The sequence below is a fragment of the Flavobacterium sandaracinum genome, from assembly GCF_004349135.1.
Taxonomy (GTDB): Bacteria; Bacteroidota; Bacteroidia; order Flavobacteriales; family Flavobacteriaceae; genus Flavobacterium; species Flavobacterium sandaracinum.
Map to the genome: position 1 here is coordinate 1 of NZ_SMFN01000022.1, position 57,671 is coordinate 57,671.

Annotated in this window: 48 protein-coding genes and 1 tRNA gene (1 of these 49 running past the window's edge); 29 read left to right on the top strand and 20 right to left on the bottom strand. The window is 35.5% G+C overall.

Features of this window, described 5'->3' with window-relative positions; genetic code table 11:
• Together E0F91_RS18250 and trxB are read right to left on the bottom strand one after the other, a co-directional pair.
• A partial coding sequence (locus E0F91_RS18250; protein WP_132065327.1) for a helix-turn-helix domain-containing protein occupies positions 1-253 on the bottom strand: 253 nt, incomplete at its 3' end.
• 91 nt (positions 254-344) lie between these two features.
• Positions 345-1,292 carry a thioredoxin-disulfide reductase gene (gene trxB / locus E0F91_RS14815; protein WP_132067227.1) on the bottom strand — a complete coding sequence of 316 codons (948 nt, stop codon included), beginning with the start codon at positions 1,290-1,292 and terminating at the stop codon, positions 345-347.
• Between the two features lie 158 nt (positions 1,293-1,450).
• Here trxB and E0F91_RS14820 point away from each other — a divergent pair.
• The 8 genes from E0F91_RS14820 (at position 1,451) to E0F91_RS14855 (ending at position 7,479) form a co-directional block, all read left to right on the top strand.
• Positions 1,451-1,525: transfer RNA gene (locus tag E0F91_RS14820), tRNA-Pro, on the top strand.
• A 414-nt stretch (positions 1,526-1,939) separates the two neighbouring features.
• Positions 1,940-2,707 (top strand): ParA family protein, encoded by a 768-nt coding sequence (locus E0F91_RS14825; RefSeq protein ID WP_132067228.1) that lies wholly within the window; start codon positions 1,940-1,942, stop codon positions 2,705-2,707.
• A gap of 4 nt (positions 2,708-2,711) precedes the next feature.
• Positions 2,712-3,611: a ParB/RepB/Spo0J family partition protein gene (locus E0F91_RS14830; RefSeq protein WP_132067229.1), complete on the top strand. Its 900-nt coding sequence runs from the start codon at positions 2,712-2,714 to the stop codon at positions 3,609-3,611.
• Entirely contained in the window at positions 3,611-4,171 is a 561-nt protein-coding gene (locus E0F91_RS14835) for a DUF5683 domain-containing protein (RefSeq protein ID WP_132067230.1), read from the top strand. The genes E0F91_RS14830 and E0F91_RS14835 overlap by 1 nt, the downstream gene beginning before the upstream one ends.
• A gap of 42 nt (positions 4,172-4,213) precedes the next feature.
• A complete protein-coding gene (locus E0F91_RS14840; protein WP_132067231.1) occupies positions 4,214-4,414 on the top strand; it encodes a hypothetical protein in 201 nt (66 codons plus the stop codon).
• 4 nt (positions 4,415-4,418) lie between these two features.
• Positions 4,419-5,147, top strand: a complete 729-nt coding sequence (gene dapB, locus E0F91_RS14845) for a 4-hydroxy-tetrahydrodipicolinate reductase (RefSeq protein WP_132067232.1) — start codon at positions 4,419-4,421, stop codon at positions 5,145-5,147.
• 61 nt (positions 5,148-5,208) lie between these two features.
• Entirely contained in the window at positions 5,209-6,762 is a 1,554-nt protein-coding gene (gene lepB / locus E0F91_RS14850; RefSeq protein WP_132067233.1) for a signal peptidase I, read from the top strand.
• 90 nt (positions 6,763-6,852) lie between these two features.
• A complete protein-coding gene (locus tag E0F91_RS14855) occupies positions 6,853-7,479 on the top strand; it encodes a WbqC family protein (RefSeq protein ID WP_132067234.1) in 627 nt (208 codons plus the stop codon).
• A gap of 15 nt (positions 7,480-7,494) precedes the next feature.
• On the opposite strand, the gene E0F91_RS14860 is transcribed toward E0F91_RS14855, so the two are convergent.
• The 6 genes from E0F91_RS14860 to E0F91_RS14885 form a co-directional block, all read right to left on the bottom strand.
• Complete coding sequence (locus tag E0F91_RS14860) at positions 7,495-8,541, bottom strand: endonuclease/exonuclease/phosphatase family protein (RefSeq protein ID WP_132067235.1); 1,047 nt, start codon at positions 8,539-8,541, stop codon at positions 7,495-7,497.
• Positions 8,542-8,702: 161 nt separating this feature from the next.
• Positions 8,703-9,572 carry a rhomboid family intramembrane serine protease gene (locus tag E0F91_RS14865; RefSeq protein ID WP_132067236.1) on the bottom strand — a complete coding sequence of 290 codons (870 nt, stop codon included), beginning with the start codon at positions 9,570-9,572 and terminating at the stop codon, positions 8,703-8,705.
• Positions 9,573-9,633: 61 nt separating this feature from the next.
• Complete coding sequence (locus E0F91_RS14870; RefSeq protein ID WP_132067237.1) at positions 9,634-10,380, bottom strand: rhomboid family intramembrane serine protease; 747 nt, start codon at positions 10,378-10,380, stop codon at positions 9,634-9,636.
• The gene (gene mutL / locus E0F91_RS14875) at positions 10,377-12,218 is read right to left on the bottom strand and encodes a DNA mismatch repair endonuclease MutL (RefSeq protein WP_132067238.1); all 1,842 of its coding nucleotides are present in this window, start codon (positions 12,216-12,218) and stop codon (positions 10,377-10,379) included. The genes E0F91_RS14870 and mutL overlap by 4 nt, the downstream gene beginning before the upstream one ends.
• A gap of 187 nt (positions 12,219-12,405) precedes the next feature.
• Positions 12,406-12,981 carry a 6,7-dimethyl-8-ribityllumazine synthase gene (gene ribH / locus E0F91_RS14880; protein ID WP_073350694.1) on the bottom strand — a complete coding sequence of 192 codons (576 nt, stop codon included), beginning with the start codon at positions 12,979-12,981 and terminating at the stop codon, positions 12,406-12,408.
• A 105-nt stretch (positions 12,982-13,086) separates the two neighbouring features.
• Positions 13,087-13,863: a tetratricopeptide repeat protein gene (locus tag E0F91_RS14885; protein ID WP_132067239.1), complete on the bottom strand. Its 777-nt coding sequence runs from the start codon at positions 13,861-13,863 to the stop codon at positions 13,087-13,089.
• A gap of 231 nt (positions 13,864-14,094) precedes the next feature.
• Here E0F91_RS14885 and recF point away from each other — a divergent pair, with 231 nt between their 5' ends.
• The 9 genes from recF to E0F91_RS14930 all read left to right on the top strand — a co-directional run bounded on the left by recF (position 14,095) and on the right by E0F91_RS14930 (position 23,050).
• On the top strand, positions 14,095-15,174 hold the full coding sequence (recF, locus tag E0F91_RS14890) for a DNA replication/repair protein RecF (protein ID WP_132067240.1): 1,080 nt from the start codon (positions 14,095-14,097) through the stop codon (positions 15,172-15,174).
• 78 nt (positions 15,175-15,252) lie between these two features.
• Positions 15,253-15,951, top strand: coding sequence for a thioredoxin domain-containing protein (locus E0F91_RS14895; RefSeq protein ID WP_132067241.1), 699 nt, complete (start codon positions 15,253-15,255; stop codon positions 15,949-15,951).
• 6 nt (positions 15,952-15,957) lie between these two features.
• Complete coding sequence (locus E0F91_RS14900) at positions 15,958-16,629, top strand: DUF2461 domain-containing protein (protein ID WP_132067242.1); 672 nt, start codon at positions 15,958-15,960, stop codon at positions 16,627-16,629.
• A gap of 5 nt (positions 16,630-16,634) precedes the next feature.
• A complete protein-coding gene (locus tag E0F91_RS14905) occupies positions 16,635-17,702 on the top strand; it encodes a glycosyltransferase (protein WP_132067243.1) in 1,068 nt (355 codons plus the stop codon).
• 2 nt (positions 17,703-17,704) lie between these two features.
• Positions 17,705-19,552: an asparagine synthase (glutamine-hydrolyzing) gene (gene asnB, locus E0F91_RS14910; RefSeq protein WP_132067244.1), complete on the top strand. Its 1,848-nt coding sequence runs from the start codon at positions 17,705-17,707 to the stop codon at positions 19,550-19,552.
• Positions 19,553-19,600: 48 nt separating this feature from the next.
• The gene (murB, locus tag E0F91_RS14915; protein WP_132067245.1) at positions 19,601-20,614 is read left to right on the top strand and encodes a UDP-N-acetylmuramate dehydrogenase; all 1,014 of its coding nucleotides are present in this window, start codon (positions 19,601-19,603) and stop codon (positions 20,612-20,614) included.
• Between the two features lie 72 nt (positions 20,615-20,686).
• Positions 20,687-21,301 (top strand): FMN-binding negative transcriptional regulator, encoded by a 615-nt coding sequence (locus E0F91_RS14920; protein WP_132067246.1) that lies wholly within the window; start codon positions 20,687-20,689, stop codon positions 21,299-21,301.
• A 100-nt stretch (positions 21,302-21,401) separates the two neighbouring features.
• Positions 21,402-22,508: a glycosyltransferase gene (locus tag E0F91_RS14925; RefSeq protein WP_132067247.1), complete on the top strand. Its 1,107-nt coding sequence runs from the start codon at positions 21,402-21,404 to the stop codon at positions 22,506-22,508.
• Positions 22,499-23,050, top strand: coding sequence for an RNA polymerase sigma factor (locus E0F91_RS14930; RefSeq protein ID WP_132067248.1), 552 nt, complete (start codon positions 22,499-22,501; stop codon positions 23,048-23,050). The genes E0F91_RS14925 and E0F91_RS14930 overlap by 10 nt, the downstream gene beginning before the upstream one ends.
• Positions 23,051-23,155: 105 nt before the next feature.
• Here E0F91_RS14930 and E0F91_RS14935 read toward each other — a convergent pair whose 3' ends face one another.
• Entirely contained in the window at positions 23,156-23,908 is a 753-nt protein-coding gene (locus E0F91_RS14935) for a glycerophosphodiester phosphodiesterase (protein ID WP_073351037.1), read from the bottom strand.
• Positions 23,909-24,173: 265 nt separating this feature from the next.
• On the opposite strand from E0F91_RS14935, the gene E0F91_RS14940 reads away from it, so the two are divergent.
• The 5 genes from E0F91_RS14940 (at position 24,174) to E0F91_RS14960 (ending at position 32,826) form a co-directional block, all read left to right on the top strand.
• Positions 24,174-27,350 carry a TonB-dependent receptor gene (locus E0F91_RS14940; protein ID WP_132067250.1) on the top strand — a complete coding sequence of 1,059 codons (3,177 nt, stop codon included), beginning with the start codon at positions 24,174-24,176 and terminating at the stop codon, positions 27,348-27,350.
• A 253-nt stretch (positions 27,351-27,603) separates the two neighbouring features.
• Positions 27,604-28,419: an energy transducer TonB gene (locus E0F91_RS14945; protein WP_132067251.1), complete on the top strand. Its 816-nt coding sequence runs from the start codon at positions 27,604-27,606 to the stop codon at positions 28,417-28,419.
• Positions 28,420-28,699: 280 nt separating this feature from the next.
• Positions 28,700-29,569, top strand: a complete 870-nt coding sequence (lipA, locus tag E0F91_RS14950) for a lipoyl synthase (RefSeq protein ID WP_091255323.1) — start codon at positions 28,700-28,702, stop codon at positions 29,567-29,569.
• Positions 29,570-29,637: 68 nt separating this feature from the next.
• Positions 29,638-30,645, top strand: coding sequence for a type I glyceraldehyde-3-phosphate dehydrogenase (gene gap / locus E0F91_RS14955; RefSeq protein WP_132067252.1), 1,008 nt, complete (start codon positions 29,638-29,640; stop codon positions 30,643-30,645).
• Positions 30,646-30,660: 15 nt separating this feature from the next.
• Complete coding sequence (locus E0F91_RS14960) at positions 30,661-32,826, top strand: tetratricopeptide repeat-containing hybrid sensor histidine kinase/response regulator (protein WP_132067253.1); 2,166 nt, start codon at positions 30,661-30,663, stop codon at positions 32,824-32,826.
• 3 nt (positions 32,827-32,829) lie between these two features.
• Here E0F91_RS14960 and E0F91_RS14965 read toward each other — a convergent pair whose 3' ends face one another.
• Positions 32,830-33,642, bottom strand: coding sequence for a purine-nucleoside phosphorylase (locus E0F91_RS14965; RefSeq protein ID WP_132067254.1), 813 nt, complete (start codon positions 33,640-33,642; stop codon positions 32,830-32,832).
• Positions 33,614-34,639, bottom strand: a complete 1,026-nt coding sequence (lpxK, locus tag E0F91_RS14970; RefSeq protein ID WP_132067255.1) for a tetraacyldisaccharide 4'-kinase — start codon at positions 34,637-34,639, stop codon at positions 33,614-33,616. Before lpxK ends, E0F91_RS14965 begins: the two co-directional genes overlap by 29 nt.
• Positions 34,640-34,749: 110 nt before the next feature.
• Between lpxK and E0F91_RS14975 the strand changes: the two genes are divergently transcribed.
• The 4 genes from E0F91_RS14975 (at position 34,750) to rluF (ending at position 38,514) form a co-directional block, all read left to right on the top strand.
• A complete protein-coding gene (locus tag E0F91_RS14975; RefSeq protein ID WP_132067256.1) occupies positions 34,750-35,844 on the top strand; it encodes a Nif3-like dinuclear metal center hexameric protein in 1,095 nt (364 codons plus the stop codon).
• Positions 35,845-35,847: 3 nt separating this feature from the next.
• The gene (locus E0F91_RS14980; protein WP_132067257.1) at positions 35,848-36,627 is read left to right on the top strand and encodes a zinc ribbon domain-containing protein; all 780 of its coding nucleotides are present in this window, start codon (positions 35,848-35,850) and stop codon (positions 36,625-36,627) included.
• A gap of 39 nt (positions 36,628-36,666) precedes the next feature.
• Positions 36,667-37,509, top strand: coding sequence for an alpha/beta fold hydrolase (locus tag E0F91_RS14985; RefSeq protein WP_132067258.1), 843 nt, complete (start codon positions 36,667-36,669; stop codon positions 37,507-37,509).
• 183 nt (positions 37,510-37,692) lie between these two features.
• Positions 37,693-38,514 (top strand): 23S rRNA pseudouridine(2604) synthase RluF, encoded by an 822-nt coding sequence (gene rluF / locus E0F91_RS14990; protein ID WP_132067259.1) that lies wholly within the window; start codon positions 37,693-37,695, stop codon positions 38,512-38,514.
• A 142-nt stretch (positions 38,515-38,656) separates the two neighbouring features.
• Here rluF and E0F91_RS14995 read toward each other — a convergent pair whose 3' ends face one another.
• The 3 genes from E0F91_RS14995 to argS form a co-directional block, all read right to left on the bottom strand.
• The gene (locus E0F91_RS14995; RefSeq protein ID WP_132067260.1) at positions 38,657-39,538 is read right to left on the bottom strand and encodes a bifunctional 5,10-methylenetetrahydrofolate dehydrogenase/5,10-methenyltetrahydrofolate cyclohydrolase; all 882 of its coding nucleotides are present in this window, start codon (positions 39,536-39,538) and stop codon (positions 38,657-38,659) included.
• A gap of 77 nt (positions 39,539-39,615) precedes the next feature.
• A complete protein-coding gene (ffh, locus tag E0F91_RS15000) occupies positions 39,616-40,965 on the bottom strand; it encodes a signal recognition particle protein (RefSeq protein WP_132067261.1) in 1,350 nt (449 codons plus the stop codon).
• 138 nt (positions 40,966-41,103) lie between these two features.
• The gene (gene argS, locus E0F91_RS15005; protein ID WP_132067262.1) at positions 41,104-42,882 is read right to left on the bottom strand and encodes an arginine--tRNA ligase; all 1,779 of its coding nucleotides are present in this window, start codon (positions 42,880-42,882) and stop codon (positions 41,104-41,106) included.
• Positions 42,883-43,084: 202 nt separating this feature from the next.
• Here argS and E0F91_RS15010 point away from each other — a divergent pair, with 202 nt between their 5' ends.
• The gene (locus E0F91_RS15010; RefSeq protein WP_132067263.1) at positions 43,085-47,371 is read left to right on the top strand and encodes a T9SS type B sorting domain-containing protein; all 4,287 of its coding nucleotides are present in this window, start codon (positions 43,085-43,087) and stop codon (positions 47,369-47,371) included.
• A 456-nt stretch (positions 47,372-47,827) separates the two neighbouring features.
• Here the strand turns inward: E0F91_RS15010 and E0F91_RS15015 are convergent, their stop codons facing one another.
• The 3 genes from E0F91_RS15015 to E0F91_RS15025 form a co-directional block, all read right to left on the bottom strand.
• Positions 47,828-48,508 carry a copper homeostasis protein CutC gene (locus tag E0F91_RS15015; protein ID WP_132067264.1) on the bottom strand — a complete coding sequence of 227 codons (681 nt, stop codon included), beginning with the start codon at positions 48,506-48,508 and terminating at the stop codon, positions 47,828-47,830.
• Positions 48,509-49,504 (bottom strand): isoaspartyl peptidase/L-asparaginase family protein, encoded by a 996-nt coding sequence (locus tag E0F91_RS15020; protein ID WP_132067265.1) that lies wholly within the window; start codon positions 49,502-49,504, stop codon positions 48,509-48,511.
• Between the two features lie 134 nt (positions 49,505-49,638).
• On the bottom strand, positions 49,639-50,646 hold the full coding sequence (locus E0F91_RS15025) for a 3-oxoacyl-ACP synthase III family protein (protein WP_132067266.1): 1,008 nt from the start codon (positions 50,644-50,646) through the stop codon (positions 49,639-49,641).
• 276 nt (positions 50,647-50,922) lie between these two features.
• Between E0F91_RS15025 and E0F91_RS15030 the strand changes: the two genes are divergently transcribed.
• Positions 50,923-53,334 carry an alpha/beta hydrolase family protein gene (locus tag E0F91_RS15030; protein ID WP_132067267.1) on the top strand — a complete coding sequence of 804 codons (2,412 nt, stop codon included), beginning with the start codon at positions 50,923-50,925 and terminating at the stop codon, positions 53,332-53,334.
• Positions 53,335-53,547: 213 nt separating this feature from the next.
• Here E0F91_RS15030 and E0F91_RS15035 read toward each other — a convergent pair whose 3' ends face one another.
• The 3 genes from E0F91_RS15035 to E0F91_RS15045 form a co-directional block, all read right to left on the bottom strand.
• Positions 53,548-54,495, bottom strand: coding sequence for an ABC transporter ATP-binding protein (locus E0F91_RS15035; protein WP_132067268.1), 948 nt, complete (start codon positions 54,493-54,495; stop codon positions 53,548-53,550).
• A 104-nt stretch (positions 54,496-54,599) separates the two neighbouring features.
• Positions 54,600-55,295 (bottom strand): YiaD family glycine zipper/OmpA-like lipoprotein, encoded by a 696-nt coding sequence (locus E0F91_RS15040; RefSeq protein ID WP_132067269.1) that lies wholly within the window; start codon positions 55,293-55,295, stop codon positions 54,600-54,602.
• 16 nt (positions 55,296-55,311) lie between these two features.
• Entirely contained in the window at positions 55,312-55,788 is a 477-nt protein-coding gene (locus E0F91_RS15045; RefSeq protein WP_073350631.1) for a lipocalin family protein, read from the bottom strand.
• A 179-nt stretch (positions 55,789-55,967) separates the two neighbouring features.
• Between E0F91_RS15045 and htpG the strand changes: the two genes are divergently transcribed.
• On the top strand, positions 55,968-57,671 hold the 5' portion of the coding sequence (htpG, locus tag E0F91_RS15050; protein WP_132067270.1) for a molecular chaperone HtpG. 198 nt of this gene lie beyond the right edge of the window; the window shows 1,704 of its 1,902 coding nt (coding positions 1-1,704); its start codon is at positions 55,968-55,970; the stop codon falls past the right edge of the window.

Genomic DNA, 57,671 nt, shown 5'->3' on the forward strand with positions numbered 1-57,671 from the left:
TATCCAATAATGACAAAGAATCTTTCTGAATTGATTGTAAAACATTGAATTTAAATGCATCACTATAACTACGGTTCTTCCTTGGTATTAATCCATCTTCACCATAATAATTGTATAATCTAACCCATTTCTTAATACTGGATCTATGAACCATCTTTTTATTAGCTACAGATACACAGGAATTGTGCTGTTTGATAACTAATTCTACACATTCAAGCTTAAATGTGTATTCATACTTGACTTTTCTTTCCATAAAAATGCCCCCAAATAGTGTCTAACTTTTTGGGGGCAGTGTACTTGCTGTGGCAAATAGGACTTTTTCAATGTAACTTTTCTAACTATAATTATTCTTTAGCAGCTAAATATCTTTCCGCATCAAGAGCAGCCATACAGCCAGTTCCAGCTGCAGTAATCGCTTGACGATACACATGATCTGCAGCATCACCTGCAACGAAAACGCCTTCTACATTTGTTTTAGAACTTCCTGGAGTATTGACAATATAACCCGTTTCGTCTAGAGAGATGAACTCTTTAAAAATATCTGTATTTGGTTTGTGACCAATCGCTACGAAGAAACCAGTGGCAGGAATATCAAAAACTTCGTTGGTTGTTTTATTTAAAGCCTTAACGCCAGTAACTACTTGTTCATCGCCTAAAACTTCAACAGTATCGTGGTTCATTAATATGGTAATGTTCTCCGTTTTGCGAACGCGTTCTTCCATGATTTTAGAAGCTCTAAATTTTTCACTACGTACTAACATGGTTACTTTTTTACACAATTTAGACAAATAATGTGCTTCTTCACAAGCTGAATCACCAGCTCCAACGATTACCACTTCTTGGTTTCTATAGAAAAAACCGTCGCAAACCGCACATGCAGAAACGCCACCACCCATTTTTAAATAGTGTTGTTCTGATGGCAACCCTAAATATTTAGCCGATGCTCCAGTTGAAATAATTACTGTTTCGCAGTGTAATTCTTTTACATCATTGATCCAAACTTTAAAAACATCACCAGAGAAATCAACTCGTGTAGCCCAACCATCACGCACATCAGTACCAAAACGTTGTGCTTGTGCTTGTAACCCAACCATCATTTCTGGACCCGTAATTCCTTCAGGATTTCCAGGCCAATTTTCTACTTCATTAGTAGTTGTTAGCTGTCCACCAGGCTGCATTCCTTGATATAAAACAGGAAACATATTTGCTCTAGCGGCATAAATTGCAGCAGTATACCCTGCAGGACCAGAACCTATTATAAGACATTTAATTTTTTCGATTGTATCTGACATATTGAAATTGTATTATTTTTTGATAGTACAAATGTAGTTTTTAAATAAAAAATTTGGACTAAAAAAACATCATTTTTACCTATTCCGAAATAATATTCTCCTATTTGATTATATCACTTGTTAGTTTCAAAATTAGTTCTATATTTGCACCCTCGTTACGGGGTGTAGCGTAGCTCGGTTATCGCGCCTGCTTTGGGAGCAGGAGGCCGCAGGTTCGAATCCTGCCACCCCGACAAAAAGCCGAATAGCAATATTCGGCTTTTTTTATGTTTAAAAATGACACATTAAATAAACTTTCTGTAGAAAATTGGTTTAGGAGTATTACAATTTAGACCGTACTTCATCCTCTTTCTCTAACTCCCTCTGCTTAACAGAAAAGTTTTACCATTTTTAAAGCTGCTATTTTTGTTGCGATTAAAGACCAACAAGAGAACCCTCAACCCACTTCTAAAAAATTAAGTACCTCTTAAAGTGACAAATCATTAAAATTGTAGCGCACAGCTGGAATAGCACCATAAAATCTAATCCCTTCGAAAAATAGTAATCTGTCAAAAGACAAGGAATCAAGCTTTAACAAATGTTAACAAAATAGATTTTTAGAAACCATAAATAATTGTATTTTTACGGTTCAAAATTTAGAAAAATAAATGGGCAAAATCATCGCGATTGCTAATCAAAAAGGAGGCGTTGGAAAGACAACAACATCAGTTAATCTTGCGGCTTCATTGGGTGTTTTAGAAAAAAAAGTATTACTTATTGATGCTGATCCACAGGCGAATGCGTCATCAGGATTAGGAATTGATGTCGAATCTGTTGAAATAGGAACGTATCAAATTCTAGAACACAGTCATACGCCAAAAGAGGCCATCATAAAATGTTCTGCTATAAATGTGGACGTGATTCCATCCCATATAGATCTTGTTGCTATAGAAATCGAATTAGTCGATAAAGAAAATAGGGAATATATGCTCAAAAAGGCACTAGAAAGTGTCAAGGATGACTATGATTTTATCATCATAGATTGCGCGCCATCGTTAGGATTACTTACATTAAATGCATTAACAGCGGCAGATTCTGTGATTATTCCTATTCAGTGCGAATATTTTGCATTAGAAGGTTTAGGCAAATTGCTGAACACCATTAAAAGTATCCAAAAAATTCACAATCCGGATTTAGACATTGAAGGTTTGTTATTGACCATGTTTGACTCTAGATTGCGTTTGTCCAATCAGGTGGTTGAAGAAGTACAAAAACATTTCAATGATATGGTTTTTCAGACTATTATTCAGAGAAATGTGAAACTGAGTGAAGCACCAAGTTTTGGAGAAAGTATAATAAACTACGATGCAACAAGCAAAGGAGCTACTAATTATTTGCATCTAGCTCAAGAAGTTATAAAGAAAAACAGTAAATAGTTTTATGGCAAAAGCAATAAAAAAACAAGCCCTAGGAAGAGGACTATCTGCATTATTGAAAGATCCTGAAAACGATATAAAATCCGTTGACGATAAAAATGCGGATAAAGTTGTAGGAAATATAATTGAGCTTGAAATTGAAGCGATTGAAATAAATCCTTTTCAGCCTCGAAGCAATTTCAATGAGGAATCCCTTAGAGAATTAGCCACTTCTATTAAAGAATTGGGCGTTATTCAGCCGATAACAGTACGGAAACTAGACTTCAATAAATACCAATTAATATCTGGGGAGCGTCGTCTTCGTGCTTCCACTTTAGTTGGATTAAAGACCGTACCTGCTTATATCCGAATTGCAAATGACAATGAATCATTGGTTATGGCCTTGGTGGAAAACATCCAGCGCCATGATTTAGATCCAATTGAAATTGCCCTTTCGTACCAACGTTTGATTGATGAAATCCAATTGACGCAGGAACAAATGAGTGAACGTGTGGGGAAAAAACGATCTACGATTGCAAATTATTTGAGACTTTTGAAACTGGATCCAATCATCCAAACGGGAATTCGTGATGGTTTCATCAGCATGGGCCATGGTCGTGCCATCATCAATATCGAAGATCAAGACATTCAAACGGATATTTACCAAAAAATTGTCAGCCAAAATCTTTCGGTACGTGATACGGAAGCTCTAGTGAAGAACTATCAGGAAAGTTTAAAACCCAAACCTGCAGGAAAACCAAAAGCAGCGTCATTTGAAATTGCAGATGCTCAAAAAAGTACTTTTACGAATTATTTTGGCACCAAAGTAGATGTAAAAGTAGCTGGTAATGGTAAAGGAAAAATAACCATTCCTTTTCATTCGGAGGAAGATTTCAACAGAATTATCAAATTAATCAACGAGTAGTGCATAAAATTATTTTCATAGGGCTGTTCCTTTTTATTGCAGGAAATTCTACTGCTGTTGCCCAAACGGAAACAGAAGCACTGTTGGTCGCTACCGATACGTTGAAATCAAATGATATCGACCCGTTGACTCCGGCAAAAGCAGCTTTCTACTCGGCTGTTTTACCCGGTTTGGGACAGGCCTACAATAAAAAATATTGGAAAATACCACTTGTATATGGAGCTTTGGGAACTAGCATCTATTTTTATATTGACAACAACAGGAAGTACCAACAATACCGGGATGCTTACAAAAGCAGACTAGAGGGATATATTACCGATGATTTGGCTTTCTTAGACAACAATCGATTGATTGCCGGACAAAAATTCTACCAACGCAACCGCGATTTATCAGCTTTGGTTACTTTGGCATTTTATGCCTTAAATATTCTTGATGCCAATGTAGATGCCGCTTTAATACAATTTAATGTCGATGAAAACTTATCGGTAAGACCCGTTCTTTACCCAAATGATGTAACATTAAAGACGAATGTAGGACTAACATTTAATTATACTTTCTAGTCCAAATTCAAAGAGAAGGAAGCTATCAAATAAACGATCACTATGTCATTAATCACTAAAATAGGTAAGAAATATTTTTTTATCATCACCTCCGTTTTATTGTTGATTACTTTAATAAATTATTCAGAAATTAAAGCCGTAGAGAGCATTCGAATGAACCATTTCTTTTCTGGATTCATTGCTGGAATTCTACTAGGACTCTTGTTTGCTGGACTGCTACACTATTCAAAATTTAAAAAATAAACAAATGAAAATTGCGCTTTTAGGATATGGGAAAATGGGTCAGGTAATTGAGCGAATTGCCCTTGAAAGAGGCCATGAAATCGTTTTGAAAAAAGAGGAGCACAACACTTTTGAAGGACTTTCTAGTGCAGATGTAGCTATTGACTTCAGCGTTCCAACAGCTGCAGTGAGTAATATTTCTAGTTGTTTTGATGCCCATGTACCCGTGATTTCAGGAACAACAGGCTGGTTAGAGCATTATGATGAAATGGTGGCGTATTGTCATAAAAAAAATGGCGCCTTTATCTCGAGTTCTAACTTTAGTTTAGGCGTGAATATTTTCTTTGAACTCAATGAATATTTGGCTAAAATCATGTCAAAATTCGAAAGTTATAACGTTTCAATGGAAGAAATTCATCACACACAAAAATTGGATGCTCCAAGCGGTACAGCAATTTCCCTGGCAAAAGGTGTAATTGAAAATAGCTCTTATAATACGTGGACCTTAGAAAAACCTGAAACTGACCACCCGAGCGATAGCGAACTGGCAAAGCAAATTTATATTGAAGCAAAGCGAATTGGGACTGTTCCAGGAACACACACTGTAACGTATAATTCAGCTGTGGATGCCATAGAAATCAAACATACGGCTCACAATCGCGAAGGATTTGCACTAGGCGCTGTAATTGCTGCAGAATGGATTGTGGGAAAACAAGGTGTTTTCAATATGAAAGATGTTTTAGAATTAAAATAAAATTATTCGGCTGTTTAAGCAAATTTTTAACGAGACAACTTTAAACTTTAAACAAAAAACTATGTCAGCATATCAATGGTTTATATTTTTCCTTCTTCTACAAATAGTTCACTTTTTAGGAACATGGAAATTATACGAGAGCGCAGGAAGAAAACGATGGGAAGCCGCTATTCCGGTTTACAATGCTATCGTTTTAATGAAAATAATTGGACGCCCTACTTGGTGGACTGTTTTATTATTCCTACCCATTATCAACCTAATTATTTTTCCAGTAATCTGGGTTGAAACCTTAAGAAGTTTTGGAAAACGATCTGGATTAGACACTTTTTTAGGAATTATTACACTTGGATTTTACATCTATTACGTAAATTATACTCAGAAATTAGAGTACGTAGCAGACAGAAGTTTGACCCCTCATAACAAAACAGCAGACACGATTAGCTCACTGCTTTTTGCAGTGGTGGTTGCCACAATAGTACATACCTATTTAATTCAACCCTTCACCATTCCAACCTCGTCATTAGAAAAATCATTATTAGTAGGAGACTTTCTATTTGTCAGCAAAATGAATTATGGAGCCAGAGTCCCTATGACTACCATTGCCTTACCCATGGTGCATGACTCCATTCCATTGACAAAAAACAAATCCTACCTGACCTACCCACAGTTGCCTTATATGAGATTACCGGGAATTCAGAATATTGATCGTACTGATATCGTTGTTTTCAACTGGCCCGTAGACACCGTTTTTAAATTTTTTGACACTTCAAAAAGACGCGCTTACAAACCGGTTGATAAAAAATCCAATTATGTCAAAAGATGCGTTGGCGTACCAGGAGATACTTTATCTATAAAAGATGGTGTGATTTATATTGATGGGAAATTATTACAGCTACCAGAAAGAGCCAAACCACAGTTTTCTTATAAAGTGGCTTTAGACGGAAAAACGGCAGTCAATCTTGAATATTTATTTAAAGATTTGGACATCACAGATCCTGCCTTTTTTACTGACGACTCCAAAAGAGACACCTTATTTTTGAGTGCTTTAACCGAAGCCGGAGCACAGCGACTAAAAAACACACCGGGCATAACAGCGGTTATCAAACAAGTGTCTAGAGACGTAGACAACGGTGTTTTCCCACACATTAATAAATGGAATAGGGATAATTATGGTCCAATTTATATTCCGGAACAAGGAAAAACGGTTGTGCTAACGACAGAAACATTGCCGTTTTACAGCGCAATTATTAGTGATTATGAGAATAATGATTTAAAAGTTAACGGCTCAGAGATTCGAATAAATGGTAAAGTGGCCACCAGCTATACTTTTGGACAAAACTACTACTGGATGATGGGAGACAACCGTCACAACTCTGAAGACAGCAGGTATTGGGGATTTGTTCCTGAAAATCATATTGTAGGAAAACCTGTTTTTATCTGGCTAAGCATTGACCCAAATGGAAAAGGATTAAACAAAATACGTTGGGACAGAGTTTTTACAACAGTTAGTGGGGAAGGTCAACCACAATCGTATTTTAAATTATTCCTACTTGGTTTAGTAATTTTCTTTGTGGGAGAATATTTTTGGAAAAAAAGAAAAGAAAGAAAAAATTAGTCAAAAGTCTTAAAGTCGAAAGTCATGAAGCGCACCTACAATTGTGTTTTGTGACTTTCGACTTTATAACTTTAAAAACTCCAGACAAACATGAACATCCTCCTTCATCCCACTTATTTTCCATCGTTAAGTCATTTTGCAGCATTGGCGCAAGCAGACACGATTACGTTTGAAATAGAAGATAATTTCCAAAAACAAACGAACCGCAATCGCACATATATTTACAGCCCTAACGGGATTCAATTGCTAAACATACCGATAAAACATTCAAAAGAAAGCCACCAAAAAACTAAAGACGTTAGAATTGAAAATGATTTTGACTGGCAAAAACAACATTTCAAATCTCTTGAAGCTGCTTACCGAAGTTCTCCTTTTTTTGAATTTTTTGAAGATGACATCCGACCAATTTTTGAAAAAAAACAAGAATTCTTGTTAGATTTAAACTTTGAAGCATTAACCATAATCTTTAAATGCTTGCGCATGAAGATAGAGTACAACACGACAACAGAATATTTTCAGGACGCTGACACCGCTACGCTTTCTGATTTTAGACCTTTGGTAAATGGAAAAAAAGACCCCTCAGCATTTGCCAAGTATACCCAAGTATTTGATGATAAGCACGGTTTTATTAACAACCTAAGTATTTTAGATTTACTTTTTAATGAAGGAAAATACACGTTGGATTATCTAAGAGAACAAAAACTAATTATTAAGTAATATTTACAATTAGTATCACTCATACGATAATCTTGCCATAATAGGGAAATGATCTGAATTAATAAAATTAGAAAAACTTTCAAATTTTTTAACAGTCATCTTTTCGTCAGCAAAAATATAATCAATTCGAGCAGGATAATACCTGAATTTATAGGTCTCTCCAAAACCTGCTCCAGCCTCTTCAAATCCATCCTTCATATTCCCTTTAATACTTCTATACACGTATGAAAAGGCGCTGTTATTCATATCACCACAAATGATAACTGGATAAATACATTTCATTTTATGCTCCTTGAACAGCTCTGCTTGCTGCTGTTGCTGCTTGAAAGCTTTGCTTATCCTAATAAAAAGCTTTTGTGATTTCTGCTGATTAATGACATCTATATTTTCATCAATTTCATTCACATCTGGTGAAATTTTTATCGATTGCAAATGCATATTATATACTCTTATAATATCTTTCCCTTTCTTAATGTCAGCAAAAACAACATTATTACTAGAGTTAGGGAAAATAATATTTCCCTGATTCAGAATAGGAAATTTAGAAAAGATAGCCTGACCAGTTTTAATTTGATCTCCATCAGTAAAAATATACCGATGCGGATACACTTTCAAATCAATATTGGCTGACGGTGAATATTCCTGAATGCACAAAATATCCGGATTTTTATCATTAATAAACGTCACGATATCAGCAGGCACATCATCTCTTTCAATCCATTTGAAAACATTTAACAAACGAACATTGTAACTCATTACAGTGAAATCCTTCTCTTCTTTCGAAAACTTTGGCTCAGAAAATCTATAAAATTTATTTATAAAGGTAATTCCTAGCAACAAAACTAAGCCAGAAACAATCAATTGTTTTTTAAATTGAATTGCCCAATAGATAAAAAACAAGGCATTCAAAATAAAGAAAAGGGGCATAAAAAGGGTCAAAACAGACAAAAGTGGAAATGATTTTGGTGCTAAAAAAGGAAATACGTACGCTACAAAGGTCACCAAGGTTAGGATACTATTTAAAACAAACATTCCTTTATTAAACCATGAAAGATTTTTCATTTTCTATCTTTTTTATTTAAACAAATAGCTAAAAGTGAATTTGAAGCAAGGCAAAAATACCTTAAACAATTTAATTCGGCACCCCGAAAAGCCTACTATTTTTTAAAAACAGCAGTAAATTACAAAATGAAAACTACATTCTGTTGCCCAGAATTTGAGAATCACTTTCCTACCTTGAACAAAAATTCTTTTTCTTCCTTGGATAGACTATCATAACCAGACTGACTAATTTTATCCAAAATCTCATCAATTTGTTGCTGCGATTTGTCTTTAGTAATTATTTTAGAAATACTTTTCTCTACTGGCTTAGTATAATTTTTATGTACCTTTTTAAATGGAGTTGTTTTGTTATTTTGGAACAAATTTGCAAAAAATTCTAAAATGCGTGAAACAACAGTACTTAAATCGGTTCCTTTTTGAAGCAATTTAATAAAAATAAACCCAAATAAAGCTCCTGAAAGATGAGAAATGTGTCCGCCCATATTTTCTGAACGAAGCTGCATTAAATCAATAAAGATAATGACCGACGTAACATGCCACAACTTAACATTTCCTATGATCAGTAATCGAAGATCCATTAAAGGATGGTAGGTTGTCGTAGCAACTAAAATAGCCATTATAGCGGCAGATGCTCCAACAATTGGCGCACTAATATTTAAAACATAAAACACAAGCATATAACATATTCCAGCAAAAATAGCACTCAATACATACAATCCAAGTAATTGTTTAGCCGTAAAATAGGTCATAAATAATCTTCCAGAAAAATTCAAGACAATCATATTAAAGACAATATGCATGATTCCACTATGAAAAAAAGCATACGAAAGCAACGACCAAGGTTTCCAAAGCAAATGAGCCGGATTAGAAGATAAACTCACAAATTGAAGAGAATCAATAGGAAAACCCAACAGCGATAGAAGAGTGAAAAACAACCATGGAAAAACAAACAAAACTACGTTCCAAAGGATTAACTTGGTTACTATTCCTCCTATATTGTATTGTAATTTCAGGTCGTCAATAATAGTCATAAGCTAAGTGGGAATTAAGAGCTGGTTGTTAAGTCATACTAATTTAAAAAGTTTTGGGGTTTTAGTTCCAGCGGTTTTTATTGAATTGATTTTTCTTCCAATACCACATAATAAGGAAACCGAACAAAGCACCACCAACGTGAGCAAAATGGGCAATTCCTCCACCTCCAAATATAGATTTTCCAGAAACTCCTAAGTACAAATCCACTAAGACGATACCTGGCACAAAATACTTCGCTTTTATTGGGACAGGAATAAACATCAGCGCCAATTCAGCATTAGGAAACATAAAAGCAAAAGCGACAATAGTTCCATAAATCGCACCTGAAGCACCAACTGCCGTTCCCAAATAGGCACTAGTGAAATTTTGAAAATCGGATACCGATAAAATCTCCTGCCATCTTGTATTAATTTTTCCATCATTCAAAATTTGCAAGATTTCTTGTTTTTGAAAACCATTTGCCGTCAGTGTATTTAAACCATCTTGAAAATAGTAATAATTCACTCCCGTGTGCATTAGAGCCGCACCTAAACCACAAGAAATATAGAAAAACAAGAATTTTTTGCTTCCCCACACTTGCTCTAGAGCAGATCCAAAAGAATAAAGCGCAAACATATTGAAGAAAATATGCATAAATCCACCATGCATAAACATGTGCGACAATGGTTGCCACAGCTGAAAACTAGGATTTTCAGGAAAGTACAAAGCCAATATCTTATATGCTGGCTCTTTTATAATTAGTGTTCCTACAAAAAACAATACGTTAATGATGATTAATTGCTTTACGGTCTCAGTTACATTTCTCATAGTGCAAATTTTTTATCTAAATCTTCCACACGCATCGTGATGAAAGTGGGTTTATCAAAAGGGGACGTATTAGGGTCTTTACAGGCAAAAAGTCCATTGACCAAATTTTCCTGCTCTTTTTCTGTTAAGTGTGTTCCGGTTTTTACGGCTAAACTTTTGGCCATGGATTTTGCGATTGTATCGCTTTGACTAAAGCTACTTTCTGGAATACCATCTTGCAAATCGCCTAATAGTTGCTCCAAAACAAGCGACACTTCGCTTTCCGTAACGTTCACAGGAATTCCTGAAATAACAATATGATCGGTATTATTTTCTTCAAATACGAATCCAGTATTTTTTAATGACACTTGCAAATCCTTAATAAGTTCCATTTCGCTTGACGAATAAAATAAATTCAAAGGAAATAATAACTGCTGACTTGAAGCTTGATGAACGGTCATATTTACCAAAAACTGTTCATACAGAACACGTTGATGTGCCCGTTGCTGATCTACAATTACCATTCCTGACTTTATCGATGAAACGATGTATTTTTTATGAATTTGATACGTTTTATGAATTGAATGTTCTATGTCTTCATCATTGAATAAAGACGAAGTCATCTCTTCATTTTCAAAGGTAATGTGGGCTATATCGTCTGTATCTTGTTTTAATCCTACGTACAAACTTTCCCAATTCGCAGTTGGTTCTGGTTTTCTATAACTTGAAAATTGCTTGCTGGGTTTAGCCTCCGAAAAAGGATTAAAATTACCATCTACCTGAATCGTTGGTGTAGCACCTTCCAAATCTTTATAATGATAGGGGGTATCCAAATTAGAATCCCGATCAAAATCCAAAATTGGAGCAACATTGAACTGCCCTAAACCATGTTTTATAGTGGCTCTTAAAATCGCATACAAAGCTTGCTCATCATCAAACTTTATTTCCGTTTTAGTAGGGTGAATATTGATATCAATCGTGTTTGGGGGCACTGATAAATTCAAAAAATAACTAGGCTGTGCACCGTCTTTCAAAATTCCGTCATAAGCCGACATCACGGCATGATGCAAATATCCACTTTTTATAAAACGATCATTTACGAAGAAAAACTGCTCTCCTCGATTTTTTTTGGCAAATTCAGGCTTACTGACAAATCCTTGAATCGTTACTATTTCTGTTTCTTCCTGAACTGGTATTAATTTCTCATTGGTTTTACCCGAGAAAATAGTAACGATTCGCTGACGCAAAGTCGAGGGTGGCAAATTGAACATTTCACTCCCGTTGTGATACAACGTGAAATGTATTTTTGGGTGTGCCAAAGCAACACGCTGAAATTCATCAATAACATGACGGTATTCCACCGTATCCGATTTTAGGAAATTGCGCCTTGCTGGAATATTAAAAAACAAATTTTTAACAGCAAATGAAGTTCCTTTTGGCAAAACTGCCGCCTCTTGCGACACAAACTTACTGCCTTCAATAATGATATGCACTCCTAATTCTTCTTGCTCTTGCTTGGTTTTCATTTCAACATGAGCAATCGCTGCGATAGAAGCCAATGCTTCTCCGCGAAACCCTTTAGTGTGCAACGAAAATAAATCTTCGGCATGACGAATCTTGGAGGTAGCATGACGTTCAAAACACAGCCGTGCATCAGTAACGCTCATCCCCAAACCATTATCGATTACTTGCACTAGTGCTTTTCCTGCATCTTTAATAATTAGTTTGATATCCGTTGCCTTAGCATCCACTGCATTTTCAAGGAGTTCTTTAACCACCGAAGCGGGTCTTTGAACCACTTCTCCAGCAGCAATTTGATTGGCAACATGATCAGGAAGTAATTGAATTATACTCGACATTAAAAAAATTAGGTTAAAAGTTTAACCCTTCGTCTGCGCTCAGGGTGACTATAGTTTATTACAAAACCAAGAAGCACAAATTTAATGAATTTCTACTGGGAATACGGGCATCTTTAATCATAAAAAAAACAAAAAACCTATACTATTTAGGGGACAGTATAGGTTAAATAATTAAATTTTTTGTAGATTATTCCTTCAGTTCCAAAGGTTTTCCTTCTTCAATTTGAATGGCTCCTGATGATAGTAAATGTTGATTGTCAATTTGATGTGATAATGAAGCTTGCTGGCGAATATAGGCCATTTTAATCGCTGCAATAGCGGCCTCAGTACCTTTATTCCCGTGAATTCCTCCGCTTCTATCTATGGACTGTTGCATCGTATTATCGGTCAAGACACAAAAAATAACTGGAATATCCGTTTGAACATTCAAGTCTTTGATTCCTTGCGTTACTCCTTCGCAAACAAAATCAAAATGCTTAGTCTGCCCTTGAATGACACATCCAATTGCAATTACAGCATCTACATTTTGTGTTTGCAACATTTTCTTTGAACCATATATGAGTTCGAAACTACCAGGAACATTCCAGCGAATAATGTGCTGGGCTGGAACTTGGTTTTCTAAAAGGGCGTCAATTGCTCCTTTAAAAAGTCCTTCCGTTATAGTATCATTCCATTCTGCAACAACAATTCCAAAACGAAAATCTTTCGCATTTGGAACTGAATTTTTATCGTAATCCGATAAATTTTTATTTACGGTAGCCATTTGATTGTAGTTTTATGATTCTGGATTTTTAATTTCAGATGTTAAAGATAGAATTTTGAAATCAAAAATCGACCATCTTGAATCACCAATCTTAATTCACTTTTACTATTGTGCTAATCCCATTAAAACATCAACTGAAGCCGCTTCTGGGGTAGCTTCATAGTTGTCCTTAATATCTGTAAAATATTTTAATGCATCTGCTTTGTTCCCTAATGCCAAAGCTGTTTTACCAGCTTTCAACAAGAAACGAGGTGTTGTAAAATCATTTTTATTTGATTCAGCAGCTTTTACGTAATTTTCTAAAGCTTCTTTCGGTTGATTTTTTTGAGAATAAGCATCTCCTATTGCTCCTTTTGCCAAAGCTCCTAAAACAATATCGTCTGATTTAAATTTAGTAAGGTAATCAATCGCTTCAGTATATTTCCCCGTATTCAAATACGCGATACCCGCATAATAATTGGCTAAATTTCCCGCATCGGTTCCAGAATATTCATCTGCAATTTTCAAAAATCCAAATTTACCTTCGGATCCATTCAACGACAATTTATACAAAGAATCACTAGCTACTCCATCCGTTGCTTTTTGAAAATTTTGTTGTGCAACAAACATTTCATTCGCCGCTTCCTCTTGTTGTGGTGCAGCAATAAACCTTTGATATCCTAAATAACCAATAGTAAGAAGGGCAGCAGCGGCAACTAATCCAATAATAATTTTTTGATTTTTAGCAACCCAATCCTCAGTTATTGTAGCAGTTTCATCTAATTTTGAAAAAACTTCAGCAGTTGTGCTGTCTTTTTCATCAATAACCACAGCTTCAACTCCTTCTCCTTTTACTTCTTTTTCTTTTGGTGCTTTATATCCTCTTTTATTGTAAGTAGCCATTTATTTTTAATTTAGTGAATCGCAAAAATAAAATTTTTATTCAAACCCACATAAAAAATATGCTTTTATATTTAAAAAAAATATCCTTCTCAATTCTTTCTTTATAAAGGCGAAATAAATACCATAGAAAAAAGAGAAAAGTCCTTTTTATCGATATTTTTCGATAATTTGCACCCTCTTTAAAACAGCTGTTCAAAAACAGCAAAGTTCTCAATACCAGCAAGCCTTACCATGTATTTAAAAAAGATTTCATTATTCAATTATAAGAATTTTTCAGAAGCAAATTTCGATTTTGACAGCAAAATAAACTGCTTTGTGGGTAAAAATGGCATTGGAAAAACAAATGTACTGGATGCAATCTACCATTTGGCGTACGGAAAAAGCTATTTTAATCCGTTAGCGGTCCAAAACATTAAACATGGCGAGGAATTTTTTGTAATTGATGCTGAATTTGAAAAAAAAGACAGAACGGAACAAATCGTTTGCAGCTTAAAAAAAGGCCAAAAAAAAATATTAAAGCGCAATGGAAAAGCGTACGATAAATTTTCAGATCATATTGGCTTTATTCCTTTGGTTATTATCTCTCCTGCGGACAGGGATTTAATTGTAGAAGGCAGCGAAACTAGGCGGAAATTCATGGACAGCGTCATTTCGCAATTGGATTCGGCTTATTTGCAACAACTCATTCAATACCAGAAGGTCATGAGCCAGCGCAATGCCTTGCTAAAATACTTTGCGTTGAATCATGTTTTTGACATCGATACGCTATCTATATATAATGAGCAACTCCATGGTTTTGCCCAGTCTATTTTCGAAAAAAGAAAAGAATTTATCGAAGATTTCATACCTATTTTTAACAGGCATCATCAAGCCATAACAGGTTCTCAAGAAACCGTACAATTGGTTTACGAAAGTCACTTATTTGAAAAGGATTTGTTGACACTTTTACAAGAAAACAGCAATAAAGACAGGGCTTTACAATACACTAGTGTAGGAATACATAAAGACGATTTAGCCTTTGAAATTGACCACCATCCTATAAAGAAATTTGGATCACAAGGACAACAAAAATCATATCTAATCGCTTTAAAATTAGCCCAATTTGAATTTTTAAAGAAGCAAAGTGGCGTAAAACCGATCCTTCTTTTTGATGACATCTTTGATAAGCTAGACGAAAGTCGGGTAGCTAAAATTATCGAAATGGTCAACAGCGCTACTTTTGGACAACTCTTTATTTCCGACACGCATCCAGAACGAACCGAAACGATATTAAAATCGACACATCAGACGTATCGAATATTTAACTTATAACTTTTATTTAGCACTTTATTAAGTTCAAAAATTTAAAAATTACCTAATTTAGCTTATTACATTTAAAAAAAAACAGCAATGAAATACAATCCAATAGTAGTGCTACTCCTCTCTTTTGTAATGCTATCGTGTAACGGTCAATCTTCAAAGTATAGTAAATCGATCGACGCGAAAGCTTTTTCTGAAAAAATTGCAGCAACACCAAATCCACAAATTCTCGACGTAAGAACTCCAGAGGAATTTTCCGCTGACCATATCGACAAGGCTATAAATATAAATTGGCTAGGAGACAGTTTTGTTGTGGACAGTAAAAAACTAGACAAAACAAGGCCTCTTTTTGTGTATTGCAAAAGTGGAGCAAGAAGTCAAAGCGCTATTCAAAAATTAGAAGAACTAGGCTTTACAAACCTATACCAATTACAAGGAGGAATACTAAAATGGGAGGCTTCAGGATTTTCTAAACCAACTGACAAAATTAGCGGAATGACGGTGCAGGAATACAACAATTTAGTACGCTCTGATAAAAAAGTGTTGATCGATTTTTACGCCGAGTGGTGTGCGCCTTGCAAAAAAATGAAACCCTTCCTTTTAAAAATGGAAAAAGAATTGGCAGATAAAGTAACCATCATTCGCTTGGATGCCGATAAAAACAAAACCTTGATGACCGAAATGAAAATAAGTGAGCTTCCCACGCTACTATTGTACGATAATGCGACAGTAAAATGGAGACAATCTGGTTTTTTAAGTGAAGAAGAATTAAGAAAACAAATACAATAGCTCAAAATGCTTTCAAAAGAAACCCTACAATTTCTAGATGATTTAAAAGCCAACAACAATCGAGATTGGTTTTTGGAAAACAAAAAACGATACGAATCTTTCAAAAAAGATTACCAACAATTAGTTGCTGATTTCCTAGACGCCATGAAACCGCTTGATCCTTCACTAGAAATGTTGGAGGTCAAAAATTGTACTTTTAGAATCAATCGTGACATTCGGTTTTCCAAAGACAAGACGCCCTACAAAACTCATTTAGGAGTCTGGCTTTCCTCCGGTGCCAAAGGACTGAATCGTTCCGGGTATTATCTCCACTTAGAAAAAGGAGCTAGTTTTATTGCTGGTGGATTGTACTGTCCTGAAGCAGATGACCTAAAAAAAATGCGGAAAGAAATTGCCTTTTTCTATGATGATTTAGAAGCCATTCTTGACGAAATAAATTTCAAAAAAGAGTTTAAGGATTTTGATAGAAATGAAAAGAACATGCTGAAAAATCCACCTAGAGGTTATGAAAAAGAACATCCAGCAATTGAATTGTTAAAATTAAAAAGCTTTGAGTCTTCGCAAAAAATTGAGTTCTCCAGCGTTTCTAAGAAAGATTTTGTTGCGGTCATGAGTCGGAAATTAATTGCACTAAAACCATTGAATGACTTTATAAATCGCGCTTTAACGTCGGAATAATTATAATGAAAAAAAAGAAAATACTTTTTCTTGGCGAATCCTATAGAGCCGATGCGATCACTTGGATGAACGGACTCAAGGAATTTGGCGATTTCGAAATTATTACTTGGGAATTAAAAACACCCAGCAATTGCCTCCATAATCGCATTTTAAGGATTTTCGAATTTCAATTCGCTATTTTTAAAATTAGAGAAATAATCAAATTACAGAAGCCTGACATGGTCATTGCAGAACGCACAACCAGCTATGGCTTCCTTGCAGCATTATCAGGAGTAAAACCGGTTGCAATCGCACAACAAGGTAGAACTGATTTATGGCCAGAAACATCTCTCTCGTTACCATTAAAAAAAATTATTCAACATTATGCTTTTCAAAAAGCGGATTTAATACATGCTTGGGGACCTATTATGACTCTTTCTATGATCAAGGCAAAAGTAGACATGACTAAAGTTTTAGTGTTACCAAAGGGAATTAATTTGACAAAATTTGGAAACACAAACAAGGCAAACCCTGATAAAATTTGTGCTATTGTAACGCGGTCTTTGCTGCCAGAATACCGCCATAACACTATTCTAAAAGCTTTTGAGATTTTAAACCAAAAAGGAATAGATTTCGAACTGACCGTTATAGGTGATGGAACTGAACTTCCGACTTTAAAAAGTTTAGCTAAAAAACTAAAAATTGAAAAGAAAGTGAATTTTATGGGAAGAATTCCAAACACGGAGTTGCCCACGTTATTACAAAAATCAAATATTTACATCAGCATGCCAATAACGGAAGGAGTTTCCGCCTCTTTATTTGAAGGTATGGCCTGTTATTGCTATCCTATTGTAACAGAAATCCCTGGAAATAAAAGTTGGATTACCCATCGAGAAAACGGAGGACTCGTTGCCATTGACGATCATACAATACTAGCCAATGAATTAATTTGGTCTTTTGAAAACAAAGCGCATCGCGAGCAAGCCGTTACTAAAAACAGAATATTTGTGGAAGAAAATGCTAATTACAAGATCAACATGAAGATTATTGCCAATAAATACCACGAATTAATCAACTCTAATCTTCCTAACTAAATATGTGCGGAATTAACGGAATCTTGCATTTACAATCCCAGAAAAAAGTAGACGAGCGCCTACTCATCAAGATGCGCGATTCGCTAGAACATCGCGGCCCTGATGACAAAGGTATATTTATTGAAAAAAATATTGGTTTTGGACACAGACGATTATCAATATTAGATGTTTCTAGCGCCGGCCATCAGCCTTTTCTGTCAAATGATGGAAGATATGTAATGACTTACAATGGTGAAATCTATAACTTTAAAGAATTTTATGCAGAGTTAAAGAACAATGGATTTGATATTGAAACCACTTCAGATACGGAAGTTCTAATGAAATTATTTGAGTTGCACGGCTTAAAAATGCTGTACCGCCTCAATGGAATGTTTGCCTTTGCGATTTGGGATAAATTAGAAAAAAAGCTACTTGTTGCCCGAGATCGAATGGGTGTAAAACCCTTGTATTATTCTATTTATAACGAAACTTTTTATTTTGCATCGGAGCAAAAAGCACTTTTTACCGCAGGAGTTCCGCTAAAAATGGCACAAGAAGGGCTAGAAGAATATATATTTAATCGATTTGTAGCCGGAGAAAACACACTTTACCAAAACGTAAAAAAAGTATTGCCCGGACATAGTATAACCATACACGAAGGCGGAAAAGTTACGACCGAAAAATGGTGGGATTTGAAAAAGGAAATACAGAACCAGCCTAAAATTAAGAATCCTGTAGAATGGTTTCGAGAAACATTTGATGATTCCATAAAAATGAGAATGGTAAGTGATGTTCCTGTCGGCGTTTTATTAAGTGGCGGCCTGGATTCCTCTTCCGTTTTGGCTTCCCTACACCACCAAAATTACAAAGACATTCAAACCTTTAATATTGGTTTTAAAGAAAAGGAACATAACGAATCGCACTTAGCCAAAATGATGGCTGAGAAATTTGATTATGGCTTTCATACCATGCAATTAGAAGATACAGCTCTTTATGATCAATTACTGAGCGCGACTTATTTTCAGGATGAACCTATTATGCATTTGAGTGAGCCTCATCTTTTAGCCCTTTCAAAAACAGCAAAACCATCAGTAAAAGTATTACTTTCAGGCGAAGGTGCTGATGAATTGATGGGCGGATACGTGCGCTACAAAGCTTTGAAATATCCCTCCTTATTAAATTCAATTGCAACAATTGGTGCTTTGGATCTTTTTACGAAACAACCTCGATATGATAAGCTGACGCGTTATGCGAAAATTAGTAAAAAATCGGAGTTGGTCATTTTTAATGGTTCCAATATCTATCCAAAAGATATCGAGGAAGTTTATGGAATTAATGCACTTCCAAAAAATGAATATAGGAAACAAATTTATAAAGAAGCAAAATCATTATACCCAGACAATTTACGAAGACAAGCGCTTTATTTTGATCAACACACCTACTTGTGCTCACTATTGGATCGAAATGACCGCTGCACAATGGGCGCTTCTATTGAATGCAGGGAACCCTTTTTAGACCCAAGACTGATAATTGGCTTGGGCTCCTTAGATGACAAATGGTTATTTGCTGGAAAAAAATGGAAATTCATCCTCAAAAAGGCAATGCAAGAGCGTCTGCCTAATGAAATTTTGCAATTTAAAAAAGTAGGCTTAAGTGCGCCTTGGGGTGATTATATTACAAAAAGTACCGCTTTTAAAGAAGAATTAGAATCATTTTCGAAAAGCGAACTTTTTCAAATGCCGTATTTTGAACACATCAACATCCAAAAACTTGTACTGAATTTACAAAAAGGAGATAACCGAATGACACCATACATTATGCCGTTATTTATGATGCATATCTGGATGAAATCCTATGCAGCTAAATTTTAATTCTTACTTTTGACCAAGAATATATAATTCAAATACGCCCTTTCGTTTATGGAAATACAAGCTAATTTCTCTCTAAGAAAACTCAATACTTTTGGCATTGAAGCCAAGGCCAAACAGTTCGTTGCCGTGCATTCTGTGCAAGATTTAGAAACTATTTTAATTGAAAATAAATCACAGAAAAAATTTATTTTGGGTGGAGGCAGCAACATGCTTTTGACCCAAGATATTGAAGCATTGGTGATTCATATCGATTTAAAAGGTAAAAAAATTATAGAAGAAAATGAAGATTTTGTCTGGGTCGAAAGTCAGGCTGGCGAAAGTTGGCATGAATTTGTGCTTTGGACCATCGATCAAAATTTTGGTGGTTTAGAAAACATGTCACTTATCCCCGGAAATGTGGGAACTACACCGGTACAAAACATTGGTGCTTACGGAAATGAAATCAAAGATACTTTTATTTCTTGTGAAGCAATGACAATAGAAAATCAGAAAATGAAAACATTCACAAAGGACGAATGTCATTTTGGATACCGAGAAAGTGTTTTCAAAAACGAACTAAAAAACCAATACATCATTACATCCGTTGTTTTTAAATTGACAAAAAAAGATCATAAAATCAACACCTCTTATGGAGACATTACGGCTGAGTTAGCTAAAAACAACATCACTAATCCTACTTTAAAGGAAGTCAGTAATGCTGTAATTGCTATCCGACAAAGCAAATTACCAGACCCAAAAGAATTGGGAAACAGCGGTAGTTTCTTTAAAAATCCGATTCTGTTGAAATCTGATTTCAAAAAAATTCATCAGCAATTCCCTGAAATGAAATATTTTGATATTTCTGAAACCGAAGTAAAAGTTCCTGCGGGATGGCTGATTGAGCAAGCGGGTTTTAAAGGAAAACGTTTTGGCGACGCCGGAATCCACAAAAATCAGGCTTTGGTTTTAGTAAATTATGGCAATGCGACAGGACAGGAAATTTTGAATGTTTCAAAGGATATTCAACAAACCGTTTTTAACATATTTGGTATTCACATCGAAGCCGAAGTAAATGTGATTTAGAATATAAACTTAGAGGCGGAAAATACGAGTACAACAAATAAAAAAATTTAAATTCGTTAATCTAAAATCACAATGTACACTCCAGAAATCTACAAAAACGAGAATCAAGAAGAAATCAAAAAATTTCTTCAAGAAAACAGCTTTGGTATTTTAATCAATCAAAGCAACGGAAAATTGTGCGCCACACACATTCCTTTGGAATTGGAGATTAATAAAGAAGGTGAAGATATTTTGTATGGACACATTTCTAAAGAAAATCCACAATGGAAAGGTTTTACTGATAACGACCAAATCTTAGCCGTATTTTCAGGACCTCATAGTTATATTTCTTCCTCTTGGTACGATCATGAAAATGTGCCAACATGGAATTATATTGCCGTTCATGTGTATGGAAAAATAAAAATTATTGAAGGAGAAGGCGTGATCGAATCCTTGAAGAAACTAGTTGATAAATACGAACAAAACTCTGAAAACCCGATTCGAATAGAAGATTTATCTCAGAAAACCATGCTGCAAAGTCGGGGTATTGTCGCTTTTGAAATTGAAATAACTGAAATCCAAGCCACGAGAAAAATGTCACAAAATCGGGATGCAAAGAACTATCAAACTATTATCACCGCATTAGAAAAAACGAATACAGATCAGTCCATCGCTACCGCAAAAGAGATGAAGAAATGTCCAATATAAATTCTTTCGAAATTCACACATTCTATTTAACAATTCGCAATTCTATTCATACCTTTGCAAGCTCCCGAGATTTCGGGCATTAAAAACTCATTAAACTAAGATGCTTATATTAATTCTTTACTTTTTTATTTTTATTGTTGCGGTTCAAATTTTGTATTATCTAGGCGTTTTTGGAAAATTTGCTTTTGCCAAAGTACAGAAAACAACACCAAAAAAAATCCCGATTTCGGTGATTGTTTGTGCTAAAAACGAAGAAGAAAATGTAGCAAATTTCATTCCGCTGCTAGCTGAACAAAACTATCCAGATTTTGAAATTGTCTTGATTGACGATGCTTCAAGCGACAATACTTTGGCCATATTTGAAGGTTTTGAAAAGCAATATCAAAACGTTCGCTTGGTAAAAGTGGAGAACAACGAAGCCTTTTGGGGAAACAAAAAATACGCCCTAACATTAGGAATAAAAGCCGCTAAAAAGGAGTATCTATTGTTCACGGATGCCGATTGTTACCCCACTTCAAAAGAATGGATTACAGCCATGAGCTCTCAGTTTACGATGCAAAAAACTATTGTTTTGGGTTATGGTAAATATGAAAAAATCGCCAACTCTTTCTTAAATAAAATAATTCGTTTTGAGACTTTATTGACCGCTATTCAATATTTTTCTTGGGCAAAAATTGGGCATCCTTACATGGGTGTTGGACGAAATTTAGCCTATAAAAAAGAAGAGTTTTTCAACGTAAATGGATTCATAGAACACATGCAAATTCGTTCTGGAGACGATGATTTATTTGTAAATCAAGCTGCAAAAGCTAAAAACACTACGGTCGCTTACACGCCAGAAAGCGTAACGCTTTCTAAGCCAAAAACAACTTACAAGGACTGGCTCATTCAAAAAAGAAGACATGTTGCAACAGCCAATTATTACAAGTCCTTTGACAAATTTCAATTGGGTCTTTTCTACTGTTCCCAATTATTGTTTCTCATCCTCCCTATCGTCTTGTTGGCTTTTCAGTTTCAATGGATTGTAGTGCTGTGTTTAATTGGGCTACGCTACCTTGTGTCGTGGATTATCATTGGATTTTCGGCAGGTAAATTAAAAGAAAAAGATGTCGTATATTGGTATCCAATTATTGAATTAGTATTAATATTCGCTCAGATTAATATCTTTATCACTAATACATTCTCAAAACCGGTACATTGGAGATAAACAAACAAATAGAAAAAGCAAAACAAGGCGATCAAGTTGCCTTTACTTTTCTATTGAATTATTATTGGAATGAAGTGTATGGTTTTATGCTGAAACGCACCGAAAACGAAACGAATGCCGAGGATATTACAATAGAAACATTCTCGAAAGCATTTGATAAAATAGCCACCTACAACTCGGAATTCCAGTTCAATACTTGGCTGATTGCTATTGCAAAAAATGTACACATCGATTTATTACGAAAAAAGAAATCGAGTCTTTTTGTCGAAATTACCGATGATCAAGACCAACAAGCTTATAATATTGCTGATACTACACCATCTGCAGAGGATGAATTAATTACCGAACAAAACCTTTCCCGATTACTACAATTCATCAAAGAATTGAAACCCCATTATCAAGAAGTCATTCAGTTGCGTTATTTCCAAGAAATGAGTTATCAGGAAATTGCCAATAAAATCAACGAACCTTTGAGCAATGTGAAGATTAAATTGCTTCGCGCCAAGAAATTATTGGCAGAAATCATTCAGAATAAAAGGTAGCTTTCTTGTAGAAAATCTTATCCAATTCTTATGTGTCTATAAAGAAAAAGTGATCTAAATAAATTTTAGACCACTTAGTTACATCAAAGTATTTTTTTGATAAAATTACCTTACAATTCTTTCTGGATAATCCGTTATAATACCATTTACTTTAAGTTGTTGTAAATTATTGATATCCGCAGGTTCATTGACAGTCCAAGGATATATTTTAAAATTATTCGCTTTCATTATCGCAACGTTTTCAGCCGTTAAAGTTTTAAAATAGGGATTTATTGCCTGAGCTTTCAGTTCTTTGCCTGTTTTAATAATATCCTCAATAGGATCTTTGTAGGTTAGTAAACCAATCGCAATTTCGGGACTCAAAGATCTCATTTTTTGCAACTCCCCTATTCGGAAACTGGATATAAAAAAATCTTTATTTCTCCACCCTTTTTTCTTGTACTCTTCTATAATTCTATAGGTATCCGCTGCGGTGTTCGTTCCTTTCAACTCAATATTAAGCACCACTTTTTTATCGATAGTCTCAATCACTTCCTGCAAAGTTGGGATTTGATGTTTTCCAGCAACCAAAACTTTTCGCAAATCTTCAAAAGTATATGCTTCTATTTTTCCTTTTGCATTTGTGATTCGGTCTAAATCATCATCATGAAACACAACCATTTCTCCCGTTTTAATTTTGAAAACATCAATTTCTAACATATCGGCTTTTAATTCCATTCCTTTTTTTATGGATGCCAATGTGTTTTCGGTTTCGTGTCCCATAGCGCCTCTGTGCCCACAAACCACAAATTTGTTTGAAGTACAATTTGATAATAACAAGGCCATTGATGAAGCCATTAATAGTGTAGTGAATTTCATAATTTTCATTTAAGTTTTGTCGTAAAAATAGATTATCTGGCAGACCCAAACATTAAGTAGGGATTAAATTAAGACTATTTTACCTCAAGTAATTCGATCTTTAGTAGTCTAATTTGGGTAATACTATCTTAAAAAAAGAAGGTTTAGCAGTCCTTTTTTAAGGTTTCATTAACACAAAAGTATTCTACAGTTATTGTTAAAATAACAGCCTTTTTTCAATTAGTCAATTCCTTTGTCAGCACTAAAAAACAAAAAAATAGTATTCATGAAACAACTTCACTTATTTTTATTTACGATGGTGCTAACGGTTTTTGTTGGCGCAACAAATTTTGCCCAAACAACTCAAGCCTCTATTTCAGGTATCGTTTTAGGCAATAATTCAGAACCGCTGAAAGATGCAAAAGTTCAAATCCGAAATGAATCAACCGGATTTAAAACCAATTCATTGTCTAATTTCAAAGGCGTTTTTACGTTCAAAGAACTTCCTTTAGGCGGACCTTACACCATTAGCGTTACAGCTTTAGGTTTTGGAGAACAACAACGTTCCGGTTACACCTTAAATCAAGGGGATTTAATAAACATCAAAATTCTGATGCAAGACAACATTCAAAATCTTGAAGTGGTTGAAGTGGTTGGTCGTGGTTTAAAAAACAAGACAGGAAATTTAGGAGCAGCAACAGCTGTAACAGCAAAACTAATCAATGCGTTGCCGGTTAATGGAAGAAATTTCACCAGCTTAATGGATTTATCGCCTTTGACCAGAGGCGGAAATATTTCAGGCCAACTAGCTTCCTCGACAAATTACACACTAGATGGAATGAATGCTAAAAACCCAACTTCAGCAGGATCTACAACCAGTCGAAGTGGCGCTCCGTATTCGATTTCCATAGAAGCCGTGAGAGAATTTAAGGTGGTTACCAATCAATATGACGTAAGTTATGGTCGAAGTGGTGGTGGAACAGTTAGTGCCGTAACTAAATCAGGAACAAATGATTTAACAGGAAGTATGTTTGCCTACAACCGCGCTGACTGGCTGTCAAGCCCGTATGACATTAGAGGAAACAGACGTCAAAATGATTTTTCGACTACGCAATACGGTTTTACTTTAGGAGGACCAATTATTAAAGATAAATTACATTTTTTTGTAGCTTGGGATCATCAACAAGATTTACGGCCTTTAATCATCGCTGATGTTCAATCTGCAGACGACGAACTGCGTTTTAATGTTACGAGAGCTACCTTAGACAATTTTGTAACTATTGCCCGCAATGAATATGGTGTTTCCAGTTCTCCACAATACGGAACTTTTGATAAAAAAAGGAATTCTGATGCTGCTTTCGCTCGTCTTGACTGGCAAATTAACAGCAATAATTTATTGACAGTACGCAATAACTTCACCTATGACAATAATAAATTAGGGCTGCAAGATAACACTGCCATAAATTTATATGAATCTTTTGGAGATGACTTAAATATTGATAATAGTATTTTGGCTTCTTTGCGAACCAAAGTAAATGCAAGAGTCACAAATGAATTAAAAATACAGCATTTGTATACTTTTCAGGATAGTAATCCAGGTGATCAATTGCCTGATTACAACATTCCTCGTGCTATCGTGGAAAATGTGGCTTCAACAATCAACGGCGCAATAAGAACTACGAATATTCAAATTGGAGGTCATCGATTTGCGCAGGAAAAATTTACCAATAATGTTTTCCAAATTGTAGACAACATTTATTATAACACGGATAAAGTGAAATATACTTTTGGTTTTGATTTAATGCAAACACATTCAAAATCTTTATATGGCAGCGAAGTAAACGGTCGTTTCCATTTCAATAGTGTGGCTAACTTTGACAATCAAACTCCCTATCGTTATTTCAGAGAAGTTCCTTTGGTGACTGATCCTACCGTGATTTCGAACATATTAAATGCTGGAATTTATGGTCAGTTGCAGACTAAAATTGGCGTGGGATTAGACTTGACTTTAGGGTTGCGTTTTGATTATGCTAAATATCCGACTGCAACATTCAATCAGTTGGTTTTTGATGAATTAGGTATTCGTACGGATAATAAACTTCAGTCAGCTATTCTTCAACCAAGAGTGCAATTGTCTTGGGATGTAAATGAAAATCACAAAGATTATATTCGCTTTGGAGGGGGAATTTTTGCTTCTGATTTAAATAATTATGCAATAATCAACAACTTATATTTTGATGGAAATCACACTGCAACTGTAGATGTGAGAGCTCCAAATGTTCCTTTGCCAAATTTCAATGATTATCGAAATAATTATGCTAGTATTCCAACTTTGGATGCGTTTCAGCTACCGACAATAAATTTCACAGGAACAGATGCTAAAGTTCCTGTTGTCTATAAAGCAAATGCATCTTACTCCCATTTTTTTACTGATAGATTGAAAGCAGGAATAGCAGGATATGCAACTTTAGGACGCAACAACTATGTTTATGTAGACCGCAATATGGTGGCGAATCCATTTTTTACCTTAGCCAATGAAGGCGATCGTGGCGTTTATGTTCCAGCAAGCTCAATCCCTGCAAATGGAGCCGGAGACTGGATGCAAGGGCGAATCAGCAATAAACTAGGACGTGTTTTAGAATTGAACAGCGAAGGAAAAGTCAATCAATTTGCACTGGTGGTTGATGCTACCTATCGCTATTTTAAAGACGGTGAAATATCCGCCAGTTATACCTTGAATGACACCAAAGACAATACTTCATTTAACGGAAACGTAGCCAACACAGCAACTTTAGTGTTACCAGTAGAAGATGATCCAAGAGACTTGACCAAAATGAGTTATTCCGATAATCATTTCCGTCACAAAGTAGTATTTTACGGAACACTACCTACTTTTTATGGTTTCAACATTGGAGTCCGATATTCAGGTATTGGCGGCACACGCTACAGTTTAGTATCAGGAGGCAATACAAATGCTGATTTTGTCACTTCATCCAATGATCTAGCGTTTGTATTTGATATTAATAATCCGGCAGTTCCCCAAAATATAAAAACAGGATTGCAAACTATACTTGATAATCCGGCTGCAAGCCAAAGTTTAAAAAACTACATCAACAAATACTCTGGCAAACTAGCCGAGAGAAACGGGGGAATAAATGAGTTTTATGGTCTTGTTGATATAAGAATCACCAAAAAAGTCACTATATACAAAAAACAATTTTTAGAATTTACAGCAGATATCTTTAATGTTGCCAATTTACTAAATAAAGAATGGGGTGTAAATAAATCGTTGGGAAGTCAATCACTATATGCTTTAGGTACGCCTGCATCAGGATCAACAGCCGCGGTTCCGGGATTTGACAGCAGCAGACAACAATTTAATTACAGAGTAAACAATGCCGGACTTCCTTCGCTTTCTGGAAATCCATTCCAAATACAAATTGGGTTCAAATATGCTTTTTAAATCCAACTCTTAATTTATTCTTTACAAGATAAAGCGTATTCATTGATTTGAATGCGCTTTTTTTTATAAATTTCAAACCCAAAATCAGTAAATAAAATAATAATACATCATAAAAGTTAAATCTATAAATATAAATTACATTTAATCACAATTAATTATTAATTTTATATTCTAAAACTCCTATTATTCACGTTATCACTAAAAAAACTTTTGCATATGATTTAATTGTACTTAACCACTAAATCCACACATTATGTCAAAATTAAGCATTTACGAAACAAGCTGGATTAATCTTGTTTTCCAAGACAGAAACAAAGAATATGGAGCGTATCAGTTGCGTCGAGAAAGTACAAAAACGGCATTGACCTCCCTTTTTATGGGCGTTCTATTTTTATTTAGTGCTTTAAGCATTCCCATAATTATTGCATATTTTAATCCCAATCGAACACCCCCGATTGACATTCCTGATTTCAGCAACACTATAGTGCAACTTACTGACATAATTCCAAACCAGCTTGAACCAAAAAAGGCATTGCCAGAGATAAAAACTAAAAATATTGCGGCACCAATTAAAAGCGCCCAACTGGTTAATCCGATAATCGTTCAAGCTTCACAAGCCAATCAAGACATTGCAAAAAACACCGACAATACTACCATAACAAATACAACTTCAGAAGGAACAGGTACTATTGGCATCAATCCCGCTTCTCCTTCTGGAGTCGAAACAACAACAGCCATTGATACAGGGAATGCGATCATCAACAGCGTTTCGCTAGATAAACTTCCTGAATTCCCTGGCGGAATTAATAAGTTTTATACGTATGTAGGTAATAATTTTGAAAAAAAAGAAATAGAAGGCAGTGGATCGATTCGGGTTTACGTTTCTTTTGTAATCGAAAGAGATGGCAGCATGAGTGACATTCAAGTCAAAAGAGATCCTGGTTATGGACTAGGTAAAGAAGCTGTTCGCGTATTGAAATCATTGCGAACAAAGTGGTCTCCTGGAATGATTGACGGTAAAGCCGTGCGAACCGCCTACAACCTTCCCATTACAGTACAGATGAATTAAAAAACAGAAAAAGCTCCAATTTAAAATTGGAGTTCTTTTTACCAATTTTATTTGTTTTAAAACAGTCTCCTTATAGCTACAAAAAGTTATCACCTAGCCCTGATTGAGCTGATATCCTCGAAGCAGCGCGCAGAGATAAAGGCGAAAGCAGGACGACTATTTCTTAAGATTACTAAATATTCTGCTCCTACTACTTCTGTTTGGATTCCTTCAAATAAACAGCTAAACCAATCCTAAAATAAACAACATTCCTTATCTTTGCAACTTCAAAATATGATATATGGAAACTGTTTTAGAAAATACTTTACCTGTAGGCAAACCAAAGTGGTTAAAGGTAAAACTCCCAATTGGCCAAAAATACACCGAGCTTCGCAGTTTGGTTGATAAATATAGTTTGAACACGATTTGCACTTCAGGAAGTTGCCCAAATATGGGTGAATGCTGGGGTGAAGGAACGGCTACATTTATGATTTTAGGAAATGTGTGTACCCGCTCTTGTGGCTTTTGTGGTGTAAAAACCGGAAGACCTGAGACCGTAGACTGGGATGAACCAGAAAAAGTGGCGCGTTCTATAAAAATCATGAACATCAAACATGCTGTAGTCACTAGCGTTGACAGAGATGATTTGAAAGATGGTGGTTCTATTATTTGGATTGAAACCGTAAAAGCCATCCGCAGAATGAACCCAAACACAACTCTTGAAACCTTGATTCCCGATTTTCAGGGTATCGAAAGAAATATAGACCGTATCGTGGAAGCCAATCCAGAAGTCGTTTCACACAATGTAGAAACAGTTCGCAGACTGACTCGTGAAGTCCGTATTCAAGCAAAATATGACCGAAGTCTGGAAGTACTGCGCTACTTGAAAGAAAAAGGAATCAAAAGAACCAAATCTGGCATTATGTTGGGTCTTGGTGAGCAAGAAGAAGAAGTGTATCAAACTATGAGAGATTTGCGTGCAGTACACGTTGATATCGTTACAATAGGACAATATTTGCAACCCAGTAAAAAACACTTGCCGGTAAAAGAATTCATAACTCCAGAGCAATTTGCAAAATACGAACAATTTGGGTTGGAATTAGGTTTCCGACATGTTGAAAGCGGGCCATTAGTTCGATCCTCCTACAAAGCACAAAAACATATTCTTTAAAAAAACTGTTTCAGGTTTAAAGTTTCAAGTTGAGAAACTTTAAACCTGAAACTTTAAACAAAAAAATATTGAAAACAAGAATTGCCATAAATGGTTTTGGAAGAATTGGAAGGAATTTATTTCGCTTGCTCTTGAACCATCCCTCCATAGAAGTTGTTGCCATAAATGACATTGCTGATAAAAAAACAATGGCACATTTAGTAAAATACGACAGTATTCACGGAGTTTTACCATTTGCTGTTAGCGCTGACGAAAAAGGGATTTTACTCGACGGAAAACATTATTTGTTTTTTCACGAAAAAAGGATTTCTAACCTCGATTGGAAAAGCTTAAACATTCATTATGTAATTGAATCTACCGGGAAATACAAAACTTTTGAAGAACTGAATTCCCATATTATAGCTGGTGCTAAAAAAGTAATACTCTCTGCACCCTCAGAAGTAGACACTATAAAAACGGTAGTTTTAGGAGTCAATGATTTTATATTGGATGGCTCAGAAAACATCATTTCAAATGCCAGCTGCACCACGAATAATGCGGCCCCTATGATTAAAGTGATTAATGAACTTTGTGGTATTGAACAAGCCTATATTACCACAATACACTCCTATACAACAGACCAAAGCTTACACGATCAACCTCATAAAGATTTACGTCGCGCTCGCGGGGCGAGCCAATCTATTGTTCCTACAACAACAGGAGCAGCCAAAGCTTTGACAAAAATATTTCCTGAGTTTGAAGGTAAAATAGGTGGTTGCGGCATCCGTGTCCCAGTTCCTGATGGTTCTTTGACTGACATCACTTTCAATGTGAAACGTGCTGTCACCATACAAGAAATAAACGCGGCCTTTAAAATAGCAGCACAAACTAATTTAAAAGGGATTTTGGATTACACCGAAGACCCTATTGTCTCTGTTGATGTAATTGGCAATAAAAATTCATGTATATTTGATGCCCAACTTACTTCAGTTATCGATAAAATGGTTAAAGTAGTTGGCTGGTATGATAATGAAATAGGATATTCTTCAAGAATAATTGATTTAATACTTTTGACAAGCATGAAAAATAACCAATAAAAAAATCGGTAACAAATGAAATTGCTTTTCGTTTATGTACTCTTTTTAAATACACTACTGTATTCTCAACCCATTGAGGATGCAGATAGTACCGCTTATTATAGTAGTTTAAGTCATTCTCATGTTCAAAATAACAATTACAAAGAGGCATTAGTAAATACCCAAAAAGCAATACAATATGCCAAGAAAAACAACAACATTAAGGATCTTGCCATTGAAAACTACAACCTAGGAAAACTGTATTACGACTTAAGAAAATATAACGATGCAATTGAATATTTTCTAAAAAGTAGTTCGCTTATCGCGATGCAAGAACCTGCAGTTATCCAAGCGGACCTCTATTACAATCTTGGCTTGTGCTACATGGCAAAAGAAAATTTCGACAGAGCTGCCATGTACTTTCAAAAATCAAAATCCATTTATACGGCACTAAATATCCCCGATGTTGCTGAATTGTTTCAACTTCAAAAAGGATTAATTTACAAAGGTAAAAACAAATTAGATCTCGCTTTAACGGTTTTTAAGACTATAATTGCAATCCCCACTACTCCTGCTTTATCAAATACCAAAGCAGAAGCCTTGTACCAAACTGGTAGTATTGAAGCACTAAAAAACAGAAATAATTTAGCTTTAAACTATCTTGATAAAGCGCTTGAATTAAATGACAAATCGGAGAATCTTGAACAGAAATCTAACATATTGCTTGCCTTAAGTACTGTTCACGAAAAAATATTAGATAAAAACAATGCCTACTCTTATTTAAAACAACATCTCAATCTAAAAGAGCGCCTTGCTATCATCAATAACGAAAGACTGGGAATAGACGATTATACAAAATTCAAGGAATCAGAACGGTTAAAAGAAATTGTTCAAACCAATAATGAAACTAAAGAACAGGAAAGAGCCAGTAAGTTTTCTAAACTCATTAGCATCCTTGCTATTGCGTTGATCTCTATTTTATCCTTATTAAGTTTGTCATTGTACAAAAATAACATCATCCGAAATCAGTCCAATTTGCTGTTAAAGGAGAAAAATAAAGAATTAGAAATTGCAAAAGACAAAGCCGAAAAGGCGTCAAAAGCAAGATCTGAATTTCTATCGACCGTAAGTCACGAACTTCGCACCCCCTTGAATGCTATCAATGGAATTACGCATTTACTATTAGAAGAAAATCCAAAGAAAACACAAATGGACTATTTGTCTTCGCTAAAATTTTCAGGCGATTACTTGACCAAATTTATAAATGAGATTTTAGAAATCAATAAAATTGAGTCCCACAGTATTGAAATTGAATACACTACCTTCAACCTAAAACAACTTTTAATTGGAATTCAAAATTCATTAAAAGAATTAGCCTTGGTAAACAACAATAATTTCAGGTTAAATGTTGATGCTGCGATTCCTGACTATTTGATAGGTGATCCAACGAAATTATCCCAAATTATATTAAATTTAATTAATAACGCCCTGAAATTTACTAAAAATGGTGACGTTACGGTAACCGCCAACCTCCATGTTTTAGAGGACACAGCGGCAACATTATATTTTGAAATAACAGATACTGGAATTGGGATTCCTGAAGACAAACTGACCAGCGTGTTTGATAGTTTCTCACAAGGTTCAATTGAAGTCAATCGAAAATACGGCGGAACAGGCTTAGGACTGACCATTGTAAAGAAATTAATTAAAATCCTAGGTGGACGAATAGAATTAAAAAGCATCGTAGGCCAAGGCTCTTCCTTTTCTTTTAAATTAGCCTTTAAAATAAGCGAACTTCCTGTAGAATTTAAAGTCGCCAAAAAAGTTGACTATAATTCTAAATTAGTAAACAAAAAAATATTACTGGTTGAGGATAATAAAATCAATCAAATGATCACAAAAAAAATGCTTCATAATAAGCGAATCATCTGTGAAGTAATTGATAATGGAGAAGATGCAATAGACTTAGTACGTAAAAATAAATTTGATTTGGTGCTAATGGACGTTCATTTACCCGGGATCAATGGAACAATTGCTACAGAATTGATTCGGACTTTTGATGCTGCAACACCTATTATCGCGCTTACCGCAATCTCGCTTCATGAAAATCGCGACATGTTATTATCATTTGGTATGAACGATGTTATTACCAAACCGTTCATACCAGAAGAATTTTACACCACAATTGCTGAATATATCTAGAAATTAATACTTTAAGATTAGTTCTCTAATAAGACTTCTCACTTTTGGCTCAGCTGCTTTGGCAGCTTCAAGAACTTCATCATGAGAGATCGTGCCAATACTTTCTTCGTTACCCATGTCCGTAATCACAGAAATCCCAAATGTTTCCAAATCCATGTGACGTGCCACAATTACTTCTGGAACAGTGGACATTCCTACACAATCAGCACCCAGAATTTTAACCATTTTGTATTCAGCTAACGTCTCAAAAGTAGGTCCCTGCAATCCTAAATAAATTCCCTCATGAACTTCTATTTCTAATTCCTTTGCCAATTCAGTGGCTTTGGCAATCATATTTCTCGAATATGGTTCGCTCATATTTACAAATCGAGGTCCAAAACGTTCGTCATTTTTCCCTCGTAAAGGATGTTCAGGCGTCATATTGATATGATCCGTAATCATAACAATAGAACCCACTTTATAACTTGGATTCACACCACCAGAAGCATTTGAAACTACCAATTTCTCCACACCTAAAAATTTCATTACTCGCACTGGAAATGTAACTTCGGTCATAGAATAGCCTTCATAAAAATGAAAACGTCCTTGCATCGCAACCACTTTCTTGTCTCCTATTGTTCCAAAAACCAATGCGCCTTTATGACCTTGCACAGTTGACACCGGGAAATTTGGGATTTCATTGTACGGCAACGTGTATGACACTTTCATTTCATCCGTAAAACTTCCTAATCCTGAACCTAAAATCACACCATATTCAGGTGTGAAATTGATTTTTTCTTGAATAAAACTAACTGTTTCTTGTACTTGTTCCCACATAATTTATAATTGTTTTATCAAAATTTTCACTTCCCGAAAGGAAAGAACTTTGTATTGGTAAATAAAAAAGTTGTTCGCTTGGTACACTTCCTTTTAAACGTACATAATCTTTTTCGGTAGTAATAATAATGTTGTTTTGCGCTACATTTTTAATTTCTAATAGGTCTTTATCGGTAAAATTATGATGGTCTGGAAAAGACAAACAGACATCATTTGAGTTTTGTAAATAGGAAAAAAATGGTTCTGGTTTTGCAATTCCTGCTACCAATACCTTAGTAGCTGATTGAATTTCATTTACATTTATTGTTCGGTTTTCTCCATAAATATAATCATCGTAAGCTATAAAAGTAAAATACAATTCCTGATTTACACCAACTTTTAAACTCTTTTTAATCTTATTTTGTTCGTCAAGCGAAAGATTGAAAGGACATTTGGTGACAATAATAATATTTGCTCTTTTAGCTCCATCCCTGCTTTCTCTTAAATTTCCTGTTGGTAACATAAAATCATCCGAATATAAATCGCCGTACGAAGTGAGCAAAATATAAAATCCTGCTTTTACTTTTCTGTGTTGAAAAGCGTCGTCCAATAAAATAACTTCCGGCTTTTCAGGAAGATATAGTAATTGTTCAATTCCGTTTTTTCTGTCAGCATCAACTGCAACATGTATCGATGGGAATTTTTGAAAAAATTGAAAAGGTTCGTCACCAAGATTTTTTGCATTTGTACCGGCTTGCGCCAAAATAAAACCTTTGGATTGTCTTTTATAACCTCTGCTTAAAGTGGCAATTTTATATGTATCCGAAAGCAACCGAATCAAATATTCAATTTGGGGTGTTTTTCCGGTTCCACCAACGCTAAGGTTCCCAACAGCAATAACAGGCAAATCAAAAGAATAGAATTTTAAAATGCCTTTATCGAAAAGAAAATTTCGAATACTCGTTATGAGACCATATAAAATGGCAAACGGAAACAGTAATTTTCGAATTAAATTCATTTTACGAAAGTAGAATAAATTATCTTTGATTTAAAATTTTGTTTCTTTTGTTTAATGTTTAAAGTTGATCAACATTAAACTTGGAACCTCAGACTTTAAACTAAAAAATCATGAAAATCAAAGAAATAATTTCCGTACTTGAAGAAATGGCGCCACTCGCCTATGCAGAAGATTTTGACAATGTCGGATTATTGATTGGAGATCAAGATGTAGAAGCTACTGGAATATTGGTTTGTCATGATGCTTTAGAAAATATAATTGACGAAGCAATTGCAAAAAATTGTAATCTGGTGGTGTGTTTTCATCCGATATTATTTTCTGGTTTAAAAAAAATTACCGGAAAAAACTATGTGGAACGCGCCGTTATTAAAGCCATAAAAAATGATATTGCCATTTATGCTGTTCACACCGCACTGGACAATCATCAGGAAGGAGTCAATAAAATATTCAGTGATGCACTGGGCTTGGTAAATACTAAAATCTTGATTCCAAAACAAAACTTCATTCGGAAATTAGTGACATTTACCATTCCTGAAAATGCAGAAGAAGTACGAAATGCGTTATTTAATGCTGGAGCGGGAAATATTGGCAACTATGAAAACTGCAGTTTTAATTCGAAAGGAATTGGAACCTACATGGGAAATGAACACAGCAATCCGCAAGTTGGCGAACGATTTGAGTTTGTGCAAGGAGACGAAATCAAAATCGAAGTCTCTTTTGAAAAACATTTGGAAAACAAAATTCTAAAAGCATTATTCAAAAGCCACGCGTATGAGGAAGTAGCATATGAGATTTATGAGTTGCAAAATCAGCATCAAAATATTGGTTTGGGAATGATTGGCGAATTGAAAAATCCCATGAGTGAAAAAGAGTTTCTGCTTTTTACAAAAGAAAAAGTGCAATGTGGTGGAATTCGACATTCCAACTTTATTGGAAAGGAAATTAAAAAAGTAGCCGTTCTTGGTGGAGCTGGAAGTTTTGCAATAAAAAATGCCATTCAAGCCGGAGCTGATGCTTATTTGACAGCAGATTTGAAATACCATCAGTTTTATGAAGCCGAAAATGAACTTTTATTGGCCGATATTGGACATTTTGAGAGCGAACGCTATACAAAAAATTATATTGTAGAGTATCTTCGAAAAAAAATCCTTAATTTTGCAGTTATTTTATCAGAAGAAAATTCAAATCCAGTTAAGTACTTATAGAATATGGCGAATACGAAAGAATTAAGTGTTGAGGACAAGTTAAGAGCAATTTACGATTTACAACTTATTGACTCTAGAATTGACGAAATCAGAAACGTAAGAGGTGAACTTCCTCTAGAAGTAGAAGATTTAGAAGATGAAGTGGCTGGTTTAAGCACACGTTCAGAAAAATTGAAAGGAGAACTTGAAGTTATTGAGGATCTAATCAAATCAAAAAAGAATGCAATTGATGAGCACAAAGAAGCTATCAAAAAATATACGAAACAACAAGAAACGGTTCGTAACAACCGAGAATTTAATTCGTTGACTAAAGAAGTTGAATTCCAAGAATTAGAAATTCAATTGTCTGAAAAACAAATTAAAGAAATGAAAGCTTCTATCGAGCACAAGAAAGAAGTAATTTCAAATTCAAAAGAAAGATTAGAAGCAAAATCGAATCACTTAAAGCATAAAAAATCAGAATTAGACGCTATCATGGCTGAAACTGCGAAGGAAGAAGCATTCCTTTCAGAAAAATCAGCTGAATACCAAGCTTTAATTGAGGAAAGATTATTAAAAGCGTACACAAGAATCAGAACTAGTGTTCGCAATGGTTTAGCTGTTGTTTCCATCGAAAGAGGAGCTTCTGCAGGATCATTCTTTACTATTCCACCACAAACACAAGTAGAAATTGCTTCCAGAAAGAAAATCATAACTGATGAACACTCCGGAAGAATATTAGTAGACAGCGTTTTGGCTGACGAAGAAAAAGAGAAAATGGAACAGTTGTTTTCTAAATTCTAATTACATTTAAGTCCCGATACATATCGGGACTTTTTTATTATGAAGAAAATATTTTATTTTATATTCACTAAATCCATTGGTTCCTACATCAACTTCTTAAGTTTTGTATCCCCAAAAAAAGCATCGCAACTTGCCTATGCTTTATTTAGCGAGCCCCGAGAAGGAAAATTGTTAAAAAACCAACTTCCTGAAATTCTACAAGAAGCTACCACTGAAATATTTCAGCACAAAGGCGATTCCTTTCACACCTACACCTGGAAAGGAAATAACTCAATTGTACTTTTAGTGCATGGATGGGAAAGTAACGCTTCAAGATGGGAAAAATTTATACCATATCTAAAAAAATCAGGCAGTACCATTATAGCAATAGATGGTCCCGCACACGGTTTATCCAGTGGAAAGGAGTTCAATATTCCTCAATATGCCGAGTTTATTCATATCGCTGTTGAAAAACACAAACCTCAGTACTTAGTAGGCCATTCTATTGGTGGAAAAACCTGCTTGTATTACCAATCCGTTTATCAAAATGACACGCTAAAAAAAATTGCAATTCTTGGATCTCCCAGTGATTTTAATATTATCTTAAACAATTATATTACATTGTTGAGTTTGAATGCTAAAATTTTAAAATCGTTAGAAGCTCATTACTTGAATCATTTTAAACTTAGCCTTGAACAGTTTTCTAGTAAAACATTTGTATCTAAAATAAACACAAAAGGACTCATCGCTCATGACATTGACGATACTGTAGTTTTATTTGAAGAAGGAAAAAAAATTGCCGAAGTATGGAATAATGCTGTTTTTATTGAAACCAAAGGTTTAGGTCACAGCATGCACGATGATGAATTATATAAAAAAGTCTGCCGTTTCTTATTTGACTAATTTTAAAAAAACTATTTCGCAAAGATTCACAAAGGAAACACAAAGCTTCACGAAGAATTTTATGATTTATTTCAAAAAAAAATTGACTTTATCTACGTTACATTTTTGAGCATCTTTGTGTAACTATACTTTTCAAATCAATTTTAAATAGTATCTAATTATCAAATTCATTACTTTTGCAGTATGGAAGAAAATCTAAAACGCCTCAATAAATTCATAGGAGAAACTGGGTATTGCTCCCGCCGCGAAGCTGATAAAATCATTGAAGAAGGTCGAGTGACCATCAATGGAGTCGTTCCAGAATTAGGCACAAAAGTTTCACCTGATGACGAAGTGCGTATTGACGGTAAACTAATCCGAGAGAAAAGAGAGAAATCTATTTATTTAGCTTTTAATAAACCTGTTGGAATTGAATGCACCACCAACTTAGAAGTTCGTGGCAATATTGTAGATTATATTAATTATCCAACACGCATTTTCCCTATTGGCCGTTTAGATAAAGCATCCGAAGGATTGATTTTTATGACTAATGACGGCGATATTGTCAACAAAATTCTTCGTGCTAGAAACAACCACGAAAAAGAATATACGGTAACAGTTAACAAATTAATCACCGATCGTTTTATCGAAAAAATGAGTAATGGTGTTCCAATTTTAGACACGGTTACCCGAAAATGTAAGGTAGAAAAAATAAGTTCTACCACGTTCAAAATCATCTTAACACAAGGCTTAAACCGTCAAATCCGTAGAATGACCGAGTATTTGGGTTATGATGTTATTGCCTTGAAACGCATCCGAATTATCAACATATCACTTGATATTCCTGTGGGGAGATTCCGTGATTTGACTGATGCAGAAATCAAAGAATTAAACGAACTCATCGAGCCATCAAGCAAAACAGAAGAAGCGAGTTTTCCTAAACCAGAAAGAACAGAAGCTCCCAAAAGAAGAACTGAATTCATCAAAAGAGATGATCCAAGGTTTAAAGGACGAGGGGATTATTAAATAAAAAAAGAGAAGGTTTTACAACTAAAATAAGTTTTTGAAATTTGAGTATTTGCAACTACCTCTCTTGTAATAAGAATCCTAATAAATAAGGCCGTTTCACAAGTTGTGAAACGGCCTTTTCTAAATCAATACTATATTTCTATTTATTTCTTTTCATTTCTCTTGCCAAAAGCGTGTTTTTCAATAACATGGCAATAGTCATAGGTCCTACTCCACCGGGAACTGGAGTAATAAATGATGATTTTTTACTCACTTGTTCAAAATCAACATCACCAGTAATAACATATCCTTTTTCGTTTGTTTCATCTGGAACACGAGTAATACCTACGTCGATAACCACAACACCCTCTTTTACCATGTTTGCTTTCAGGTAATTTGGAACACCCAAAGCCGTAATAATGATATCCGCTTGAATAGTAATTTCTTCAATATTTTTAGTGTAACTGTGTGTTAAAGTCACCGTTGAATTTCCAGGAAACCCTTTTCTTCCCATCAAAATGCTCATGGGTCTGCCCACGATATGGCTACGACCAATCACAACGGTATGTTTTCCTTTGGTTTCTACACCGTATCTTTCTAACAATTCTAAAATTCCAAAAGGTGTCGCTGGAATAAATGTCGTCATGTCCAACGCCATTTTTCCAAAATTCTCAGGATGAAATCCATCGACATCTTTACTTGGATCAACCGCCATCAACACTTTTTGCTCATCAATTTGCTCTGGAAGTGGCAATTGGACGATAAAACCATCAATTTCATCATTCTCATTCAATTCCTTAATCTTCTTTAGCAATTCAATTTCAGTAGTGGTACTTGGCATTTTCACTAAAGTAGATTCGAAACCTACTCTTTCACAGGCTTTTACTTTACTTCCTACATAGGTTAAACTTGCTCCATCATTTCCAACAATCAGAGCTGCTAAATGAGGTACTTTCTCCCCATTGTCTTTCATTTTTTGTACTTCTACAGCAATTTCACTTTTAATATCTTCCGCTGTTTTTTTTCCGTCTAGTAGTTGCATTGTTATTTGGTTTAATATATTAAAGCAAAAAGTCTCAAAATCATTACGACTTTAAGACTTTCTACCTTTGACTCATTTTATCTCATTCCTGGCATTCCGCCTTTCATACCGCCCATCATTTTCATTAGGTTTTTCCCTCCTGGCCCTTGCATCATTTTCATCATCTTGCTCATTTGGTCAAACTGCTTCATCAACTGATTGACTTGTTCGATTTTGGTCCCCGAACCTTTAGCTATTCTGGCTTTTCTTTTGACATCAATCAAAGCCGGCTTACTTCTTTCGATTGGCGTCATCGAGTGAATAATGGCTTCAATATGTTTGAAAGCATCATCTTCAATCTCGACGTCTTTCATGGCTTTTGAAGCACCTGGTATCATTCCGACCAAGTCTTTCATATTACCCATTTTCTTTACTTGCTGAATTTGCGAAAGGAAATCATCAAAACCGAATTCGTTTTTGGCAATTTTCTTTTGGATCTTTCTTGCTTCTTCTTCGTCAAATTGCTCTTGTGCTCTTTCTACCAAAGACACAACGTCTCCCATTCCCAAAATTCTTTCGGCCATACGAATTGGATAGAACACATCAATCGCGTCCATCTTTTCGCCTGTACCTACGAACTTAATTGGTTTATTAACAACCGATTTAATCGAAATTGCAGCTCCACCACGAGTATCTCCATCTAATTTAGTTAAGATAACCCCATCAAAATTTAATCTTTCGTTGAAGGCTTTTGCAGTATTTACAGCATCTTGACCCGTCATTGCATCTACAACAAACAACGTTTCTTGCGGCTGAATCGCTTTATGAACGCGTTCTATTTCGTTCATCATTTCCTCATCGACTGCTAAACGACCCGCAGTATCGACAATCACGACATTGAATCCGTTTGCTTTTGCATGTTTGATTGCGTTTTGAGCAATTTCAACGGGATTCTTATTCTCTGGCTCTGAGTACACCTCAACACCAATCGAATCTCCAACAACATATAATTGTTGAATCGCCGCTGGACGGTAAATATCACAGGCTACCAAAAGTGGCTTCTTGTTCTTTTTTGTAAGAAGATAATTCGCTAGTTTTCCAGAGAAAGTAGTTTTTCCAGATCCTTGCAAACCTGCCATCAAAATAACCGATGGATTTCCCGAAAGATTGATTCCAGCAACATCGCCACCCATTAATTCAGTCAGTTCGTCTTTAACTAACTTCACCAATAATTGTCCCGGCTGAAGCGTTGTTAATACATCCTGTCCAATTGCTTTTTCTTTTACTTTAGTCGTAAAATCTTTCGCAATTTTAAAATTGACATCGGCGTCAAGCAACGCACGACGAACTTCTTTCAAAGTTTCGGCTACGTTTACTTCAGTAATTTTTCCGTGTCCTTTTAATATATGAAAGGCTTTGTCTAGTTTATCGCTTAAATTATCGAACATAGTATTTATTTATTTTGAAATGCAAAGATAAACTAATTAGGAAATTAGGCAATTAGATCATTAGAATATTGACAATGGATTTTCAGGTTTATTTTAACAAAAAAACGACCTCATTTTGAAGTCGTTTTCTATCTCTTTTTACATTCTTTCCGGAACACTAATTCCTAACAGTTTAAATGAAGCTGCAATAGTATCTGCCACTTTTTTAGACAATTGAACACGGAAAATTTTCTTTTCTAAGTCTTCTTCTCCAAGAATTGGAACTGCTTGATAGAATGAATTGTATTCGCGAACTAAATCATAAGTAAAATTAGCCAACAAAGCAGGACTGTGATGCTGCGCCGCATTTTGAATCACTTCAGGGAACAACTCTAATTGTTTCACCAATTCTTTCTCTTTTTCGTGCAGCATTGTCATTTTTGATGTATTCGAAAAATCAAAATTTGCTTTACGAATAATCGATTGAATTCTGGCATACGTATATTGAATAAACGGTCCTGTATTTCCAGCAAAATCTACAGATTCTTCCGGGTTAAAAAGGATTCGTTTTTTAGGATCCACTTTTAAAATATAATATTTCAAAGCACCCAAACCAATTGTGCTATATAATTTTGCTTTCTCCTCAGCAGAATAGGAGTCTAATTTTCCTAAATCTTCGGCAATTTTTTGTGCGGTATCGGTCATTTCCTGCATCAAATCATCGGCATCAACAACTGTTCCTTCACGGCTTTTCATTTTACCAGAAGGTAAATCTACCATTCCGTAGGACAGATGAAACAAGTTTTTAGACCAATCAAAGCCTAATTTTTTCAAGATCAAAAACAAAACTTTAAAGTGATAATCCTGCTCATTTCCTACAGTATACACCATTCCGCCAACATCTGGATAATCTTTCACACGCTGAATCGCTGTTCCAATATCTTGCGTCATATAAACTGCAGTACCGTCGGAACGCAATACAATTTTACGGTCTAAACCTTCATCTGTCAAATCAATCCAAACGGAACCGTCAGGATCTTTTTCGAAAACTCCTCTGTCTAAACCAATTTGAACGACATCTTTTCCTAATAAATAGGTGTTGCTTTCATAATAAAACGCATCAAAATCGACACCTAAATTTTTATAAGTAGTCGCAAAACCGTCATAAACCCATTGGTTCATAGTTTTCCAAAGCGTAATTACGGCATCATCACCTGCTTCCCATTTCAGTAACATTTCTTGTGCTTCCAGAATGATTGGTGCTTGTTTTTTGGCTTCCTCTTCCGTTTTGCCGGCGTTCATTAATTGCGCTATTTCTTCTTTATACGCTTTATCAAAAGCAACGTAATAATTACCAACTAATTTATCCCCTTTTAGACCGGTTGATTCTGGTGTTTGTCCGTTTCCGAATTTTTGCCAAGCCAACATTGATTTGCAAATATGGATTCCTCTATCGTTAATGATTTGAGTTTTATATACTTTTTTACCAGAGGCTTTGATGATTTCAGCCACTGAATACCCTAAAAGATTATTACGAACGTGACCTAAATGCAACGGTTTATTAGTGTTTGGCGAAGAATATTCTACCATTACCGCTTTGTCTTCTATATTTGGAGTAACGAAACCAAATTTAACATCGTCTTTTATTGCTCCAAAGAAATCCAAATAATACGCATCAGAAATAACGATATTTAAAAATCCAGAAACCACATTAAAACGACTCACCTCAGCCAAATTTTCAACTAAATAGTTTCCTATTTTATTCCCCAATTCGACTGGATTGCTTTTAACTACTTTCAATAATGGAAAAATAACCATAGTAATATCTCCTTCAAATTCCTTCCGTGTAGTTTGAAATTCAACTTTATCAATCGTAACGTCAAATAAAGCTTTTACAGCTTGTTCAATAGAGGGCGTAAGAATCTGTTGTAATGTCATGGTGTAAATTTAAAAGTGCAAAGATAATTCTAATTCCTTAATATGCTTATAAAAGTTTTTCTATTACGTCTTAAAAACACTAATAAATGAAAATAACCGTTTTACAACTATATTTAAGATTGAGTTAACATAAATTTAGCATTTTTTAAAAATCATATTTCAATTTTTACTATTTTTGACATGCAAATTAACAACCTAAAACATGAAAAAGACACTTATTTTTATATTGTTGATGGTTTTATATACCGGTCACTCTCAGTCAGTTACCGTAAGTACAACAAAATACACGGTTGACGAATTGGTAAATCAGGTATTAGTAAATTCGCCATGTGTTCAAGGTACCAATGTTACTTCGAGGACAGGGACAGCATTTGGATCTTCAAATGGAATTGGTTATTTCGAAAATACTAATTCTGCCTTTCCTTTTACCACTGGTGTTGTATTAAGCACGGGAGATGTGACTAGAATTCCTGGACCAAACACGAGCATTCTAAGTGATGGTACACCCGCATGGACCGGAGATTCTGATTTAGAGGCCAACCTACTTTCACAGTCGGGAATAACTATTAATTCAATAAATGCGAGTTACATTGAATTTGATTTTCAGCCCAAAACACCCAATTTTAATTTTTCTTTTCTTTTTGCCTCCGAGGAATACGGAACTTCTCAATGTAATTTTTCTGATGCTTTTGCTTTTCTTCTAAAAGATGTGACTGCGGGTGGTGCAAATGTAAATTTAGCTGTAATTCCTGGTACCGCGATCCCTGTTTCTGTTGAAACTATTAGAGACAATACTTACAATGCAAATTGTCCTTCTGCTAATCCAAGCTATTTTGGTGCTTTTAACGGAAATGGATTTGGTCCTGCCATAAATTTCAACGGACAAACAGTTTCAATGCTGGCGTCGGCAACCGGTTTAGATATTACTCACGTCTATCGAATAAAATTAGTAATTGCTGACGGCGGAAATAATGTGGGATATGATTCCGCCATATTTTTAGAAGCCAATAGTTTTAACATCGGACAAGATGTTTTAGGATTGGATTATACAACGGCAAATAATGCTGCCATTTGTCCCGGAAACACGTTACCAATATTATCTGCCGCAGGTTTAGATCCGGCAACTACTTTTGTTTGGAAAAAAAACGGAATAGCATTTTCACCCCCACAAACAGGGGTAACATTAGATCTCAACTCAATTACTCCACTGGTTAGTTCCGGAACTCACACCTACAGCGTGACCTACACAGAACCTGGATGTATTGCTGTTACAGATGAAATCACTGTGGAGATTTATGCAAAAATTGGTGTTATCGCGACAGTTCCTAACATTTATGCCTGTGATTCTGGAGCTTCCTCTTATGATTTTGATCTAAATAAAAACAGCACTATCATTCGAGCTGGAATTAACCAATCGACGAGTACAGCAGGTACGCTAGATGATTTACCTGCAAATACTATTATTACCTATCACTTAACTGATGCAGATGCAAGGGGAAATATTGGCGCCATATCAATTCTACAGACGATTACAAGTGCTGAAAGTGGCAAACAAATATTTGTTCGAATTCAAAATCCTATTACATTATGCTATGAAATCAGGTCTTTCCAATTGCTGATTGTTCCGCCACCTCAAATTGCAAATGACCCAGCCGATGCAACATTATGTTCCAGAAATTTATCTGACAACCCTTTAAGAGCTAATTTTAACTTAACAGCACAAATTGCATCCATTATTGGTTCTCAAAACACCACTTACAACATACTTACTTTTCACTCTTCATCAGCAGGAGCAAATAACAATACTACTATTATAACTCTAAATGCAAGTAACCAAATACTATCTCCAAGTAGAACATTGTGGGTCCGATTACAAAATACTTCAAATAATAACTGTTATGTAGTTACCAGTTTTCAATTAATTGTAAACCCATTACCTGAAGTAGATATTTTACAAGATGTATTTGTATGTACTTCTTATACGCTACCTGTTTTAACAAAAGCCGGCGCTCAGTATTGGACCGGTAGTAACGGAAGCGGAATACAGCTTTTTGCAGGAGATGTGATAAATACCACCACACTGAACCTTTTTGTATATAATCAGTCCGGAGTGTGTACCAATCAAGATTCATTTAATGTCACTATTGCCAATTTAAGTACAATCACACCAGTTTCAGAAACCTATTGTACCAGTTACGCACTTCCAGCTTTACCGTATGCAAAATATTTCACTCAAAGCGGAGGTACCTCTACTCCCGGAAATACACAATTAGCAGCAGGATTTGTTGTCAATACTCCAGGAATTAATAGAATATATGTTTGGTTTGAAGACACCACAGTCACTCCATCTTGTACCCGTGAACAACCATTTGATATAACAATAATACCATTTACTGTATTGCCTAATTATCTAAATCAATTTGGATGCACGACATACACTTTACCAGTTGACCCAAATGGAGGTGTCTATTACACCGGTACCAATAAAAGTGGTTCCCTTTTACCACCCGGAACAGTGCTAGCGACAACCACTCCAATTTATGTTTACAAAGAGACTGGTACTGCCCCAGTAAATTGTTCTTCAGAAAAAAGGTTTACCGTTTTTATTGGTTTAGCAAGTATTGCACCTCCAGCAGATGTAAATTCCTGCTCCGCTTATCGACTGCCAGCCTTAACGGTTGGAGAGTATAGAACAGCCGCTGCAGGGGGTGGAACTGTTGTAGCCGCCGGAACATTTATCAATGCAACTACAACGCTCTGGTTTTACATAGCAGGAGAAACTTGCACTAATAATCTTGACTTTACCATTACAGTAAATATCGCCCCTTTACCCGTGATACCGGACACTGAACCACAATGTGACGTCTATTATTTGCCTGCGGTGCCGCGTTCAGGAAATTATTTCACGGGACCCTTAGGAACTGGACAACTTCGTCCTGTGGGATATCCAGTAACCTCAACGCAAACAATGTACTTTTACGATAAAGCCCCAACTGGTTCATGTTATGTTGAAGAAGAATTTATGATCACCATTAATAGATCACCAGCAATTGATGCAAAACCGGTGGAAGTTATTCGATGTGGTCAAAGTTATACTTTAGATGATTTAAGAAACGGAGAATATTATGAATTTTCCGGTGGTCCCTCTCCTATAAATCCTGTTTTACCACCAGGAACCGTTTTAACAACTTCAAAAACGATTTATGTTTATGCCGCAGCTGCAGCACCTAACACTTGCGTTTCTGAATATAGTATAGATGTACTAGTTACATTTGTAAATGACATACAGGATAAATATTCCTGCAATAGCTATGATTTACCAGCTATCGTAGGAATGGGAAGCTATTACACCGCTCCAAACGGTCCTAATGGGACTGGAGTACAATTATTGCCGCCTTATTCTCCCATAACAGCAACAACTACGCTGTATGTATACGTAGAAAACAATAATAGAGTGACCTGTATTGATGAAGATCCTTTTATTATCACCATCTATAATACTCCAACGATAACACCTATCGCTCCTGTTACCAGATGCGAATCCTATGAACTCCCTTCATACATAGCTCCAGTAACGAGATATTTTACAAATCCAGGTGGTCCGGGAAGCAACAATACTGAAAGATTTCCAGGCGATTTCATCACTGCGTCAACTACTATTTATGCGTATGCCGAATCAGGAACCGCAGCAACCGTTATTTGTCCTGCTGAACAACCGATGGTTATTACGATCACCGAAAAACCAAAACCAACTCCAATCATTCCTGCCATTTGTATCGATATTGATACCGGAATTACTACTGCTGCTTTTATCGAAAGCGGATTTACCGCACCACAGTATTCCTTTGAATGGAAAAGCGAAGACGGCACCCTAGTCAGTACCAACGAGAATTTTTCAACAAGTGAACCCGGAAACTACACGCTCACGGTAACCAATTTATCCATTTTTGGTTGTACCTCAGACAGTGTGCCTTTCACAGTTATTGAATCTTCAAAGCCCTTGTCCGTAACCTATACAACTAGCGGATGGTTCACGGATAACCAAACCATAACTGTTACTGCTATCCCATTTGTTGGCGATGGAAGTAATTTTCTATATTCATTAGATGGAGGTTCACCACAAGAGAGTAATGTATTCACCAACGTAAGTTCTGGACTTCATGAAATAACAGTGAGCGATGCCAATTGCGGAACTTTTACTATCCCATTATCAGTCAGACTTATAAACAGTCCTAAATTCTTTACTCCAAACGGAGATGGATTTAATGACACATGGAACATCACCGGGATACCTAACGAGGAAAATTTAAAATTGTACATCTTCGATCGCTATGGAAAACTACTTAAAGAGTTATTTCCAAATGGTTCAGGTTGGGACGGAACCTTTAATGGTTATCCACTCCCAGCTGACGATTATTGGTTTTCGATTTCCTACACAGAAGATAACATTACTAAAGAATACAAATCACATTTTTCTCTGAAACGATAAATCGGAAGACAAAAAAAAAGAAGGCTTTCCTAATCGAAAGCCTTTTTTTATTCATAAAAAAATTAAAATTAAAATAGCTGTAACAAAATAAGGCTTTAGCAGTCTACTAAGGAGATTCAAACAAACAGTATTTATAGTTAATCAAAATGATATGGGGCTGCGTTAGGTAATTACTTTTGAGTTAAATCAGTTGAGTGATTTAATTAAAATCCAAACTCCTCTTCATATAGAAAAAAAATCCTTCTGAATATTTTTAGGAAAAATTTGATTATACTATAGAAAATTGATGCAAGTAAGAAGTTAATTTACTAGCCGAAGAGTACTACCTATATTTCAATTGGTGCTGTAGAAAAAGTCCTGAATTCAAAAGTTTTTAATAAAAATTAGTTTTAATAGTTAGTTACCAAAAGAAAAACTCGGAGTATGCCAACTCCGAGTTTTTTGATTTAGAAACTTTTATATATGTTCTAAATGAGCTTTTAGAGCTTTAATTTCCTCTGAATTGGCTATTTCACCGGAATCAATAATGGCAGAAGAATGATAGAAAATAGCTTTTGTTTTATCTTTTAACAATCCAATATTCGTTGAACGCAAACCGCCGCCCGGCATAATTACAATTCGATCATTTGCTTTTTCAATCAAGTCCGACAATACAGCAATGCCGTCAACTACATTTGTTACTGTTCCAGACGTCAAAATAGTTTTGAAACCACATTCAATTAGAGATTCAAGCGCTTCCAATTTATTTTTTATTCCATCAAAAGCTCGATGAAAAGTACAAGGCAATGGATTTGCCAAAGCTATTAATGCAGCATTCTGGAGTTCATTGATATTAGAATCCTCTTTCAAAATTCCAAAAACAAATCCATCTACTCGGAGATTTTTGAATGCTACAATTTCCGATTTCATTTGCTCAAACTCTACATCAGAGTAAACAAAATTTCCGCCTCGAGGCCGAATCATTACATTCAAATCGACGGTGACTTTATCACGAACAGTTTTCGTAAGTTCAAAATCCGGCGTTGTTCCGCCTTCATTTATATTGGCACACAATTCAATTCTATCGACACCATTTTCTTGTGCAAGAATAGCTGATTCTAAATTGAAACAAGCAATTTCCAGTTGAGCTTTCTTCATTTATTTTAAAAAATATTCTGCATCAATTAATCGGTTTCCCGTTGCATCATGAACCGCATAATTAAATCCACCTTGAATACAATAGGATCCGAATTCCCCTTTTTTATTCAATGCGATGAAACCAACTTGGATATCTTTTAGATTTTTATTTCTTTTTCGAGTCAAATTCACGATTCGGGCTACTGCTTCCTCACAAGCTTTTTGTGGCGATTTGCCTTGGCGCATCAATTCGACAACCAAATGACAACCTGAAATCCGAATCACTTCTTCCCCATGACCGGTGGCTGTGGCGGCGCCAATTTCGTTATCAACATACAAACCGGCGCCAATTATAGGCGAATCGCCCAAACGCCCGTGCATTTTGAAAGCCATACCGCTTGTCGTACACGCACCGGAAAGATTTCCATCAGCATCCAAAGCAATCATTCCAATAGTATCGTGATTCTCGATATTAGCAATAGGCTTGTATTGACTGGTTTTCAACCATTCTTTCCATTCTTTTTCAGATTCTTCCAGTAACAAATTTTCTTTTACAAAACCTTGAGATAAGGCAAACTGTAAAGCGCCATCACCAACCAACATGACATGTGGCGTTTTTTCCATCACAGCACGAGCCACAGTAATTGGATGTTTTATAAATTCTAAACAGGCTACAGATCCAATATTTGCGTTTTCATCCATAATACACGCATCAAGTGTAACGCGCCCATCTCGATCCGGTCTTCCGCCATAGCCTACACTACGTTCGTTTGGGTCTCCTTCAGGAACTTTTACTCCGGCTTCAACGGCATCTAAGGCTCTTCCGTTATTTTTTAAAATTTCCCAAGCAGCGGCATTCGCTTGTAATCCAAAATTCCATGTAGAAAGCACAATAGGTTTAATTCCTTTTTTAGAGGTGAAATTATTTTGTTCTTCCGGTTTCCCTTTGAATGCGTTTAGCGCCACGGCTGCAGAGGCAATTGCTGCTGTTCTTATAAAATTTCTACGGTTTGTCATTTTGGTTGGATTACAATTCGAATGCTAAATATAATGTTTCATCTGTAAATAAAAAAGCCTGCGCAATAATTTGCGCAGGCTTAGACTTTTATCGAGTAACAACTGGAATCGGCATCCGATTCCTTAAACTACTTTTACCATTTAATAATAGCACTTCCCCAAGTAAAACCACTTCCAAAAGCTGCCAAAACAACCGTATCTCCTGATTTTATTTTGCCTTGTTCCCAAGCTTCAGTTAAAGCAATTGGAATAGAAGCTGCGGTAGTATTTCCGTATTTTTGAATATTATTATACACCTGATCGTCTGTTAAATTGAATTTCTTTTGGATAAATTGAGAAATTCTCAAATTTGCCTGATGCGGAATTAACATATCAATATCGGAAACCTGTAAATTATTCGCTTGCAATCCTTCATTAATCACTTCACTGAAACGAACCACTGCATTTTTAAATACAAATTGCCCGTTCATGTATGGGAAATAACTTTCATCATCCGGATCATTATCCGCCAAAATATCCGTAATCCAACGGCCTCCCATTCCTGGAGCTTTCACAATTAATTCCTCTGCATGTTGTCCTTCAGAATGCAAATGTGTAGATAGAATTCCTTTGGTCAAATCTTCTTCTCTACTCAAAACAGCGGCTCCTGCTCCATCTCCAAAAATCACAGAAACACCACGTCCACGTGAGGTCATATCCAATCCGGTGGAATGAACCTCAGATCCAATCACTAATATATTTTTGTACATTCCAGTCTTAATGTACTGATCTGCAACAGATAAAGCATAAATAAAACCAGAACATTGATTTCTTACATCTAATGCGCCTACGGTTCTTAGTCCCAAATCACGTTGTACTAAAACTCCTGGGCCAGGGAAATAAAAATCTGGACTTAACGTGGCAAAAACCACAAAATCAATATCTTCCTTTGCAACACCAGAACGCTCAATTGCTATTTTGGCCGCTTTCACGCCCATAGAAGTCGTGGTGTCTTCGCCTTTTATAATGTGTCTTCGCTCTTGAATTCCTGTTCGCTCCTGAATCCATTCGTCATTGGTATCAATAATTTTTGATAAATCGTCATTAGTGACCACGTTTTCGGGTACATAATAACCCAATCCTGCTATTTTTGAATGATACATAGTATTATTATTTTATTAAAATCAGACTGCAAATTTAAAACTTCCTTAAAATAAGAGGACCAAATTACCACTTTTTTAGCAATTTACAAGTTTTATACATTCATCCACATTTTATAGCTTCCATTAGACTAAATAGATGGGAAATAAAATTAGTACTCATCACGCAAGAGTCAATGCAAAAGTTAAAAAGTGATATTTGTTTTCAAATGTAACAACATTGGGTTATTTTAGACTCATATTACGTACTACGAACTCTAATTTAAAATCATTCAAATTATGAAATTAAAAATTCCATTATTTTTCTTTCTTGGGCTAAGCTTAACCACCTATGCACAAGAAAACCTAAATTACCAGAAACCCTCCCAATCCATTTTAGAATTAGCGGATTACGAAAGAGCCCCTTCGGTATCGATGGATACCAAAAAAGAATACATGCTTTTGACCTATCGAAATACTTATAAATCATTAGACGATTTAAATCAGGAAGAATTGCGTTTGGGTGGATTGCGAATTAATCCAATTACTAATATTTCCAGTTCTGTGACTTACGTAAACAACCTGAAATTACGTAAAATAAAAGACAAGAATGAAGTACAGGTAATAGGATTACCAACAAATCCTCGCATCAGTAATATCGCTTGGTCACCAAATGATACAAAAATATCATTTTCGCATACGACAGCTACTGGAGTAGAACTTTGGTTTATTGATGTTGCTTCGGCGAAAGCCACCAGATTAACAGAAGCCACTGTGAATGCGAATATTGGAAGTCCGTTCAGCTGGATGAATGACAACGAAACTATTTTGGTAAAAATGTTACCGAAAAACAGAGCGGCACTTTTGGATGCTAAAAAAGATTTGCCAACTGGTCCGATAATTTCGAATGCTGACGGAGTAAAATCGCAAAACAGAACCTATCCGGACATGTTGAAAAACAAGAATGATGAAATCAATTTTGAGAACATCATGACTTCTGAATTGTACAAAGTAAACCTGAACGGAACAGCAACTTTATTCAAAAATGCAGCGATGTATGCAGGAGAAAGTTTTTCACCAGATGGAAATTATTTGATGCTGACTACCATCCAGAAACCATTTTCCTATATCGTTCCATTAAGTCGTTTTCCATCAAAATCAGTAATCTACGACAAAGCTGGAAACGAAGTCAAAGTAGTAAATGAAGTGTCGCTAACCGAAATTATTCCTAAAGGTTTCATGGCCGTTCGAAAAGGAAAAAGAAACATGAGCTGGAGAGCGGACAAACCGGCAACATTAGTGTATGCTGAAGCTTTAGACGGTGGAGATCCTGCCAATAAAGTAGATTTCAGAGATGAAGTTTTTCTGTGGAACGCACCATTTAATGCCGCAGCAACTTCATTAGTAAAAACTCCACAGCGCTACGACCGAATGATTTGGGGTAATGATAACGTTGCCATAGTTTCAGACGAATGGTATGATACGCGTAATACCAAAACCTATATTATCAATCCATCGAATCCAAGTCAGGCTCCAAAAGTGATTTTCGACAGAAATTCTCAAGATGTGTATTCTGATCCGGGAAATTTTGAAACTAGAAAAAACCAATACAACAGATATGTTTTGGCCATCGAAAATGACAATGCGTATCTTATTGGGGACGGATTTACTAAAAACGGGCAATTTCCATTTATTAGTGAATTTAATTTGAAAACAGCACAAGCAAAACGTTTGTACACTTCAAATTACACCGATAAAAAAGAAGATATTTTGGAAATCGAAGACTTCAAAAAAGGAACGGTTTTAGTCCAAATTCAATCTAAAAATGAATATCCAAATTATTACTTGAGAAACATTTTTCAAAAAAACAAACTGACTCCAATTACAACCTTCAAAAATCCTTTTGAAAGTATTAAAAATGTGAGCAAGGAAGTGATTAAATACAAACGTAAAGATGGCGTTGAATTATCAGGAACGTTATATCTACCTGTGGGTTATGACAAAGTCAAAAAAGAAAAAATGCCTTTGTTGATTTGGGCGTATCCAGCAGAATACAAGGATAAAAATTCAGCAGGACAAAGTACACAAAACCAAAATGAGTTCACGTTTCCAAGTTATGGTTCGTTCGTATATTGGGTAACCAAAGGCTATGTAGTTCTTGATGACGCTGCTTTCCCAATTATTGGCGAAGGAACAACGGAACCAAATGATAATTTCATAACACAATTAGTTGACAATGCAGAAGCTGCAATTAATGCCGTAGATGCTTTGGGATACATTAACAGAAAAAAAGTAGCCGTTGGTGGTCACTCGTATGGTGCTTTTATGACAGCAAATTTATTGACACATTCCAATCTTTTTGCTTGCGGAATTGCTAGAAGTGGCGCTTATAATAGAACGTTGACTCCGTTTGGTTTCCAAAGTGAGCAACGCAATTACTGGGAAACTCCTGAAGTGTACAATACAATGTCGCCATTTATGAATGCGGATAAAATGAAAACGCCAATGCTTTTAGTACATGGTGAAGCCGATAACAATCCGGGGACCTTCACGTTGCAAACGGAACGTTATTTTCAGGCTTTGAAAGGTTTAGGAGCACCAGCAAGAATGGTAATCCTTCCAAAAGAAGCACACGGATATGTAACCAAAGAGAATATTTTGCATTTGCTTTGGGAACAAGATCAATTCTTAGAAAAATATTTGAAGAATTAACGCTTAAAAGTGTTCAGTGATCAGTTACTAAATGATCAGAAATTAAAATATGAAAAATGAACATAAAACAAAACCCCAAAATCTATAAAATTTTGGGGTTTTGCTTTTTTACTAAAAAAAACTCGTATCAAAGTTAAAAACAACTTCAGGTTTACGTCCCAATTTGAACTAAAAACCACTGAATACTATTTACTGATCACTAATCACTTGTCCTCAAGATAACATCAAAAACACTTCCTGATTGCGTTCTAATTCCGAATCATGGTCGAAGAAAATCGCTCTTCTTTCAAAAGCGGCTTTGACTAAATAATGACTTCCTTTGAAATAACATTGCTTTACAACGGCGCTCATAATGGCATTATCTACTACTTTCAATTGATGCGGATACAATAAAAGCGCAACATCCTCATCGTCTTCAATATCTATTAACTGTGATAATTTCAATTCGTTTACTTCCCCAAAAAGAGACGCAATATATTTATTAGCCGGGTTTTCATACAAGGATTTAGAATCTCCTTTTGCCACTATTTCCCCGTTTTGAATCACAATGGTTTCATCAGAGAAAGACAATGCATCGGTACTATCATGCGTGGCAATAATGCAAGTAACGCCTTTGTCTTTTAAGTATTTAAATAAATTGCGACGCAAGGAATTCTTTCTAAAAGAATCAATTTGACTAAATGGCTCATCGAGCAAAATAATTTCGGGTTCTAATGCCAAAACTCTTGCCAAAGCCACTCGTTGTTGCTGTCCGCCACTTAGGAATTTCGCTTTTACTTTTGCAAAAGCGGTCATTTCGACCATATCCAATAATTCTTGAACACGGGCTTTTTTCTCCTCTGGATACATATTCGACAAGAACTTGCCCACATTTTCTTCGACAGTTATGTACGGCATCAAATCGAAATCCTGCGCTAAATATTTAATGTAATCTTCTCCAGGAACCAGATTGTATTTGGGACCCAAAATGGGTTTTTCATTATAGGTTATTGCACCGCTGTCTAAATTATACAACCCATAAATCAGTTTTAGCAACGTGCTTTTACCGCAGCCGCTTTCACCAATAATGGCGGTATTTTCGCCTTTGGCAATGGTGAAACTAATATTTTCAATGACTGGCTTGTCGCTGTAAGTAAACGATATGTCTTTTATCTCTAGCATCCTCTTTATTTAAAGTTGCAAATTTACGATGTTTAATTCAAATTTAGGCACAAAAAAGGGCTGCTTCTTGACGAAACAGCCCTTGTTTTTAAAGTGTTTTTGGCTTAGTTTTTCACTTCCGCTTCTGCATCTTTAATCATTTTTTCATTTGCAGTAATAGCAAATTCAACACGACGGTTTTGACTTCTACCATCCACTGTTTCATTTGAAGCAATTGGATCAGCAATTCCTAAACCAGTAACTTGAAATCTACTAGAAGACACCCCTTTGCTTGCTAAATAATTTTTAACCGCTGCTGCTCTTTCTCCTGAAAGTTTTAGGTTATAATCTGCTGGACCAGTACTGTCTGTGTAACCATAAATTGTAATATCAGTATCTGGATATTCTGCGAAAACGGGAACTAATTTATCTAAATTTGCTTTTGCACCAGCAGTCAAAGAAGATTTGTTTGTATCAAAACGCACTGCATTTTCATTCAAAACTAATTTAATTCCTTCACCAATACGCACTACTTCAGCTCCTGGAAGAACAGCATCAATTTCTCTTGCTTGTTTGTCCATTTTGTTACCAATAACACCACCGGCAACGCCACCAATAACACCACCTAAAACAGCTCCCATTGCACCATTACCGCCTTTTCCAACGTTGTTCCCAAGAACTCCACCAAGAACAGCTCCTGCAACAGCACCAATTCCGGCACCTCTTTGTGTTTTGTTCGTGTTTTTTATAGCCTCACAACTCGTAAACATTGAACCCATAACCATTATTGTTGCTATTGCAACTATCGAAATCTTTTTCATATCTATTTTCTTTTAATTAATTAACTTTTTGAAACTGATACACTACATCAGTCATTTTTCCTGCTACATCGATTTTATCAATCAATTGAAAAGAGGATTCTGTTTGATTGGCTACGTATAAAATATACCCTTCTTTTACTTTTCTAGCTTTTTCTCCAGCATTAAGAACTTTAAGGACAAACTGCCCATCATTATTGACAAACCATGTAATTGGCGAGCTGAATGCCATACAATTCGCTTTTGTCAAAGCCATAGTTCCTTTATTATTATTTGAAACAAATTTCCAATTACTTCCTACGAAACATTCTGAATCCGCAATTTGAAAAGTATTCACTTTTACATATTGTGAACCTGGATAAGTTACAGAACTAATTACCCAGTTTCCTTTCATTGCTACCTGAGATTTTCTATCGGTGTTTGTACTTGTAGCTGATGTTGACTTACATGCAAACATCAAAACGGCCAATGTGCATAATAAAATAACTTTTTTCATTTTCTTAAATTTAATGAATTAATACTTACACAAATATACGAAGCAATGAAATACGTTTGTTTCAGAATTATAATATTTTATATCATAATTAACGCTTACGACAATTTGTCACTTGTAATATAATTGGTATTACATTTGAAAGAATTGTAACCATCAAAATAAACTAAAAAATTCATAATATGACAACAGGTAAAATTAATGTTTCGGTAGAGAACATCTTTCCCTTAATCAAGAAATTCTTATACAGCGATCACGAAATTTTCTTGCGTGAGTTGATTTCGAACGGAACAGATGCAACACTTAAATTAAAGCATTTAACCAGCATTGGCGAAGCCAAAGTAGAGTACGGAAACCCAATTATCGAAATTAAAATTGATAAGGAAGGAAAGAAATTGCACATCATTGACCAAGGTCTTGGAATGACGGCTGACGAAGTAGAAAAATACATCAACCAAGTGGCCTTTTCTGGTGCGGAAGAATTTCTAGACAAATACAAAGATTCGGCTAAAGATTCTGGAATTATTGGTCATTTTGGTCTTGGATTTTATTCGGCTTTTATGGTTGCCGAAAAAGTGGAAATCATCACTAAATCGTTCAAAGACGAACCTGCAGCACACTGGACTTGTGATGGAAGCCCAGAATTCACCTTAGAACCAGCTGACAAAACTACACGTGGAACTGAAATCATCTTGCATATTGCCGAAGATTCGCTGGAATTTTTAGAAGATTCTAAAATCAACGGATTATTAAACAAGTACAATAAGTTTATGCCGATTCCAATTAAATTTGGAACCAAAACAGAGAAAATAGAACAAAAAAAGGGTGAAGAAGTGGCTGCCGAAGATGTAGACAAAACGTTTACAGAAGTTGAAGTAGACAACATCATCAACAACCCAAATCCGGCTTGGACGAAACAACCTGCGGATTTAACTCCAGAGGATTACAAGACATTCTACCATGAATTGTACCCAATGCAGTTTGAAGAACCGTTATTCCACATTCATTTAAATGTTGATTACCCGTTCAACTTAACTGGTATTTTGTATTTCCCAAAATTAGGATCTGATTTACAAATTCAGAAAGACAAAATCCAATTGTACCAAAATCAAGTGTACGTAACGGATAATGTAGAAGGAATTGTACCTGAATTCTTGATGATGCTAAAAGGTGTGGTGGATTCTCCAGACATTCCATTGAACGTTTCGCGTTCTGGATTGCAAGCGGATGCTGCAGTGAAGAAAATCTCGAATTACATCACCCGTAAAGTTGCTGACAAATTAAAATCGTTATTCACAGAGAACCGTGAAGATTTTGAGCAAAAATGGAACGATATCAAAATCGTTTTAGAATACGGAATGTTATCTGAAGATAAATTCTACGAAAAAGCAGGCGCTTTTGTTTTATACCCAACAGTTGATGGAAAATTCCACACACTGGAAGAATTAAAAGAAAAATTGGCTGCGAATCAAACCGACAAAGACGGAAAATTAGTGGTGCTTTACGCAGGAAACAAAGAAGCGCAACACTCCTATATCGAAATTGCAAAAGACAAAGGATACGAGGTTTTATTGCTGGACTCTCCTATTATCTCGCACTTGATTCAAAAAATTGAAGGCGACAACAGCAACATGACTTTTGTACGTGTCGATTCTGATCATATTGATAATTTAATCAAGAAAGAGGAAACGACAATTTCTAAATTATCCGAAGAAGAGCAAACCAACTTAAAAACCGTTCTGGAAGCGATCGTTCCTAAACAAACGTACAGTGTACAACTGGAAGCTTTAGACAGCAATGCGTCTCCATTTATCATCACGCAACCAGAATTCATGCGTAGAATGAAAGAAATGAGTCAGTCCGGTGGCGGCGGAATGTTTGGAATG

Bases quoted from the DNA above. Each gene is read 5' to 3' on its own strand.
- trxB (WP_132067227.1), bottom strand. From the start codon at position 1,292: ATGTCAGATACAATCGAAAAAATTAAATGTCTTATAATAGGTTCTGGT.
- E0F91_RS14825 (WP_132067228.1), top strand. From the start codon at position 1,940: ATGGGCAAAATCATCGCGATTGCTAATCAAAAAGGAGGCGTTGGAAAG.
- E0F91_RS14830 (WP_132067229.1), top strand. From the start codon at position 2,712: ATGGCAAAAGCAATAAAAAAACAAGCCCTAGGAAGAGGACTATCTGCA.
- E0F91_RS14840 (WP_132067231.1), top strand. From the start codon at position 4,214: ATGTCATTAATCACTAAAATAGGTAAGAAATATTTTTTTATCATCACC.
- dapB (WP_132067232.1), top strand. From the start codon at position 4,419: ATGAAAATTGCGCTTTTAGGATATGGGAAAATGGGTCAGGTAATTGAG.
- lepB (WP_132067233.1), top strand. From the start codon at position 5,209: ATGTCAGCATATCAATGGTTTATATTTTTCCTTCTTCTACAAATAGTT.
- E0F91_RS14855 (WP_132067234.1), top strand. From the start codon at position 6,853: ATGAACATCCTCCTTCATCCCACTTATTTTCCATCGTTAAGTCATTTT.
- E0F91_RS14860 (WP_132067235.1), bottom strand. From the start codon at position 8,541: ATGAAAAATCTTTCATGGTTTAATAAAGGAATGTTTGTTTTAAATAGT.
- E0F91_RS14865 (WP_132067236.1), bottom strand. From the start codon at position 9,572: ATGACTATTATTGACGACCTGAAATTACAATACAATATAGGAGGAATA.
- E0F91_RS14870 (WP_132067237.1), bottom strand. From the start codon at position 10,380: ATGAGAAATGTAACTGAGACCGTAAAGCAATTAATCATCATTAACGTA.
- mutL (WP_132067238.1), bottom strand. From the start codon at position 12,218: ATGTCGAGTATAATTCAATTACTTCCTGATCATGTTGCCAATCAAATT.
- ribH (WP_073350694.1), bottom strand. From the start codon at position 12,981: ATGGCTACCGTAAATAAAAATTTATCGGATTACGATAAAAATTCAGTT.
- E0F91_RS14885 (WP_132067239.1), bottom strand. From the start codon at position 13,863: ATGGCTACTTACAATAAAAGAGGATATAAAGCACCAAAAGAAAAAGAA.
- recF (WP_132067240.1), top strand. From the start codon at position 14,095: ATGTATTTAAAAAAGATTTCATTATTCAATTATAAGAATTTTTCAGAA.
- E0F91_RS14895 (WP_132067241.1), top strand. From the start codon at position 15,253: ATGAAATACAATCCAATAGTAGTGCTACTCCTCTCTTTTGTAATGCTA.
- E0F91_RS14900 (WP_132067242.1), top strand. From the start codon at position 15,958: ATGCTTTCAAAAGAAACCCTACAATTTCTAGATGATTTAAAAGCCAAC.
- E0F91_RS14905 (WP_132067243.1), top strand. From the start codon at position 16,635: ATGAAAAAAAAGAAAATACTTTTTCTTGGCGAATCCTATAGAGCCGAT.
- asnB (WP_132067244.1), top strand. From the start codon at position 17,705: ATGTGCGGAATTAACGGAATCTTGCATTTACAATCCCAGAAAAAAGTA.
- murB (WP_132067245.1), top strand. From the start codon at position 19,601: ATGGAAATACAAGCTAATTTCTCTCTAAGAAAACTCAATACTTTTGGC.
- E0F91_RS14920 (WP_132067246.1), top strand. From the start codon at position 20,687: ATGTACACTCCAGAAATCTACAAAAACGAGAATCAAGAAGAAATCAAA.
- E0F91_RS14925 (WP_132067247.1), top strand. From the start codon at position 21,402: ATGCTTATATTAATTCTTTACTTTTTTATTTTTATTGTTGCGGTTCAA.
- E0F91_RS14935 (WP_073351037.1), bottom strand. From the start codon at position 23,908: ATGAAATTCACTACACTATTAATGGCTTCATCAATGGCCTTGTTATTA.
- E0F91_RS14940 (WP_132067250.1), top strand. From the start codon at position 24,174: ATGAAACAACTTCACTTATTTTTATTTACGATGGTGCTAACGGTTTTT.
- E0F91_RS14945 (WP_132067251.1), top strand. From the start codon at position 27,604: ATGTCAAAATTAAGCATTTACGAAACAAGCTGGATTAATCTTGTTTTC.
- lipA (WP_091255323.1), top strand. From the start codon at position 28,700: ATGGAAACTGTTTTAGAAAATACTTTACCTGTAGGCAAACCAAAGTGG.
- E0F91_RS14960 (WP_132067253.1), top strand. From the start codon at position 30,661: ATGAAATTGCTTTTCGTTTATGTACTCTTTTTAAATACACTACTGTAT.
- E0F91_RS14965 (WP_132067254.1), bottom strand. From the start codon at position 33,642: ATGTGGGAACAAGTACAAGAAACAGTTAGTTTTATTCAAGAAAAAATC.
- lpxK (WP_132067255.1), bottom strand. From the start codon at position 34,639: ATGAATTTAATTCGAAAATTACTGTTTCCGTTTGCCATTTTATATGGT.
- E0F91_RS14975 (WP_132067256.1), top strand. From the start codon at position 34,750: ATGAAAATCAAAGAAATAATTTCCGTACTTGAAGAAATGGCGCCACTC.
- E0F91_RS14980 (WP_132067257.1), top strand. From the start codon at position 35,848: ATGGCGAATACGAAAGAATTAAGTGTTGAGGACAAGTTAAGAGCAATT.
- E0F91_RS14985 (WP_132067258.1), top strand. From the start codon at position 36,667: ATGAAGAAAATATTTTATTTTATATTCACTAAATCCATTGGTTCCTAC.
- rluF (WP_132067259.1), top strand. From the start codon at position 37,693: ATGGAAGAAAATCTAAAACGCCTCAATAAATTCATAGGAGAAACTGGG.
- E0F91_RS14995 (WP_132067260.1), bottom strand. From the start codon at position 39,538: ATGCAACTACTAGACGGAAAAAAAACAGCGGAAGATATTAAAAGTGAA.
- ffh (WP_132067261.1), bottom strand. From the start codon at position 40,965: ATGTTCGATAATTTAAGCGATAAACTAGACAAAGCCTTTCATATATTA.
- argS (WP_132067262.1), bottom strand. From the start codon at position 42,882: ATGACATTACAACAGATTCTTACGCCCTCTATTGAACAAGCTGTAAAA.
- E0F91_RS15010 (WP_132067263.1), top strand. From the start codon at position 43,085: ATGAAAAAGACACTTATTTTTATATTGTTGATGGTTTTATATACCGGT.
- E0F91_RS15015 (WP_132067264.1), bottom strand. From the start codon at position 48,508: ATGAAGAAAGCTCAACTGGAAATTGCTTGTTTCAATTTAGAATCAGCT.
- E0F91_RS15020 (WP_132067265.1), bottom strand. From the start codon at position 49,504: ATGACAAACCGTAGAAATTTTATAAGAACAGCAGCAATTGCCTCTGCA.
- E0F91_RS15025 (WP_132067266.1), bottom strand. From the start codon at position 50,646: ATGTATCATTCAAAAATAGCAGGATTGGGTTATTATGTACCCGAAAAC.
- E0F91_RS15030 (WP_132067267.1), top strand. From the start codon at position 50,923: ATGAAATTAAAAATTCCATTATTTTTCTTTCTTGGGCTAAGCTTAACC.
- E0F91_RS15035 (WP_132067268.1), bottom strand. From the start codon at position 54,495: ATGCTAGAGATAAAAGACATATCGTTTACTTACAGCGACAAGCCAGTC.
- E0F91_RS15040 (WP_132067269.1), bottom strand. From the start codon at position 55,295: ATGAAAAAGATTTCGATAGTTGCAATAGCAACAATAATGGTTATGGGT.
- E0F91_RS15045 (WP_073350631.1), bottom strand. From the start codon at position 55,788: ATGAAAAAAGTTATTTTATTATGCACATTGGCCGTTTTGATGTTTGCA.